The organism is Kineosporia sp. R_H_3, assembly GCF_002198675.1.
GTDB lineage: Bacteria > Actinomycetota > Actinomycetes > Actinomycetales > Kineosporiaceae > R-H-3.
The window spans coordinates 56,885-114,555 of sequence record NZ_MWLL01000189.1; the positions used below are offsets into that span (position 1 = coordinate 56,885).

Consider the following 57,671-nt stretch of genomic DNA (forward strand, 5'->3'; position numbering starts at 1 on the left):
ACCCGAGCGGCTTCCTCGAGGACGTCCTCGAGACCGCCGAGCGCTGCGGCTTCGCGGTGGAGTCGGCGAGCGTCGAGTTCGACGAGTCGCAGTTCGAGTTCACCCTCGAGTACGGCGACGCCCTCGCGGTCGCGGACGACGCGTTCCTCTTCCGGCTGCTCGTCCGCGAGCGGGCACTCGCGCACGGCCTCGACTTCACCTTCCTCGGCAAGCCGTTCCCCACGGTCGCCGGCTCCGGCCTGCACGTGAACTTCTCGATGGCGGACGCCGACGGCCGCAACGCGTTCTACGACCCGCACGCCGAGCACGGCCTCGCCGAGGTCGGCCGGCAGAGCGTCGCCGGGCTCTGCGAGCACCACCGCGCCCTCATCGCGCTGTGCGCGCCGACGGTCAACGCGTACCGCCGCCTGCAGCCCGGCACGCTCGCCGGCTACTGGGCGAACTGGGGCGTCGACCACCGCAACGTGAGCAACCGGATCCCTGCCGAGGCCGGCACCGCGATGCGGGTCGAGAGCCGGGTCGGCGACGGCTCGATGAACGTCCACCTCGGCGTCGCCGCGGTGCTGCGCGCGGCCTGGCTCGGCGCGACGGCGAAGGCGGAGCCGCCGCCCGCCTACACCGGCGACGGCTTCGAGGACGGCGGCACCGACGTCACGGCGCCGACCAGCCTCGGCGAGGCGCTCGACGCGCTCGAGGCCGACACCGCGCTCGTCGAGGCGGTCGGAGCGGAGCTCGTCGCGAACCTCGTCGGGGTCAAGCGGGCCGAGCTCGAGAAGTTCGAGGCGTCCGGGTCGACCCTGGACGGCGACACGCTGTCGGACTTCGAGACGGCGTTCTACCTGCCGTACCACTGACGCCACCACGCACGGACGAGCGGGCGTCAGCCCCGGCCGCCGCGCCGGGCGAGGGCCTCGAGGAGCAGTCTCAGGGCGAACTCGAAGTCCTCGCCCGCGCCGCGGTAGAGCGCCGGGGCCAGCGCGACGAGCGCCGGGAAGCGGTCGGCGTCCAGGGCGAGGTAGTCGGCCCGCCACCGCTCGTACGTCGCGGCCCGGCCGGGGGCGTCGAGCGCGTCGACCGGCTGGTCGATGACGGCCGAGCCGACGGTGAGCTCGACGACCGCGTGGTAGCCGCGGGCGACGTCGGCGTCGGGCAGACCGAGCGCCCGGAGCAGGCCGAGCAGCCGCTCGGTGAGCGTGACCTCGTTGACCCGCCGGGTCGGACCCTGCGCGAGCACCCGGGCCGCCGCCGGCCGGGACAGCAGCCGGCCGCGCAGCGCGGAGAGCACGGCGACAAGGGCCTCGACCGGGTCGGCGACGCCGTCCGCGACGTCGCAGACGCCCGCGAGCGTGCGGTCCGCGACGGCGCACATGAGCTCGTGCTTGTCCGGGAAGTGCCGGTACACCGCCGTCGGGTGGACCCCGAGCCGGGCGCCGAGGTCGCGCAGGCTCACGGCGTCCGCGTCACCGCCGGACATCTCCCAGGCGACGGCGACGATCTCGTCGGCGCTCAGCGGGGCACGCCGGGTGCGGTCGCTCACTGCTGCACTCCTCCCGACGCGTCGGCCCGTCTGCCGCGCAGGCGCTGTCGACTGTAGTGGCGGGGTCCCGCGGCGGACTCAGCCGCGGCGGGGGTTCACCCGCCGGGTCGGTGCCGCGGCGAGCGGGTCCTCCGGCCAGGGGTGCCGCGGGTAGCGGCCGCGCAGGTCGGCCCGCACACCCGGGTACCCGTTGCGCCAGAACGACTCCAGGTCGCTCGTCACGGCGACCGGGCGCCCGGCGGGGGAGAGCAGCCGCAGCACGAGCGGGCGGCCGGCGACCCGCGGGGACGCCGTCCAGCCGAACACCTCCTGCACCTTGACCGGCAGCGCCGGGGCGTCCGGGTCGGTGTAGTCGACGGCCACCTTCGACCCCGACGGCACCTCGACGCGTTCCGGGGCGACGTCGTCGAGGGTCGCCGCGAGCCGCCAGCCGGCGAGGGTGCGCAGTGCCGTCGTGACGTCGACCCTGAGCAGGTCACGGCGCGAGCGTGCCCCGCCGAGGTCGAGGTGCGCGAGCAGGCTCTCGTCGTCGACGGCCGGCCACGGGTCGCCGAGGCCGGACCGGCAGGCGGCGAGCCGGCGTCGTAGCGCGAGGGCGTTCTCGCTCCAGCGCAGCAGGTCGAGGCCCTCGGCGCGCAGCCCGTCGGCGACGGCGGCCGCGACGAGCGCCGGGTCGGGGGAGCGCAGCGGGCGCTCGGCGAGGACGACGGCACCGAGCCGTTCGAGCCGCCGGGCCCGGACGTCGCCGCCCGCCCACACCACCTCGTCGACCTCCTCGAGCAGGTGCGCGCCGACCTCGCGCGCCGTCGCCTCGTCGACCGGGACGGCGGCCCGCACCCGGGCGTCGCGGCGGCCGGGAGGCCGGTCGGCGACGGCGATCGCGAGCCACGTCGCGTCGGCGAGCCGGGTGCCGTCCCCGAGCTCGGCGGCGGTGCCCGACGCCATGAGGTAGCTGCGGTCGCCGGCCCGGCGCCGGCGGGCGAGCCGCTCCGGGAAGGCGAGGCCGACGACGACCCCGGCGGCCTCGTCGAGCGACGGCCCGTCCGCCGCTCCGGACGGCGCCGCGGACGATGCTGCGGACGATGCCGGGCTCCGGCCCGCCGGGCCCTCGACCGCGCGCAGCAGCCGGCGGGTCTCCTCCTGCCACCGCTGCGAACCCGGGTCCCGCCCGGTCCGCAGCGCCCGCCAGCGGGCGACGAGGTCGTCGCCGCCGGCCCCGCCCGGGCCGCCCCCCGCGTCGTCCGACAGCAGCGCGACGACCTCCGCGGCCCGTCGCGCGCCGACGAGCGGTGCCCCGTCGAGCAGCGCGCGGGCCAGCCGCGGGTGCGCCCCGACCCGGGCGAGCGACCGGCCGCGCGGGGTCGCCCGGCCGCCGCCGTCCAGGGCGCCGAGACCGTGCAGGGTCGCCTCGGCGACGTCGAGCGCCGCGACCGGCGGGGCGTCGACGAGCGCCAGCCCCCGGCCGCGCGGCGCGCCCCAGCACGCCAGTCGCAGCGCGAAGGCCGTGAGGTCGGCGGTCGCCACCTCGGGCTCGGGCTGGGCGGCGAGCCGCTCGTGCTCGCCCTGCGGCCAGCAGCGGTAGACGGTGCCGGGCGCCTCCCGGCCGGCGCGACCGGCACGCTGGGTCGCGCCGGCACGGGAGACCCGCACGGTGACGAGGGCGTCGAGCCCGCGCCCGAGGTCGGTCCGCGGCACCCGGGCCAGCCCGGCGTCGACGACGACCCGCACCCCGGGCACGGTGACGCTGCTCTCCGCGACCGCGGTCGCGAGCACGACGCGGCGCCGTCCGGGGGTCGGGCGCAGCGCCGCGTCCTGGACGTCCCCGCGCAGCCGGCCGTGCAGCGGGACGACGTCGAGCGGTGCACCGGCCGGGTCGGTCGCGCCCGCGAGCCGGCCGGTGAGGCCGCCGATCTCGCCGGCGCCGGGGAGGAAGACGAGGACGTCGCCGGTCCGCTCGGCGAGCGCCCGGCGGACGACGGCCGCGACGTGGTCGAGCAGGCGCGGGTCGACGCGCAGGCCGTGCGGCGGCGCGATCCCGGCGGGCGGCGGGCACCAGACGGGCTCGACCGGGAACAGGACGCCGTCGGCCTCGACGACGGGCGCCGCCCCGCCCGGCAGACCGTCGTCCGCGCCGAGCGCCGCCGCGACCCGCGCGGCGTCCGCGGTCGCCGACGTCGCGAGCAGCCGCAGGTCCGGCCGCAGCGCCGCCCGGACGTCCACGCAGAACGCGAGCGCGAGGTCGGTGTCGAGGTGCCGCTCGTGCACCTCGTCGAGCATGACGACGTCGACCCCGGCCAGCTCCGGGTCGGTGAGCAGCCGCTGCACGAGGAGCCCGGTCGTGACGACCTCGACCCGGGTGCGGGCCGACGTCCGCGACTCCCCGCGCACGGTGAACCCGACGAGCCCGCCGACCGGGTCGCCGACGAGGTCCGACATCCGCCGGGCCGCGGCGCGCGCGGCGAGCCGGCGGGGCTCGGCGACGAGCACGCGCACGGGCGGGGTGACCCCGGACGATCCGCCGTCCGGTCCGTCGAGCAGGCCGGCGAGCGCGAGCGGCACGAGGGTCGTCTTGCCGGTCCCCGGCGGCGCGACGAGCACCGCGGTCCCCGCGCCGTCCAGCGCGGCGAGGACCGCCGGAAGGACGGCGCGCAGCGGCAGGTCCGTCCCGGGTCTCACGCCCGCCAGTCTGCCGTGCGCCCCGCACGCTCGCGCCCGGCTCTGCACGCGGGTGCGGCGCGCCGGCCGGCTCGTTAGCGTGACCGGCATGCCCGAGCCGTCCGCAGCGTTGGCCCTGTCGTGACCGAGCCCGACCTCGCGCCCGAGCAGGAGCGCCGCCCCGTCATCCTCACCGTCGACGACGACCCGTCCGTCTCCCGCGCCGTCGCTCGGGACCTGCGCCGCCGGTACGGCGACCGGCACCGGGTGGTCCGTGCGTCGTCCGGCGCCGAGGCCCTGGACGCCCTCAAGGAGCTCAAGCTGCGCGGCGAGCCGGTCGCCGTCCTGCTCGCCGACTACCGGATGCCCCAGATGAACGGCGTCGAGTTCCTCGAGGCGGCGATGGACCTCTTCCCGCGGGCCCGCCGCGCGCTGCTCACGGCCTACGCCGACACCGACGCCGCGATCCGGGCGATCAACGACGTGGACGTCGACCACTACCTGCTCAAGCCGTGGTCACCCCCGGAGGAGAAGCTCTACCCGGTCATCGACACGCTCCTCGAGCTGTGGGCCGCGAGCGGCGAGGCCGCGGTGACGGCGACGAAGGTCGTCGGGCACCGGTTCTCCCGGCCGAGCTTCGAGGTGCGGGACTTCCTCGCGCGCAACGCCGTCCCGTACCGCTGGTACGCCGCCGACGACCCGGACGGCGCGCGGCTGCTCGCGGCGAGCGACTCGACGCCGCACGACGTCCCGGTCGTCGTGACCGCCGACGGCACGGTGCTGCGGTCGCCGTCCCTCGCCGACCTCGCGTCGAGCGTCGGCCTGTCGACGGTGCCGACCGAGGACTTCTACGACGTCCTCATCGTCGGGGCCGGCCCGGCCGGCCTCGGCGCCGCCGTGTACGGCGCGTCCGAGGGCCTGCGCACCGTGCTCGTCGAGCGTCAGGCGGCGGGCGGGCAGGCCGGGCAGAGCTCGCGGATCGAGAACTACCTCGGCTTCCCCGACGGGGTGTCCGGCGGGCAGCTCACCGACCGGGCCCGCCGGCAGGCGGTGAAGTTCGGCGCCGAGGTGCTCACGGCGCGCACGGCGGTCGCCATCGACGCGACCGGACCGCGCCGCGTCGTCCGGTTCGAGGACGGCAGCCACATCGCCGCGCACACGGTGATCCTCGCGACCGGCGTCGCGTACCGGCAGCTCGACGCGGCAGGCGCCGACCGCTTCGTGGGCAGCGGCGTCTACTACGGCTCGACGGCCACCGAGGCCGCCACGTGCGCGGGCGAGCACGTCGTCGTCGTGGGCGGGGCGAACTCGGCCGGGCAGGCCGCGGTGTTCCTCGCCCGGCACGCCGCGCGGGTGACCCTCGTCGTCCGCGGCCGCGACCTGGAACGGTCGATGTCGCACTACCTCATCGAGCAGGTGCGGGCGGTGCCGAACATCGAGGTCCGGCTCTGCACCCGGGTCGCCGCGCTGGACGGCGAGGAGCACCTCGAGCGGGTCACGCTCGCCGACGACGCGACGGGGACCTCGACGACGGTCGAGACCGGGCACGTCTTCGTCTTCATCGGGGCGTCGCCGATGACGGGCTGGCTGCCCGACGCGGTGCACCGTGACGACGCGGGCTTCGTCCTCACAGGCCCCGACCTCGTGCGGGACGGCGCGCCGCCGCCCGGCTGGTCGGCGGACCGCGAACCGTACCTGCTCGAGTCGAGCGTGCCGGGGGTGTTCGTCGCGGGCGACGTCCGCTCGCAGTCGGTGAAGCGGGTGGCCTCCGCGGTCGGCGAGGGGGCCCTCGCGGTGACCCTGGTGCACCGGTACCTGGAAGGGCGGTGACGGCGTGACGGTCGAGGCGACGAGCCCCGAGGGCGCCCCGGAGCGGGTCGGCCCCGACGTGCTGCGCACGCTGTTCCTCTTCGAGTCGCTTGACGACGACAAGCTCGCCTGGCTGGCGGCGCACGGCCGGGTCGAGCGCCGGGCCGCGGGGGAGGCCGTCTACACCCAGGGCGACCCCGCGACGTGCTTCTTCGTGCTGCTCGAGGGCACGGTCGTGATGCGGCGCCGGGTCGAGGACCACGAGATCGAGATCATCCGCACGAGCCAGCGCGGTGCCTACGCGGGGGCCACCCAGGCGTACGTCCGGACGCCGGAACCGTTGCCGTACAGCGCCTCCATGGAGGCCGTCACCGACGCGGCGCTGCTCGCGCTCGACGCGGACGAGTTCGCCGTCGAGATCCGCACCTGGTTCCCGATGGCGATGCACCTGCTCGAGGGGCTGTTCGTCGGGATGCGGTCGAGCAACGAGATCATCGCCCAGCGGGAGCGGCTGCTCTCGCTCGGCCGGCTCACCGCGGGGCTCACGCACGAGCTGAACAACCCGGCCGCGGCCGCCGTCCGGGCGACCGCGACGCTGCGCGAGCGGTTCTCCGCCATGCGGCACAAGCTCGCGAGCCTCGCCGACGGCAAGCTCGACGCGGACACGCTGATCCGGCTCACCGACGTCCAGGAGGAGGCCGTGGCCCGGCTCGCCTCGGCCCCCGAGCTGTCCCCGCTCGAGACGAGCGACGCCGAGGACGAGCTGACCGACTGGCTCGACGACCGCGAGGTGCCGAACGGCTGGGAGCTCGCGGCGACCCTCGTCGCCGCCGGGCTCGACACCGACTGGCTCGACCGGGTGGCCGCCGCCGTGCCGCGGACCCACCTCGGCGGCGGGCTGCGCTGGGTGACGTACACCCTCGAGACGGAGATGCTGCTCAACGAGATCGACGACACGACGGGCCGGATCTCGGCGCTCGTCGGGGCCGCGAAGCAGTACTCCCAGATGGACCGGGCGCCGCGGCAGGACGTCGACGTCCACGAAGGCCTCAAGTCGACGCTCGTCATGCTCGGCGCCAAGCTGCGGCCCGGAGTCACCATCGTCAAGGACCTCGACCGGACGCTGCCGCGGATCCCCGCCTACCCCGGCGAGCTCAACCAGGTCTGGACGAACCTCATCGAGAACGCCGTCCAGGCGATGGGCGGCCGGGGCACGCTCACGGTGCGCACGGCGCGGGACGGCGACACCGTGCTCGTCGAGATCGGCGACACCGGGCCCGGTGTGCCGGCCGAGTTGCAGTCCAAGATCTTCGAGCCGTTCTTCACGACCAAGCCGGTCGGGGAGGGCACCGGGCTCGGGCTCGACATCTCCTACCGCATCGTCGCCCAGCGGCACCGCGGCGACCTGCGCGTCGAGTCGGCGCCGGGGGACACCCGCTTCCAGGTCCGCCTCCCGCTCCACGACAGCTGACCCCGCGTCAGGTGGGCCGGGGGGCCGGGACGTCGAGCACCCAGGTGACACCGAAGCGGTCGGTGACCATCCCGTAGAGCAGCGCCCATCCGGCCGGCGCCAGCGGCACCTTCACCGTCGCGTCCGCGCACAGGCCGTCCCAGTAGCGACGCACCTCGTCCTCGTCCTGCCCCCGGACGGAGACGAAGACCGGGTCGACACCGGCGTCGTGGTCCCGGGAGGCCGGCACGTCGTACGCCATGACGTGGAAGCCGTCGTCGGAGCGGACCTCGCCCCACATGACCTGGTCGGCCTCGTCGGGGCGCTGGACGGCACCGGCGTCGGCGTACGTGACGGCGAGCAGGTGGCCGCCGAACACCGACCGGTAGAACTCCAGGGCCTCGCGGGCCCGGCCGCGGAAGTTCAGGTGGACGGCGGTGGTGACACTCATGATCGGTCCCTCGTCTCGTGGTGCGTCGACCGCCCGGACGAGCGGTTCTGCAGGAGCGTGTCAGGGGAAGAGGTCAGTTTCTGACCTCTTCTTCGGCAGAATGAGCGGCATGAGCGGGACGTCGCAGCGGCTGCTGGCACTGCTGTCGCTCCTGCAGGCGCGCCGTGACTGGCCCGGGCAGGTCCTGGCGGAGCGTCTCGACGTCAGCCCCCGGACGGTGCGGCGCGACGTCGACCGGCTCCGGGACCTCGGGTACCCGATCAGGGCGACGAAGGGCCCGGACGGCGGCTACCGGCTGGACGCCGGCGCGCACCTGCCCCCGCTGCTCTTCGACGACGAGCAGGCGGTCGCGCTCGCGATCGCCCTGCGGACGGCGGCCGGTGCGGGGGCCGGTGTCGGCGAGGCAGCGGCCCGGGCCCTCGGCACCGTGCGCCAGGTGATGCCCGCCCGGCTCCGGCAGCGCATCGACGCGCTCGAGGTCACCGCCGTCGGCACCGGCGACGACCGGACGGCGGACGCCGACCCGTCCGTCCTCGCGGCCCTGACCGACGCCGTCCGGGCCCGGCGGGTCCTGCGTCTGGACCACGCCGGCGCAGCCGGCACGCCCGCTGCCGACGCGGCGCCCCCGACGCCTCCGCGCAGGGTCGAGCCGCACCACGTCGTGCACCGCCACGGCCGGTGGTATCTGCTCGCCTGGGACCTCGACCGGACCGACTGGCGCACCTTCAGGGCCGACCGGGTCACGCCGCGGACCCCGGCCGGCGCCCGCTTCGAGCCCGGCCGGTCCCGGGCGGGGACGTCGCAGCCTTCGTGACGGCGCTGTTCAAGGGCTCCCGCACCGGTGAGGACGCGTGGCCGTGCCGCGGGCGCGTCGTCCTGGACGCCCCGCCGTCCGCCGTCGCGCCGTACGTCGGCGACGCGACGCTGGAGGCGCTCGGCCCCGACCGGACCGTGCTCACGGCGGGGTCGTGGTCCTGGGCGGGGCTCGCCGCGTCGGTGGCCCGCTTCGACGTGGACTTCGAGGTCCTCGACCCGCCCGAGCTGCGGGACGCCGTCGCCGGCCTGGCCCGGCGCTTCACGGCCGCCGCGGGCTGACGGTCGGCACGCGGCGCGTGGACCGGGCGCCTGGAGCGGACCTGCATCACCCTTCGTGCCGACGTCCCGCCTGTTCCCAGCCCGCGCCCAGCAACCGGACGTAGCCGCATCCGGCACCTACGTCGCTCACAGCCCGGCCACAGGCCGGCCGCCGACGGTGAGGTCACGAACATGAGCCGGTGCACCGAGGCACCGGCCGTCGAACGGAGGACCACAGTCGTGACTCTCACCAAGGTCGGCCGGGCCGCAGCGATCACCGCCGCGGCGGGCGCCCTCGTCATCGGCGGCGCGGCGCTGGCCGCCAACGCCGCGACCAGCACGCCGTCGCCCGGCACGAGCACCGCGACGCCCGGCACCGAGGGCGGCAAGGGCGGCCCGATGGGCGGCCACGACCACACCCCGGTCACCGGCGACGAGCTCGNACGCCCGGCACCGAGGGCGGAAAGGGCGGCCCGATGGGCGGCCACGACCACACCCCGGTCACCGGCGACGAGCTCGCCAAGGTCACCGCCGCCGTCAAGGCCAAGGACTCCGCCGTCACGGTGACGTCCGTGCAGAAGGACGAGGACGGCTCCTACGACGTCTTCGGCACCAAGGCCGGCGCTCCGATCGGCTTCGAGGTCAGCAAGGACCTCACGACCGTCACCGAACGCTCCCGCCCGGCAGGCGGCCGCGGCCCGGGCGCCCCGGACGGCCAGGCGCCGTCGGGCGCCACGCAGGGCTCGACGAGCACGCCGAGCAGCACCACGGCCTGACACGCCGGACCGCGGACCGGACCGCGGACCGGACCGCGGACCAGCAAGGCGGGCCGGACCGGGGAAGCACGAAGGCCCGGCTCCGAGGAGCCGGGCCTTCCGCTGTGTCCGAGGGGGGACTTGAACCCCCATGCCCGTTAGGGCACTAGCACCTCAAGCTAGCGCGTCTGCCAATTCCGCCACCCGGACGAGTGGTCCCCGACACCCGTGGGTGCCGCGGCGGAGACAAAGTTAGCACGTCCCCGAGGGCACTCCGCACGCACATACCCGCGCCCCGCGGGACGCCTCCGACGAGGCCTGTGAGACACCTGCCCGGCCGTCCGGAAACCTCCGGAACATCCGGAAACACCGGCCGGGTAGCGTGGCCGCGGGCCGGGTCGCGGCCGGCCCGACGCCGTCCGAGGAGGTCCCGTGAGCGAGCAGAGCAGCGCCGTCCCCGAGCACGGGGTCGTCCCGGCGGCCGAGGACGAGGTCGTCGACATCTGCCGCGACCTCATCCGGATCGACACGTCGAACTACGGCGACGGGTCAGGCCCGGGGGAGCGCAAGGCGGCCGAGCACGTCGCCGCGCTGCTCGAGGAGGTCGGCCTCACGACCGAGATCGTCGAGTCCGCCCCGGGCCGGGCCAGCGTCGTCACCCGGATCACCGGGGCGGACCCGGACCGGCCCGCGCTCGTCGTCCACGGTCACACCGACGTCGTCCCGGCCCGCGCCGAGGACTGGCGGGTCGACCCGTTCGCGGCCGAGGTCGAGGACGGCTGCGTCTGGGGCCGCGGAGCGGTCGACATGAAGGACATGGACGCGATGATCCTGGCGTCCGTCCGCGAGCTGGTCCGCTCCCGCCGCAAGCCCCCGCGCGACCTCGTCGTCGCGTTCTTCGCCGACGAGGAGGCGGGCGGTACGTACGGCGCCCGCTACCTCGTCGACCACCGGCCGGACCTGTTCGAGGGCGCGACCGAGGCGGTCAGCGAGGTCGGCGGCTTCTCGACGACGATCAACGGCCGGCGCGCCTACCTGCTCCAGACCGCGGAGAAGGGCCTGCTCTGGCTGCGGCTCGTGGCGCACGGCCGGGCCGGGCACGGCTCGCAGGTGAACACCGACAACGCCGTGACCCGGCTCTGCGAGGCGGTCGCCCGGGTCGGCGCGCACCCGTGGCCGCTCGACATCACCCCCACGGTGCGGTCGTTCCTCGACGGCGTCGAGGAGATCACCGGCACCCCGCTGCCCGCCGACGACCCGGACGCGCTCGTCGCCGTCCTCGGCTCCACCGCGGCGTTCGTCGGCGCCACCCTGCGGAACACGTCGAACCCGACGCTGCTCGAGGCCGGGTACAAGCACAACGTCATCCCCGGGTCGGCGTCCGCGCTCGTCGACTGCCGGTTCATCCCCGGGCGTGAGGAGCAGCTGCTGGCGACCGTCCGGGAGCTGGCCGGCCCCGGCGTCGACGTGGAGACGGTGCACCGCGCGGTGTCCCTGGACACCCCGTTCAGCGGTGCTCTCGTCGACGCCATGGTCGGTGCGCTCGAGGCCGAGGACCCGGGCTGCGCCGTCCTGCCGTACTGCCTGTCCGGCGGCACCGACAACAAGTCGCTCAGCGACCTCGGCATCACCGGGTACGGGTTCGCGCCGCTGCGGCTGCCGGCGGAGCTCGACTTCGCCGGCATGTTCCACGGCGTCGACGAGCGGGTGCCGCTCGACGCGCTGCGGTTCGGCGTCCGGGTGCTGCGCCGGTTCCTCGAGACGGCCTGACCGACGGCGGTCAGGCCGGCTGCTCCCACAGCGGCGCCCGCTCGGCGAGCAGCCGGGCCACCGTGGCGACGACGTCGTCGACGTGCGCGTCGGTGACCCGCAGGCTGAGCGCGACGAACCCGCGCCGGGCCAGGTACCAGCCGCACTCGAGCAGGTCGAGGAAGAACAGCTCGGCGAGCCGGTCGTCCGCGGCGCCCGCGTCGGCGACGGTGCGCACCGGCCCGGGCGTGGCGTGCACCCCGACGATCGAGCCGCACCCGGTCGCGCAGAAGGGTGCCCCGGCGGCCCGGAAGACCTGCTCCAGCCCGCTGCGCAGCCGGTCGCCGCGGTCGTTGAGCGCCTGCTGCACGTCGGGGGTGAGCACCCGGGTCAGCCCGGCCAGGCCCGCCGCCATCGACAGCACGTTGTTGTTGAAGGTGCCCGCGTGCGGCAGCGCGTGCCCGCTCGACGGGTCGAAGAGCGCCATGACGTCGGCGCGGCCGCCGAAGGCGCCGAACGACATGCCCCCGCCGACGTACTTGCCGAGCGTCGTCAGGTCCGGGCGGATCCCGAGCAGTGCCTGCAGGCCGCCCGGGGACAGCCGCGACGTCATCACCTCGTCGAAGACGAGCAGCGCGCCGTGCGCGTCGGCGAGGTCGCGCAGGCGCTGCAGGAACACCGGGTCGCCGGGGATGCAGCCGCCGGAGCCGAGCATGGGCTCGACGAGGACGGCGGCCAGCCGGTCGCCGTGCTCGGCGAAGAGCCGCTCGACGTCCTCGACGTCGTTGTAGGTGCCGAGGACGACGGGGTACGGCGCGTTCACCGGCGACGGGCCGTGGGCGAAGGACAGCAGCCCGCCGTGGTAGGCGCCGTCGAAGACGAGGAGCGCCTCGCGGCCGGTGGCGGCCCGGGCGGCGGCGACCGCCATGAGGTTCGCCTCGGTCCCCGAGTTCGTGAACCGCACCCGCTCCATCGAGGCGAACCGGCGGCAGACCTCAGCGGCCAGCCCCGCCTCGTGGGTGTTGTGCGCGCCGAAGCTGATCCCGTCGGCGAGCGTCGCGGTCACCGTCTCGCGGATCACCGGGTCGGAGTGTCCGAACAGCCCCGCCGTGTACTCGCCGAGCAGGTCGACGTAGACGTGCCCGTCGACGTCCTCGAGGTAGCAGTCCCAGGCCCGGGCGGCGCGGAACGGGAACGGGTCGAACCACAGCACGGTCCGGGTGTTCCCGCCGGGCAGCCAGCGGGCCGCCTCCGCCTGCGCCTCGGCGCTGCGCGGCCGGGCCGCGACGTACCGGGCGCGGGCCTCGTCGAGGGCCTGGTCGAGGGCGTCCATCGGGTCTCCTCGCGTCGCTCCGGCGTGCCCGGAGGCTATCCGTTCGCCCGGTCGCGCGACAGGGCGGCGCCGCCGTCAGAACTTGTCGGACCCGGCGGGCACGATCACCCCATGAGCGTGCAGATCTCCGCGGACGACGTCCGCCGTTTCTTCACCCTGCTCGAGGCGCGCGCCTGGGACGACCTGCGCGCCCTCGTCGCCGACGACCTGGTCTACGAGGTCCCGCAGACCCGGGAGCGGATCCGCGGCGCCGCTGCGTGGCTGCAGTTCTGCGTCGACTTCCCCGGGGAGTGGCACCTCGCCGTCGACCGGGTCGTCATCGACCCGGTCGCGCGGGAGGCCGCGGTCGTCGTCGCCGCGTCTCTGGACGGCGCCCCGCTGCCGAACCTGGCCTTCCTGCGGTTCGACGACGCGGGCCTGGTGACCCGGCTCGAGGACTGGTGGCCCGAGCCGTACGAGCCGCCGTCGCGCGGGGCGGCAGCCGTCGAACGCTACTGACGGCGCGCGCGGTCGTCCGCGGCGTCCCGGACGTCGACCGTACGGCCGCCGCCGGAGGGCCCGGGGCCGTGCCGATGGTCGTCCGGGTCCGTCGCGAGCCGCGACCTGCGGACGCCGTAGAGGAAGTAGACGACGAAGCCGATCGCCAGCCAGATGCCGAACCGCTCCCAGGTGAGCGCCGGGAGGTTGAGCATCAGGTAGACCGAGGCGAGCACCGACAGGATCGGGACGAGCGGCACGAGCGGGGTCCGGAAGGCACGGGGCAGGTCCGGCCGGGTCCGTCGCAGGACGACGACGCCGACCGACACGAGGACGAACGCGAAAAGCGTGCCGATGTTCACGAGCTCGGCGAGCTCACCGAGCGGCACGAGCGCGGAGATCACCGCGACGAAGACCCCCGTGACGACCGAGACGCGGATCGGTGTGCCGGTCCGCGGGCTGACGCGGGAGAACACCGGCGGCAGCAGCCGGTCGCGGCTCATCGCGAAGAAGACCCGGGACTGGCCGAGCATGAGGATCATCATGACCGTCGTCAGCCCGGCGAGGGCGCCGACGGAGATGACGGTCGCGAAGCCCGGCCGGCCGACGGAGCGGAACGCCTCGGCCAGCGGCGCCGCGACGGACACCTCGTCGTACTTGACCATCCCGACGACGACGAGCGACACGGCGACGTAGAGCACCGTGCAGATCGCGAGCGACCCGAGGATGCCGCGGGGCATGTCCCGCTGCGGGTTCCTCGTCTCCTCGGCGGCCGTCGCGACGATGTCGAAGCCGATGAACGCGAAGAAGACGAGGGCGGCACCGGTGAAGATGCCGGCGACGCCGAAGGCTCCCGGGGCGAACCCGAGGTCCTGCAGCAGCGAGGGGGCCGCCTCGGCGCCCTCCGCCGTCCGGGAGCCCGACGGCGGGATGAACGGCGAGTAGTTCGAGGCCTTGACGAAGAACAGGCCGGCGACGATGACGAACAGGACGATCGCCACCTTGATCGCCACGATGACGGTGTTCAGGCGCGCCGACACCTTGATGCCCAGGCAGATCACCCCGGTGAGCACGAGGACGACGGCGGCGGCGACGAGGTTCGGCGACGAGAGCGTCGGCTCCTCGCTGTACAGCCCTTCCGGGATCGTCACGCCGATCGTCCTCATGACGTCCGCGAAGTACTGCGACCACCCGACGGCCACCGTGCTCGCCCCGAGCGCCAGCTCGAGGATGAGGTCCCAGCCGATCACCCAGGCGACGAGCTCACCGAGCGTCGCGTAGGAGAACGTGTAGGCGGAGCCCGCGACCGGCACCGTCGACGCGAACTCGGCGTAGCAGAGCGCCGCGAGGGCGCACGTGACGCCCGCGACGACGAAGGAGATCGCGACGGCCGGCCCGGCCTGGACGCCGGCGGCCTTGCCGGTGAGGACGAAGATGCCCGTCCCGATGACGACCCCGACCCCGAACACCGTGAGGTCGAGCGCGGACAGGTCCCGCCGCAGCCGGTGCCCCGGTTCGTCGGTCTCCGCGACCGACCGCTCGACCGACTTCGTACGCAGCACGTTCATCCGGACCCCCGGCACCTCGACCGATGATCCCGGCCACTACCCCGGCGCCGCCGTCTCACACCCGCAGGACCTGCGCGACCTCAGTCGTCGGCGAGGACGTGGCGCAGGTAGCGCTGCGGGGCCTCGAGGAACCGGCGGTAGTGCCCGACGAGCGCGAGGTCCTCCCAGGCCACCTCGTGGTAGCCGTCCTCGTCGAGCTGGAGGATCGTCGCGCCCGGGACCGCCGCCACCACGGGGGAGTGCGTCGCGAGCACGACCTGGGACCGGCCGGACGCCGCGAGGTCGGCGACGAGGCCGACGAGCCCGAGGCAGGCGCTGAACGACAGCGCCGACTCCGGCTCGTCGAGGACGTACAGGCCGGGGGAGCGGAACTTGCGGGCCAGGATCTGCGCGAACGACTCGCCGTGGCTCATCTCGTGCAGGTCGTCGTCCGGGCTGCCGGGCAGGCCCTCGAGGTACGTGTAGAGCCCGTGCATCGTCTCGGCCCGCAGGAAGAAGCCCCACTTCGACGCCGTGAGACCGCGCGACACCCGCAGCACCTCGTGGAGCGGCGACTCGCTCCTGCGGCTGGAGTGCGTCGCGTTCGTCGAGCCGCCCTCGGGGTTGATCCCGTAGGCGGCCGCGATCGCCTCGACGAGGGTCGACTTGCCCGAGCCGTTCTCGCCGACGAGCACCGTCACCGGGCCGAGGTCGAGGCCCTCGGTGAGCAGCTTCTCGACCGCCGGGACGGTCCGCGGCCAGGTACCCGGCGGCAGCGCGGAGCCGTCCGCCGGCTCGACCCGGCGCACCGGCAGGGCGTGCCGGGACGGCTCCCGACGCCGCGCCACGCCGGTCAGGCCGTCCGGACCACGCGGATGATCTTCCGGCGGAGCCAGATCCGCCGTGCACCGCCCATGTACAGCCGGACGCGGGCCAGCTCCCAGTGCCCGTACTCGGCGTGCTCGGCGATCACGCGGCGTGCTTCGGCCCGCGACATGCCGCGCGGGATGGTCAGCAACCGGTACTCGTAGTCACCGGCGCCCGCGGGCAGGTCGCCGGGAGGTGGGGGCACCGGGACCGGCAGAGATTCGCTCATCACTCCAATGTCACCACGAACCGCTACGGTCGTGCCATGACGACCGACCCTCGCGCCGCGCTCGACCGCCTCGTCGCGGCACTCGAGGCTCATCTGACGGCGGCGAGCCGGCGCTCCGGCGAGGCCGACCCGGCCGTCGTCGCGGCCTACCAGACGCTCGCGGACGCGTTCGAGACCTACGACGACGCGCTCTACAGCAACTTCGACGAGGTCACCCCGTTCGTCCTCTACGACGAGGCCGACGAGGACGAGGACGACGACCTCGACGAGGACGACGNAGGACGACGAGGACGACGACGACCTCGAGGACGTCGACGACATCGACGACATCGGGATCGACGACACGGGCTCGGTCGACCTGGCCGAGGTCGACGCGGCAGCGGCCCGGGGCGACCACTAGCAACCGGTCGGGCGGTCCGGTCCGCCCACGGGGCGGACCGTCAGAACCGCTCGGGGTACCCGATCTGCGGTGCCGACACCTCGGCGAGGGCGAGCCGGATCTCCGGCGGCAGCTCGACGGCCTCGCTGGCCAGCGAGGCCCGCAATTGGGACGCCGTCCGGGCGCCGACGAGCGCCGACGCGACGCCGGGTGTGTCCCGGACCCAGGCGAGCGCGACCTCGGTCGCCGAGCACCCGAGCCCGTCCGCGGCGGTGGCGACCGCGTCGACGACCCGGCGGGACGCGCCGTCGAGGTACACCCCGACGAACCCCGACAGGTGCGGCGACGCGGCGCGCGAGTCCGCCGGCGTCCCGGTGCGGTACTTGCCGGTGAGCACCCCGCGCCCGAGCGGGGACCACGCGAGCACCCCGAGCCCGAGCGCCTCGGCCGCCGGCAGCACCTCGCGCTCGACCCCGCGCTGCACGAGCGAGAACTCCACCTCGGCGGCGACCGCACCGGCCCCGCCGAGGCCGCCGGCTCCGGCCGCCTCGAGGAGCGTGGCGGCCCGGGCGGTCTGCCAGCCGCAGTAGTTCGCGAAGCCGACGTAGCGGGCCCGGCCGGTCCGCAGGGCGTGCTCGAGGGCCGACATCGTCTCTTCGAGCGGCACGTCCTCGTGCCACGCCTGCGCGAGCCACAGGTCGACGTGGTCGGTGCGCAGCCGGCGCAGCGAGCCGTCGAGCGCGGCCAGCATCGTGCGGCGCGACGTGTCGACCTCCTGGACGCCGTGCCGCCGGACGACGCCGGCCTTCGTGCACACGATGACGTCCTCGCGGGGCACGAGCGTGCCCAGCAGGGACCCCAGGACCGTCTCGGACGCGCCGTCCCCGTAGGACGCCGCGGTGTCGACGAGGGTCCCGCCGGCGTCCGTGAACTCCCTCAGCTGGTCGGCGGCCTCGTGCTCGTCGGTGTCGCGCCCCCAGGTCAGCGTCCCGAGCCCGAGCCGGCTGACCAGGAGGCCGCTGCGTCCGACTGCTCGCTGCTCCACGGTGGTCAACGTAGAGCAATCATCCGCGCCGCTCCGGCATCTCGGGGGACACGACGCCGGCACCGCGCAATGCCGGGGAGGCGCCTCGGCGGCAGGTGACCCGCCGGTAGGGTCGGACGTATGCGCCTCGGAATCAACCTCGGCTACTGGGGTATGGGCAACGACGCCGACAACCTCGCGCTCGCGCGCGAGGCGGACCGCCTCGGCTACGCCGTCGCCTGGGTCGCCGAGGCCTACGGCTCCGACGCCGCGACGATCCTGTCGTGGATCGCCGCGCAGACCGAGCGGATCGACATCGGCTCCGCGGTGTTCCAGATCCCGGCGCGCACACCCGCGATGACCGCGATGACCGCGGGAACCCTGGACACCCTGTCGGGCGGCCGGTTCCGGCTCGGGCTCGGCGTGAGCGGCCCCCAGGTCTCCGAGGGCTGGCACGGCGTCCGGTTCGACGCCCCGCTCGGGCGCACCCGGGAGTACGTCGACATCGTCCGGATGGCGCTGCGCCGCGACAAGGTCGAGTACGCGGGCAAGCACTACACGCTGCCGCTCCCCGACGGCCCCGGCAAGGCGCTGCGGCTGACGATCCACCCGGTCCGGGAGGAGATCCCGGTCTACCTCGCCGCCGTCGGCCCGAAGAACCTCGAGCTCACCGGCGAGCTCGCCGAGGGCTGGCTCGCCATCTTCTTCTCGCCCGAGCACGCCGAGGTCTCCCTCGCGCCGCTGCGCGCCGGCCGGGTCACGGCCGGCAAGGGCACCCCGGAGAACCCGCTCGCCGGGTTCGACATCGTCCCGACCGTCCCGGTCGCGATCACGGACGACGTGTCGTCGGCGGCCGACCGCCTGCGCGGCTACGCGGCGCTCTACACCGGTGGCATGGGCAGCCGCGACAAGAACTTCTACAACGCCCTCATGCGCCGGATGGGCTTCGAGGACGCGGCCGCCAAGGTCCAGGACCTCTACCTCGCCAAGCAGCACCGGGACGCCGCCGCCGCCGTCCCGGAGGAGTTCATCGACGCCACGAGCCTGCTCGGGCCCAAGGAGCGCGTCCGCGACCGGATGGTCGCGTTCGCCGAGGCCGGCGTGACGACCCTGACGATCAGCCCCGCAGCCCTGAACCTGGAGGACCGCGTGTCCATGCTCCGTGACGTCGCCGACGCGCTCGAGGCCGCCGGGCTCGCAGAGTGAGCACCCTGAGCTACTTCGACTCCGTCGTCCTCGGGGTCGTCGAAGGGCTGACCGAGTTCCTGCCGGTCTCGAGCACCGGCCACCTGACGATCGCGAGCAAGGCCCTCGGGCTGAAGATCGACGACCCCGCGATCACCGCCTACACGGCGATCATCCAGATGGGCGCGATCTTCGCCACGTTCCTCTACTTCCGCAAGGACATCTGGCTGCTCGCCAAGGAGGGCACGACCGGCTGGCGGTCGAGCGACTGGCGCCGGCGGCAGGACTTCAAGTTCGCCTGGTACGTCGTCGCCGGCTCGATCCCCATCGGCGTCGTCGGGTTCCTCTCCAAGGACCTCATCACCGGCCCGCTGCGCAGCCTGTGGGTCGTCGCCGCCGCGCTCATCCTCTGGAGCGGCGTCATGTACGTCGCCGAGAAGCGCGGCCGGCAGAGCCTGGACCAGCAGGACCTCACCCTGAAGATCGTCCTGACGATCGGCCTCGTGCAGTGCCTCGCACTGATCCCGGGCGTCTCGCGCTCGGGTGCGACGATCTCGGCCGGTCTGCTCCAGGACGTGAACCGGGTCACGGCGACCCGGCTGTCGTTCTTCCTCGCGATCCCCGCGCTCACCGCGGCCGGGCTCTACGAGCTCAAGGACGTCGACACCGCGGTCGTCGGCTGGGGCCAGATCGCGGTCGGCACGCTTGTGTCGTTCGCCGTCGCCTACGCCTCGATCGCGTGGCTCCTGCGGTTCGTCGCGAAGCACCCGATCACGGTCTTCGTCGGGTACCGGGTCGCCGCCGGCGCGGCGCTCCTCGTGCTGCTCACGGCGGGTCTCGTCAGCGCCACCTGAGCCGTCGTCCGGCGGTGCGCCGAGCGCGGCGCGCCGTCCCGGGCGGCACCCCTTAGAGTCGGCTCGTGCCCACCGTCCTGCTCGTCCGCCACGGCCGCACGACCGCGAACGCGAGCGGCGTGCTCGCCGGCTGGACGCCCGGGGTCGGCCTCGACGACACCGGCCGCGCGCAGGCCCAGGCCCTCGCCGCGCGGATGGCGGTGCTGCCGCTGGTCTCGATCGTCACGAGCCCACTGCAGCGCTGCGTCGAGACCTCCGCGGCCCTCGTCGCCGTCGCCGGGCCGGACGCCGCGGCGCGGCCCGAGCCGGTCGTCGACGAGCGCCTCGGGGAGTGCCGCTACGGCGACTGGACCGGCAAGGAGCTCAAGGTCCTCGCGAAGGAGCCGCTCTGGGCCGTCGTCCAGGCGCACCCGTCGGCCGTGACGTTCCCCGGCCCCGAGGGCGAGTCGATGCTCACGATGCAGCACCGGGCCGTCGAGGCCGTCCGCGCTCACGACGCCCGGGTCGCCGCCGAGCACGGCCCCGACGCCGTGTGGGTCGCCGTCTCGCACGGGGACGTCATCAAGGCCGTCGTCGCCGATGCCCTCGGCATGCACCTGGACGCCTTCCAGCGGATCCAGGTCGACCCGTGCTCGGTGAGCGCCGTCCGCTACACCCCGCTGCGTCCGTTCTCGCTGCGGGTCAACGACACCGGCGGGGACCTCTCGGCGCTGCGACCCCCACCCGCCAAGAAGCGCCGCGCCGCCCGCAAGGGCACCCGGACGACGGCCGCCGCCCTCGCGGCGGCCTCCGACGCGGCCGTCGGCGGCGGCGCCGGCAACGACGACGGCAACGGCTAGGGTCTGTGGATATGTCTCGTCAGGTCTTCGACTACGACCCGCCGGACCGCTTCGTGGCGGGCACGGTCGGTGAGCCGGGCCAGCGCACCTTCTTCCTCCAGGCGCGCGCCGGCACCCGGCTCACGAGCGTCGCGCTCGAGAAGACCCAGGTGAGCGTCCTCGCCGAGCGCGTCGACGAGCTGCTCGACGAGGTCCTGCGGCGCAGCGGCGGACAGGCACCCGTCCCGGCCCTCACCCCGACGGTCGCCGAGGACACCGCCGCGCTCGACACCCCCATCGAGGAGGAGTTCCGGGTCGGCACGATGAGCCTGGCCTGGGACGGCGAGACGAGCCGGGTCGTCATCGAGGCGTTCTCCGAGGGGGCCACGCCGGAGCTCGAGGACACCGACGACGAGGACGACGAGGAGCCCGTCGGGCTGCTCGCGGACGACGAGCCCGCGGCGTCCGGGATGGTCCTGCGGGTCCGGCTCACCGGCGCCCAGGCCCGGGCCTTCGCCAAGCGCGCGCTCGCCGTCGTCGCCGCCGGCCGGCCGCCGTGCCCGTTCTGCGAGGGACCGCTCGACCCGCAGGGGCACATCTGCCCGCGGGCCAACGGCTACCGGCGCTGACCGTGCCCGCAGAGCCGGCCGACCAGGCGCCCGCCCAGCCGCCCGCGACGGTCGACGAGGCGACCCGGGTCGAGATCCTCTCCCGCGGCGAGCTGGAGATCCGGGGCCGGCTCGTCGACGCGAGCAACGCGACGCTGCTCGCGAGCGTGTCGCTCGACGGGGTCACCGCACCGTGCGTCTACAAGCCGGTCGCGGGGGAGCGGCCGCTGTGGGACTTCCCGTCCCGCACGCTGGCCCGCCGCGAGGTCGCCGCCTACGTGCTGTCCGCGGGGGCCGGGCTCGACGTCGTCCCGGTGACCGTCCTGCGCGAGGGGCCGTACGGCACCGGCAGCGTGCAGTGGTGGGTCGACGAGGGCCAGGTCGACGAGGACGGCGACCCGGTCTCCGGCGAGCCCGGGGCCGGGCTCGTCGACGTCGTCCCGCCGCAGGAGCTGCCCGCGGGGTGGCGGCGCATCCTCGACGCCGAGGGCATCGACGGCCGCCCGGTCGTGCTCGCCCACGCCGACGACCCGACGCTGCGCCGGATGGCGCTGTTCGACGCCGTCGCGAACAACGCCGACCGCAAGGGCGGCCACGTCGTCCGGGACGCCGAGGGCGGTGTCTTCGGCGTCGACCACGGCCTCACCTTCAACCTCGACGACAAGCTCCGGACCGTGCTCTGGGGCTGGGCGGGCGAGCGGCTGCCGGGGCAGGACCGCGAGCTGCTCGCCGTGCTCGTCAAGGACCTCGAGGGCGGCGGCCCCGTGCGCGCCGCGCTCGACGACCTGCTCGCCGTCGAGGAGGTCGACCGGACCGCCGAGCGGGCGCGCGACATCCTCTCGGCGGGGCGCTACCCGCGGCCCTCCTACGGCCGCCCACCGATCCCGTGGCCGGCCTTCTGAGCCCGCGACCGGCGCGGCACCCCGTGCGGCGAGCGGTTAGGCTCCGGTCGTGACTCGCTGGCCCGCGCCCCCCGTCCCGACCCTGCCCGGCCGAGGGCTCCCGGTCCGCCTCCACGACACCGCGACCGGCACCGCCGTGCCGAGCGCCGAGGGCCCCGTCGCCCGGATGTACGTCTGCGGCATCACGCCCTACGACGCGACCCACCTCGGGCACGCCTCGACGTACGTCGCCTTCGACCTGCTCAACCGGGCCTGGCGGGACGCCGGGCTCGAGGTCCGGTACGTCCAGAACGTCACGGACGTCGACGACCCGCTGCTCGAGCGGGCCAACGCGACGGGCGTGGACTGGAAGGTCCTCGCGACCGAGCAGACCGACCTGTTCGCCGAGGACATGGACGCCCTCGACGTCCTGCCGCCCGACGACTACATCGGTGCCGTCGAGGGCATCCCGCTCGTCGTCGACGCCGTCGAGAGGCTCCTCGACCTCGGGCACGCGTACCGGGTCGGCGCCTCCGAGGATCACCCGGACGGCGACGTGTACTTCTCCGTCAACGCCGACCCGTCGTTCGGCGCGGTGAGCCACCTCGACGAGCCGCAGATGCTCGAGATCTTCGCCGAGCGGGGCGGCGACCCGGACCGCCCCGGCAAGAAGCACCCGCTCGACTGCCTGCTGTGGCGCGTGGCGCGCCCGGGCGAGCCCTCGTGGGACGGCCGCACGCTCGGCTCCGGCCGCCCCGGCTGGCACATCGAGTGCACGACGATCGCGCTGAAGCACCTCGGGATGGGTTTCGACGTCCAGGGCGGCGGCGCGGACCTGATCTTCCCGCACCACGAGATGGGCGCGGCCGAGGGCCACCTGCTCACGGGCACCCACCCGTACGCCAAGGTGTACGCGCACACCGGCATGGTCGGGCTCGACGGCCACAAGATGAGCAAGTCCCGCGGCAACCTCGTCTTCGTCTCGCGGCTGCGGGCGGACGGCGTCCCGCCGGCGGCGATCCGGCTGCAGATCCTCGCGCACCACTACCGCACCGACTGGGAGTGGACGCAGGCCTCGCTCGACGAGGCGGTCGCCCGGCTCACCCGCTGGCAGACCGCGGCCCGGACGACGCTCCCGCCCGGCGTCGTCGTCGCACCGTCCGAGGACGACACGGTCGCCGCCGTCCGTGAGCGCCTCGCCGACGACCTCGACGCGCCCGCCGCCCTGGCCGCGGTCGACGCCTGGGCGGACGCCGTCCTCGCCGTCCCCGGTACGACGGCCGCCCCGGCCGACGAGGCCGCCCACGGTCTCGTCGCCCTCGCGGCGGACGCGCTCCTCGGCGTCCGGCTCTGAGGCCGGCCCGCAGGCGCTGACCCACGGTGGCGCGGCTGCGGGTCGACCTGCTCGGACCGGTGCGGGTCTTCGTCGACGACGTCCCCCGGGCCCTGACGCCGGGGCAGACCGCGGTCCTCGCGCTGCTCGTCCTCGAGCGCCCGCGGCCGGTGCCGGTCTCGATGCTCGTCGCCGCGATGGACGGCGGCACCCCGGCGCCGCGCGCCCTCCCGCGGCTGCGCGAGATCGTGGCCGCTCTCCCGGCCCTGCTCGCGGGCACCGGGTGGGAGACCGTTGCCGGCACGGACACCTTCGCCCTGCGGACGGCGGCGCTGGAGCTCGTCGTCGACGTCGACACGCTGCCGGACCTCGTGCGGTGGCCGCAGTCCCTCGTCACGAAGCACGTGGACGGCGGTCCCGCGGTGCAGGAGACCGCCCGCGACCGGATCCGCACGCTCGCCGCCGCGTACCCGTTGCAGGGGCTGCCCGAGGAGCCGTTCCGGGCCTACCGGCGGAACCTGCGCGAGCACGCGGACGCCGCCCTGGGAGCCCTGCTCGCCAGCGCCTCGCCGCCCCCGGAACCGTTGCGGTACACCCTGTTCGGCGACACCCTCGCGCGCTGCGGCGAGCTGCCGCTGCCGCTGGACGTGCCGGCCGTGCACCGGCTGCTCGGCCTGCTCCTCTTCCGTCGCTCGACCTCGCTCGGGGTCGACGAGGTCGCCCGCGTGCTGTGGCCCGCAGACCCGGTCGCGTCCGGGGCCGACGCCGTCCGGGCGTGCCTCGCCGTGCTCACCCGGGCCTGGGACCTGCCCTCACCGGTCGTGGTCGAGGAACCGGGCCCGCGCTGGCGGCTCGACCTGTCGACCGCGACGCTCGACGTCGACGTGGCGGCCGCCCTCGTCGGCGAGGCCGACCGCGCCCTCGCCCGCGGGGCGGCCGGCAGCGCCGCGGCGCTCCTGCGGCGCGCGGTCGACACCGTGACCGGCCGGCCTCTCGAGGGTCTCGCCGGGGAGCCGTTCGAGACCGAGCGTGCGGCGCTCCGGTCGTGGCGGCAGGACCTGGTCCGGCGCTGCGTGCGCGCCGAGGTGGCGGCCGGTCACGACGAGGCGGCCGTGGACGACCTGGCCGCGCTCGTCGAGGACCACCCGCTCGACGAGCCCCTCCTCGAGACCTCCCTCGGGGTGCTGCTGCGCACCGGCCGGCCGGAGCAGGCCCTCGCCGCCCACGACGCGGCCGCGGTCCGGATGCGGCATGCGCTCGGCACCGGCCCGGGACCGACCGCCCGGGCTCTCGTCCGGCAGGCGCGTGCCGCGGTCGCGCACCCTGCCGCACCGGCACCGGCACGGGCACCGAGGGCGGCGGGGCACCGGGGGAGCGGTGCCGACCGGCCGGCAGGCGCCCCGCGGCCGCGCCGGTTCGCCGGCCTGCTGCGGGCGCTCGGCGTGGACGACCTCGGGCCACGGGTGCGGGCGCTCGGGCGGCCCTCCTACGAGCCCAGGCCGGGCGCGTCGGGGCTCCGCCCGCCTCTGTTCGGCCCGCCGTCCGTGGTGTTCCGCAGCACCGGCCAGTGGGTCCTCGCGATCGTGCTGACCGCCGTCTGCTTCGTCGGTGCTCCCTGGGCGGCACCCGTGGTGCTCGCCGCCCTCGCCGTCGGCGGACGGGTCGCGAGCCGGGCGCACCTCACCACGGGCGCCGCAGTCTGGGCCGCGATCGCCGTGGTCCTGACCAGCACCGACCTCGTGGGATGGCACCTCGCGCCCTCGGCGGTGTCCGTGCTCTCGACCGCGCACGTCGCGCTGCTCCTGCTCGGCGCGCCGTACCGCTGACGGCGGTCTCGCACGCGGCCGACGGCGCGGACCGCTGCCGCAGGGCTCGCGGGCACGGCACAATCACTGCCCGTGCAGGTGCCGGAGGGTCTCGAGGTCCGCCTGTTCGGCGTCCCCCGGGTGCTGCGAGGCGGATACCTGGTCCTGCTCCCGGGAACCGCGCAGGTCGCGCTGCTCGCCGCCCTCGCGGACCGTCGGGGCACCTCGGTCACCGCGGAGGCGCTGGCCGCCGCGATGTGGCCGCACGACCGGCCGGACACGCCCGTGGCGGCGGTCCGCGGGCACGTGGACCGGCTGCGGGCAGCGCTGGGCACCGGCCGTCGGGACGAGGCCGCGGCCCGCGAGCCGGTCCCGGCCTGGGCGACCTACGAGGTCGACGTCGTCCGCACCGGGGACGGCTGGCAGCTGGACGCCCGTCCCGGGTGCGTGGACCTCGAGCGTTTCGAGTCGGACGCCCGCGCGGGCCTGGCGTCCCTGCGGGCGGGGGAGCATCCCGCGGCGGCGGAGCTGCTCGGCCGTGCGTGCGACCACATCCGCGACCCGCTGCTCGACGGCCTGGGCGGTCCGTTCGACACCCGCCGTGCCGAGGTCCGCGCGCGGCAGCTCGAGGCGGTCATCGGGTTCGCCGACGCAGGCCTCGCCCTGGGGCTGCACGACGAGGTCGTGCTCGTCCTCGACGCCGCGGCGTCGGTCTTCCCGACGGTCCCGACGGTGTGGCAGCGCCTCGCGGCCGCCCACACCGCCCGTGGGAGCACCACCGCGGCGTACCGGGTGCTCGACCGGGCGGCCCAGCTGTTCGGCCGCTCCCCGGACCAGGCCGTGGCGCAGTCCCTGCGCCGGCTCCGCGCCCAGCTCGTGGACCGGGACCCCGCCGTCCGGCTCGCCGTGGCCCCACCCTCCGCAGCGCCGGGTCGTGCCGGTGCACGGGGCGGCGGCCGCGACCCCGGCCTGGTCACGGCCCCCGCCGGCTGGCAGCTGCAGCCGCCGTCGGTGCGGCCGCCCGTCGCGGCCCCTGCCGCCCCGGCGACCGTGACCCGCTTCCGGCTGTTCCCCCGGCTCGCGGTCCTGCTCGGCGGCAGGGAGCGCGACCTGCGGACCGACGAGCAGCGCCGGCTGCTCGCGGCGCTCCTGCTGCGCCGCAACACCCCGGTCCCGCTCGGGGACCTCGTGGCGGCCGTCTGGGGCGACGACCCTCCGATGAAGCCACGAGCCGCCGTCGAGGTCCAGCTGGCCGAGCTGAGACGGGCGTTCGCGCCGCACCCGCTGCCGGTCGGCGAGACCGCCGGCCCGGCCTGGCAGCTCACGGTGCTGCCCGGCGGCGTCGACGTCGACGAGGCCGCCACGCTCGTCGAGGAGGGCCGCCGTCAGCGTGCCGCAGGGCAGGGGGAGGCCGCCGCCGACGCCCTGCGCGGGGCGCTCGACCTGCTCGCCGGGCCCGGGCTCGCGGGGCTGGACGGCGCCGTGCTGCATGCGGAGCGCGCCCGCCTTGCGGCCTGGCGCGCCGAGCTCGCATGGGAGTGCCTCGCCGCCGAGGTCGCCTGCGACCGCACCGACCGCGCCCTGCCCGACCTGCGCGACCTCGTCGCCCGGTACCCGCTGCGTGAGGACCTCTGGGAGTGGCTCGTGCTCGCCGCCGCCCGCCACGAGGGGCGCGACGCGGGCCTGGCCGCCTACGACGAGGCGGCCCGGCACCTGCGCCGGGCCCTCGGTGCTGCACCGGGGCCGGCGCTCCAGGCGGTGCGGGCCCGGGTGGTCGCCGGGACGGTCTGACGCGTGAGCGTTCCCGCTGCGCGTCGCAGGGCCTAGCGTGCCGATCATGACGACGCTCCGGATCCGGCTGTTCGGGTCCCTGCACGTCGAGTGCGACGGCCGGGACGTCACCCCGCGTCGGGCAGAGGACGGCGGGCTGCTCGCCGTTCTCGCGCAGCGACCGAACGAGCTCGTCACCGCGGCCGACCTCGTGGCCGCGGTGTGGCCCGGCAGCGAGCCGCTCGAGCCGCACCGGCTCGTTGCCAGGGAGCTGCACGGCGTGACCGAGGCGCTCTCGGGCGCGGACCCGCGGCTGGCCCGGATCGACGCGTCGGAGGCGGGGTGGACGTTGCACCTCGCCCCCGGCGTCACCGACCTGGACGACTTCCGGGCGGCCCTCGCTCAGGGGCAGGCGGACTTCGCTGCACGGCGCGTCCGGATGGCCGAGAGCCGGATCGCCGGCGCGGTGCAACTGGCATCGCGGCCGGCCCACGAGTCGTTCACCGGGCCGTGGTTCGCCGCCCGGAGACAGGAGCTGGAGGGTGAGGTCCTCACCGCCTGCCTCGCCCTCGCCGACGCCTGGCTCACCATCGGAGCGGACAGCGGCCTGCCGGACCGGATCAACGGCTTCCTGCGCCGCTTCGGCTCGTCCGCGGCACTGTGGGAGCGCCTCGTCCGTGCTCAGCGGGCCCTCGGGGAGGACGACGCCCGCATCTGGCCCACGCTCCGCCGCGCGGAGGCCGCGCTCGGGCCGCAGGGCTGGCAGGACCACGGGGCCGCGCTGCACCGGGCGCGGACCCGGCCCGCGGCGGTGCCCATGGCGCCGTCGCGGGTGGCAGCCCTCGGCGGACCTGCGTCCGGGCTGCCCCGCCCGTTCTCCGTCACCACGGCCGACGACCGCGTCGCGGCCCGGCCGACGCCGCCGTTGCACTTCTCGCTCTTCGGGCCCTTCCGTGCCCTGCGGCACGGCCGTGACGTCACCCCGGTCGGCGCCGTGCCCACCGCGCTCCTCGCGGCGCTGGTCCTGTCCCGGGGGCGGTCCCTGCCGGCCGCCGACCTCGCGGCCGTGATGTGGCCCGGGCGGGCGCCTCTCGACCCCGAGGCCGCCGTCCGGATGGAGGCCCGGGTCCTCACGTCCCAGCTGCGGGCCACCACCCCGCCGCGCGCCGCCGTCGAACGCGGCCCCGACGGCTGGCTGCTCGACCTGCCCGACCCCTGCACGGACGCCGAGGACGTCGACGCGCTCACCGGTGCCGGTCTGCGGCTCGCCACGGAGGGTCGCTCCGAGGCGGCCGTCGACCCGCTGCTCGACGCCTGGACGATCTACGGCGACCGGCCGCTCGACGGTCTCGACGCCCCCTGGTTCGAGCCCCGGCGCCTCGAGCTCGACGACCGCGCGGCCCGGGCCGGCCGGCTGCTCGCCGACGCCCTCGTCGACGCGACGCTCACCAGGCCGACGACGCCCGCCGACCGGATCGAGTACGCCCTCGGGCTGCTCGAGGGTCTCGTCGCCCGCTTCCCGCGGTCGCTCGACCTGCGCGAGCGGCTCATGACGGGGTACCACGTCGTCGGTGACACGGCCGGTGCGCTCGCCGTCCGGGACGACGCCCGGCACGAGCTCGGAGCACGCTGGCGGGGGCGGGCCGCGGCCGCCATCGACGACCTCCACACGATGCTCACCCGGCCCGCGCGCACCGCGCCGGCCCCCGGGAGCGCGCCCGTGCCGCCCGCCCCAGGCGTCGCGCACGTCGTGCCGCAACCGGCCCCGGCGAGCCGGGCCGCGGCGTCCGCCCCACGGACCGCCCCCGCGCCGCCTGCGCCGCCGCAGGTGCGGCTCTCGGTGCTCGACGGCAGTCTCGTCGCCGTCGACGGGCTCGCCGTGCGGCTGCCCGACGCGACCAGCCGCCGGATGCTCACCGCGCTGCTGCTGCGGCACGGGACGGCGGTCGCGGACCGCGACCTCGTCGACGCCGCCGGCGTGCCGCAGGCCGCGGACCCGTCCGCGACCGTCGACGCGCTGCTCGCGGCCGTGCGGACGGCACTGTTCGGCGCCGGCCCGGCGACCACGGCCGCGCTCGCGGGCGCGCTGACCCTCGGCACGTCGGCGCCCGACGGCCCGGCCACCGGCCGGGTGGCCCTCGTCCGTCCCGGGGTGCTCGACCTGGAGGTCGCGCAGACCCTCGCCGCCCGGGGCACCGCCGCCCTCGCCGCAGGGCTCGCCGAGGCCGCGGCGACGGACCTGCGCGCTGCGCTCGAGCAGGTGCCGTCCCGGCTGCTCCCCGGCCTCGAGGGCGACTGGTTCGCCACCGAGCGGACCCGGCTCGGTGCCTGGCGCGACCGGACCGCCCGCGCCTGCGTGGACGCCGAGCTCGCCGCGGGCCGCACAGAGGCCGCCGTCACCGACCTGCGCGGGCTCGTCCGCCGTCACCCGCTCGACGAGCGCCTCACCGAGCAGCTCATGACGGCACTGGCCGCGCTCGAACGGCTCGACGAGGCGCTCGCGGCCTACGCGGCGCTGGACCGGCGGCTGCGTGAGCACCTGGGGACGGGTCCCGGTCCCGCGGTGCAGATGCTGCGCCGGCGGCTGCTCGACCCCACCGGCTGACGCCGTCCCGCAGGGACCGGGTCAGGCGCCGCCGGGTGCCGCGGGGCCGTCGTCCCGGCGCCGCAGGTAGCGCTCGAACTCGCGGGCGATCGCCTCGCCGGTCGCCTCCGGGAGGTCCGCGGTGTCCTTGGCCTCCTCGAGCTGGCGGACGTACTCGCCGATCTCGCCGTCCTCCTCGGCCAGCTCGTCGACGCCGTGCTCCCAGGCGCGGGCGTCCTCGGGCAGCTCGCCGAGCGGCACGGTGACGTCGAGCAGCTCCTCGACCCGGCGCAGCAGGGCGAGCGTCGCCTTGGGCGAGGGGTTCTGCCCGACGTAGTGCGGGACGGCGGCCCACAGCGACAGGCCCGGCAGGCCCTCGCGGGCCGCGCCCTCGTGGAGGACGCCGACGATGCCGGTCGGCCCCTGGTAGGTCGACGGCTCCAGGGCGAGCCGCTCCATGAGGGCGGGGTCGTCGCTCGTCGTCGAGACCGGGATCGGGCGCGTGTGCGGCACGTCCGCGAGCAGTGCCCCGAGGGTGACGAGCATCGTCGCGCCGTGCTCGGCCGCGTGGCCGAGGACCTCGACGACGAAGCTGCGCCAGCGCATGGACGGCTCGATGCCCCGCACGAGGAGGACGTCGCGGTCCGCACCCGGCGGACGGGCCCAGGAGATCCGCGTGGTCGGCCACGTGACGTGCCGCCGGCCCTCGTCGTCGAGGTGCACGACGGGGCGGTTGACCTGGAAGTCGTGGTAGTCCTCGGGGTCCAGCTCGACGAACGGCGTGGCGTCCCAGACCTGCTCGAGGTGCGCGACGGCGTTGCTCGCCGCCTCACCGGCGTCGTTCCAGCCCTCGAAGGCCGCGACCATCACCGGATCCCGCAGGACCGGGACGTCCGGGTGCTCGCTCACCGGCCTCCTCCTCCTGGCGGGGACCACCCCCGCCGTCGGTGCTGCAGGCCGCCGCCCGCAGGGCGACGGCTACGCCACCCTACGGCGCACCGGGCCGCCGCAGGAAAGGCGCCACCCGGGGCACGTCACGGGCCGGGTCGCGGGCAGGGCCGCGAGCGGCATCGCGGGCAGCCCGTAGGATGGACGCCTCATGAGCAGCCGCTCCGACATCCTCCGCACCCGGCTCGTCCGCAGCGTCGTCGTCGCCGACGGTGCCATGGGGACGATGCTGCAGGCCGCCGACCCCTCCCTCGCCGACTTCGAGGGCCACGAGGGGTGCAACGAGATCCTCAACGTGACCCGGCCGGACGTCGTCCGCTCCGTGCACGACGCGTACCTCGCCGTGGGCGTCGACGCCGTCGAGACGAACACGTTCGGCGCGAACCTCGGCAACCTCGGCGAGTACGGCATCGAGCACCGGATCCACGAGCTGGCCCGGGCCGGTGCCGTCATCGCCCGGGAGGCCGCCGACGCGTGGTCGACCGCCGAGCAGCCGCGGTTCGTCCTCGGCTCGGTCGGCCCAGGCACGAAGCTGCCCTCGCTCGGCCACGTCGACTACGCGACGCTGCGCGACGCCTACGCCGTCCAGGTCGCCGGCATGGTCGAGGGCGGCGTGGACGCCGTCCTCGTCGAGACCGCGCAGGACCTGCTCCAGGCCAAGGCGGCGATCGTCGGGGCGAAGCGGGCGCTCGCCGCGGCGGGGGAGGACCTGCCGGTCATCGTGCAGGTGACCGTCGAGACGACCGGCACGATGCTGCTCGGCAGCGAGATCGGCGCCGCGCTCACCGCGCTCGAGGCGCTCGGGGTCGACGCGATCGGGCTGAACTGCGCGACCGGCCCGGCCGAGATGAGCGAGCACCTGCGGCACCTCGCCAAGCACTCCCGGGTGCCCGTCTCGTGCATGCCGAACGCCGGCCTGCCCGAGGTGTCCATGGAGGGCGCGCGCTACCCGCTGTCGCCGTCCGAGCTCGCCGACGCCCACGACACGTTCACCCGCGAGTTCGGCCTGGGCCTGGTGGGCGGCTGCTGCGGGACGACGCCCGAGCACCTGCGCCACGTCGTCGAACGGGTCCGCGGCCGCGAGGTCACGGCGCGCCGCCCGCGCCCCGAGGCGGGCGTGGCGAGCCTCTACCAGCACGTGCCGTTCCGGCAGGACACCGCGTACCTGTCGATCGGCGAGCGGACGAACGCCAACGGCTCCAAGGCCTTCCGCGAGGCGATGCTCGCCGAGAAGTGGGACGAGTGCGTCGACATCGCCCGCGCCCAGACCCGCGACGGGGCGCACCTGCTCGACGTCTGCATCGACTACGTCGGCCGCGACGGCGTCGCCGACATGAAGCAGGTCGTCGGCCGGTTCGCGACGGCCTCGACGCTGCCGCTCGTCCTCGACTCGACCGAGCCCGCCGTCCTACAGGCCGGCCTCGAGCTCGTCGGGGGTCGCGCGGTCATCAACTCGGTGAACTTCGAGGACGGCGAGGGTCCGGGCAGCCGGTTCCACCGGATCATGGAGCTCGTCCGGGAGCACGGCGCCGCCGTCGTCGCGCTGACCATCGACGAGACCGGGCAGGCCCGCACCGTCGAGCACAAAGTCGCCGTGGCGTCGCGGCTCATCGACACGCTCACCCAGGAGTGGGGGATGCACGTCGAGGACATCGTCGTCGACTGCCTGACCTTCCCCATCGCGACGGGCCAGGAGGAGACCCGCGGCGACGGCGTCGCGACGATCGAGGCGATCCGCGAGGTCAAGCGCCGCTACCCGGGCGTGCAGACGACCCTCGGCGTCTCGAACATCTCCTTCGGTCTCAACCCGGCCGCCCGCCAGGTGCTCAACTCGGTCTTCCTCCACGAGTGCGTCAAGGCCGGCCTCGACTCGGCGATCGTGCACGCGGCGAAGATCCTGCCGATGTCGCGGATCCCGGAGGACCAGCGCCAGGTCGCCCTCGACCTCGTCTACGACCGCCGCGTCCGGGACGAGGACGGCCGGGTCACGTACGACCCGGTGAGCGCGATGCTCGACACCTTCGCGGGCGTCGACACCGCCGCGCTGCGCGCCGACCGGGCCGCCGAGCTCGCCGCGCTGCCCCTGGGGGAGCGCCTCGAGCGCCGCATCATCGACGGCGAGGGCAAGGGCCTGCCCGCCGACCTCGACGAGGCACTCGCCTCGGGCCGCAGCGCCCTCGACATCATCAACGACCACCTGCTCGCGGGCATGCGCGTCGTCGGCGACCTCTTCGGCCGCGGCGAGATGCAGCTGCCGTTCGTCCTGCAGTCGGCCGAGACGATGAAGGCCGCCGTCGCCCACCTCGAGCCGCACATCGAGAAGACCGACGACCAGGGCAAGGGCACGATCGTCCTCGCGACGGTCAAGGGCGACGTCCACGACATCGGCAAGAACCTCGTCGACATCATCCTGTCCAACAACGGCTACGACGTCGTGAACATCGGCATCAAGCAGCCGATCTCCGAGATCCTGCGGGCGGCCGAGGACGCGAACGCCGACGTCATCGGGATGTCCGGGCTGCTCGTGAAGTCGACGGTCGTCATGCGGGAGAACCTCGAGGAGATCAACTCCCGCGGCACGGCGACGCAGTGGCCGGTCATCCTCGGCGGCGCCGCGCTGACCCGCGCCTACGTCGAGAACGACCTCGCCGACCTCTACGACGGCGAGGTCCGGTACGCCCGCGACGCGTTCGAGGGGCTGCGCCTCATGGACGCCCTCGTCGCCGTCAAGCGCGGCGTCCCCGGCGCCGAGCTGCCCGCGCTGCGCCCGCGCCGGGTACGGCAGCGCGACGTCGCGCTGCTGCCCGACACCGACGGTGCGGACGACGGCCTGCGGGTCTCGGACGTCGAGCGCGGCCTGCCCGTGCCGACGCCGCCGTTCTGGGGCGAGCGCGTCGTCAAGGGCATCCAGCTCGCGGACTACGCGAGCTACCTCGACGAGCGCGCGACGTTCGTCGGCCAGTGGGGGCTCAAGGGCGCCCGCAGCGGCCAGGGCCCCTCGTACGAGGAGCTCGTCGAGACCGAGGGCCGGCCGCGGCTGCGGATGTGGCTCGAACGGGTCAAGACCGAGGGCCTGCTCGAGGCCGCCGTCGTCTACGGGTTCTACCCGTGCGTCTCCGAGGGCGACGACCTCGTCCTGCTGCACCACGAGGGCGACGGCACCGGCGGGGAGCCCGGCACCGACCGGATGCGCTTCACGTTCCCGCGGCAGCGTCGCGACCGCCGACTGTGCCTCGCGGACTTCTTCCGGTCCCGCGAGGAGGCGCAGCGGCTCGGCGGCCCCGACGTCATCTCCTTCCAGCTCGTGACGATGGGCCCGCGGGTCGCCGAGGCGACCGCGGAGCTGTTCGCCAAGAACGCCTACCGCGACTACCTCGAGCTCCACGGGCTGTCCGTGCAGCTCACCGAGGCCCTCGCGGAGGCGTGGCACGCCCGGGTGCGCTCCGACCTCGGCTACGGCGCCGAGGACGACGGCGACCTGTCGGCGATCCTGCGGCAGGGTTACCGCGGCTCGCGGTACTCCTTCGGCTACCCGGCCTGCCCGGATCTCGAGGACCGCGCCAAGCTCGTCGAGCTGCTCAAGCCGGAGCGGATCGGTGTCGAGCTCTCCGAGGAGCTCCAGCTCCACCCGGAGCAGTCGACCGACGCCCTCGTCGTGCACCACCCCGAGGCGAAGTACTTCAACGCCACCTGAGCCCGCGCGACCGGGCACCGCGACGACGCGGACCGGTCACCGGGCACCACCGAAGAAAGCGACCGATACCTCGTGAGCGCTCTCCCCGAGGAGAACCTCGTCCTGCCCGCCGCCGTCCTGTGGGACCTCGACGGCACGATCGTCGACACCGAGCCCTACTGGATCGAGTGCGAGTTCGCCCTCGTCGCCGCGCACGGCGGCACGTGGAGCGAGGACCACGCCCGTGCCCTCGTCGGGATGAACCTGCCGTACAGCGGCGAGTACATCCGCGAGCACGCCGGCCTCGACCTCACCGGCGAGCAGGTCGTCGCCGCCCTCATCGACGGCGTCGTCGAGCGGGTCCGCGAGCACGTCCCGTTCCGGCCGGGCGCGCAGGACCTGCTCGCCGCCCTCGGTGACGCCGGGGTCCCGTGCGCCCTCGTGACGATGTCGTACCGCGACCTCGCGGACTCGATCGTCGCGTGCCTGCCCGACGGCTCCTTCACGACGACCGTCTGCGGCGACGAGGTGGACCGGGGCAAGCCGCACCCCGAGCCGTACCTGCGGGCCGCGGCACTGCTCGGCGTCGACCCCGCCGACTGCGTCGCCATCGAGGACAGCCCGACGGGCGTCGCCTCGGCCACCGCCGCCGGCGTCCCGGTGCTCGCCGTCGAGCACACCGTGCCCGTGCTCCCGGCTCCCGGCCGGCACGTCGTGAAGACCCTCGAGGGCGTCACGCCCGAGGACCTCGCCGGCGTCGCGGCGGCGCTGCGGGACTGAGCCCGCCTCCGCGGGTCCTCCGGGCCACACGCCGTCCGTCCGTCAGGTTTCCTGCCCGCGTTGCACAAACGTGACGTTCTGGTGGCTCCTCGCCCTTCCTGGCCGCAACAACGGGCCTCTAGGGTCGCCCCAACGTTGTGGGCCGGGCAGACGGCCGACACTCGGACGTGAGGTGGTCAGGATGCGACCCGGGACACGATGGCAGCACCGCACCGCGGTACGGGCCCTGGCGGTCACCGCCGCGGCCGGCCTGGCCCTCTCCGCCTGCAGCGGGGGCAGCAGCACCGCCACGGGGGACACGACGGGCGGGGCGACGGACGGCGCCTCCGACGCGACGTTCATCTTCGGGGGGTCGGCCGACCCCATCACGCTCGACGGCGCCTACGTCAGCGACGGCGAGTCGCTGCGGGCCATCCAGCAGATCTTCGAGGGGCTCGTCACGAGCAAGCCCGGCACGACGGAGGTCATCCCGAACCTCGCCGAGTCGTGGACGACGTCCCCGGACGGCAAGACGTGGACGTTCAAGCTCAAGAGCGGCGTGACGTTCACCGACGGGACGGCGTTCGACGCCGCAGCGGTCTGCACGAACTTCGACCGCTGGTACAACTTCAAGGGCCTCCAGCAGTCCTCGTCCATCTCCTACTACTGGACGACGGTCTTCGGCGGGTTCGCGAAGAACGAGGACGACTCCCTCCCGCCGAGCCTGTACTCGAAGTGCGAGGCGACCGACGCGACGACCGCGACGATCACCCTGACGAAGGCGTCCTCGACGTTCCTCTCGGCGCTGTCCCTGCCCTCGTTCTTCATCGCGAGCCCCAAGGCCCTCACCGAGTTCAAGGCCGACGAGGTCTCCGGGACGGCGGACGCACCCGTCTTCAGCGGCACGTTCGGCTCCGAGCACCCGATCGGCACCGGCCCCTTCAAGCTCGCCAAGTGGGAGAAGGGCAACCAGCTCGTCCTCGAGCGCAACGACGCCTACTGGGGCGCCAAGGCGAAGATCAAGACGCTCGTCCTCAAGCCGATCGCGGACGGCCCGGCCCGCCGGCAGGCGCTCGAGGCCGGCGACATCGACGGCTACGACCTCGTCGACCCCTCGGACGTCCAGGCGCTCAAGGACGGCGGCTACGAGATCCTCAACCGGCCGGCGTTCAACGTCGCGTACGTCGGCTTCAACCAGGCGATCAAGCCGCTCGACAACCCGAAGGTGCGCGAGGCGGTCGCCTACGCCCTCAACCGGGAGAACGTCATCAAGACGAACTACCCCGAGGGCGCGCAGGTCGCGACGCAGTTCATGCCGCCGGAGGTCTTCGGCTACGCGCAGGACGTCCCGACGTACGCGTACGACCCGGCGAAGGCCAAGGCGCTCCTCGCCGAGGCCGGCGTCCCGAACCCGACCGTCGAGTTCTGGTACCCGACCGACGTCTCCCGGCCGTACATGCCGAACCCGGAGGCGAACTACCAGCTGTTCAAGAAGGACCTCGAGGCCGTCGGCTTCAAGGTGACGACGAAGTCGGCGCCGTGGAACCCGGACTACCTGAACCAGGTCGACGCGGGCAAGGCCGCGATCTACCTGCTCGGCTGGACCGGTGACTTCGGCGACCCGGACAACTTCATCGGGACGTTCTTCCAGTCCAAGCAGCTCGCCTGGGGCTACGACAACAAGGACCTCCAGGCCCTGCTCGACAAGGCCGAGGCGGAGACCGACCTCGCCAAGCGCACCGCGGACTACGAGGAGGCGAGCAAGGTCATCATGACCGACCTGCCCGGGGTCCCGTACGCGCACACCCAGCCGTCGCTCGCGTTCAAGGCCGGCGTGACCGGCTTCGTCCCGAGCCCGACCTCGAGCGAGCTCTTCACCGACGTCACGGTCCCGGCCAAGTGACCTGTCGCTGACCGCCCCGGTGCCCGGTCCGGTCCGGTGGCCGCCCGTGCGGCGGTCACCGGGCCGGGCCTGCACCACGTCTGGTGAGGTGTCCTCGTGCTGAGGTTCGCGGTCCGCCGGCTCATGCAGCTCGTCCCGATCCTGCTCGGCCTGTCGATCCTGCTCTTCTTCTGGGTGCGGGCGCTGCCGGGCGGGCCGGCCGTCGCGCTGCTCGGCGAACGTGCGACGCCCGAGAAGATCGCCCAGATCAACCGGATCTACGGGCTCGACCGGCCCTGGTACGAGCAGTACGTGTCGTTCCTCGAACGCGCGGTGCAGCTGAACTTCGGCTCGAGCATCCGTACGCAGCGCCCCGTGACCGAGGAGTTCCTCCGGCTGTTCCCGGCCACCGTCGAGCTGAGCCTCGCCGCCGGGATCTTCGCCGTGGGGCTCGGCATCCCGCTGGGGTACCTCGCGGCGCGGCGGCACACGACGCTGCTCGACAACCTCTCGGTGACCGGCTCGCTCATCGGCGTGACGGTGCCCGTGTTCTTCCTCGGCTACCTGCTGCGGTACGTCTTCGCGGTGAAGCTCGGCTGGCTGCCCGCGACCGGGCGGCAGGACAGCCGCGAGTTCCTCGACGCCGCGCACCCCACCGGGTTCTACGTGCTCGACGGGATCCTCACGGGCAACCCGGCCGCCGCGTGGGACGCCGCCAAGCACCTGATCCTGCCCGGGATCGCGCTCGGCACGATCCCGCTGGCGATCATCACCCGGATCACCCGGGCGTCGGTGCTCGACGTCGTCCACGAGGACTACGTCCGCACCGCCGAGGCCAAGGGCCTGCTCAAGCGGACGATCACCCGCCGGCACGTGCTGCGCAACGCGATGCTCCCGGTCATCACGGTGACCGGCCTGCAGGTCGGGCTGCTCCTGTCGGGCGCCGTCCTCACCGAGACGGTCTTCGCCTTCGACGGGGTCGGCCGCTTCCTCAACCTCGCGATCTCGAACCGCGACTTCTCCGTCATCCAGGGGTTCATCCTCATCATCGCCGTCATCGTCGTCGTGGTGAACCTGCTCGTCGACATCGCGTACGGCCTCGTCGACCCGAGGGTGAGGGCCCGATGACGGCACCGCACGAGCTCGGCACCGCCGCCGACCCGCGGACGGCGATCGTCCTCGCCGGGGCGGAGGAGGGCGGCTCGCTCGGCCGCGACGCGTGGCGGCGGCTGCGCCGCGACCCCGCGGCCGTCGTCGGCTTCCTGCTCGTCCTGCTCTTCGTCGCCGTCGCGGTGCTCGCGCCGTGGCTCGCGCCGTACAGCCCGACCGACACCCCCGGCCAGGGCACTGTGACGCCGACGAACATCCCGGGCCCGTCGGCCGAGCACTGGATGGGGCTGGACAACCTCGGCCGCGACGAGCTGAGCCGGGTGCTCTACGGCGCCCGGCAGTCGCTCGTCATCGGCGTCGTGTCGCTGCTCCTCGGTGCCACGGCCGGGATCCTGCTCGGGCTGCTCGCCGGCGCGTTCGGCGGCTGGGTCGACAACATCGTCATGCGCGTCGTCGACATGATGCTCGCCGTGCCGCAGCTGCTCTTCGCGATCGCGGTCGCCGCGATGCTCGGCCAGTCGCTCACCTCGGTGATGATCGCGATCGGCGTGACGAACGTGCCGGTCTTCGCCCGCATCCTGCGCGGCTCGATGCTCGCCCAGCGGGGGAGCGACTACGCCCTCGCGGCGACCTCGCTCGGCGTCCGGCGGCGCTCCGTCGTCCTGCGGCACGTGCTGCCGAACTCGCTGTCCCCGGTCATCGTCCAGGGCACGCTCGCACTGGCGACGGCGATCATCGACGCGGCGGGCCTGGCGTTCCTCGGGCTGTCCGGCTCCGACCCCGCGGTCCCGGAGTGGGGCCGGATGCTCTCGGAGACGCAGCGGTTCCTCGCGTCGGCGTTCCACCTCGCGGTGTTCCCGGGCCTGGCGATCGTCCTCGCCGCGCTCGGGTTCACCCTCCTCGGGGAGTCCCTCCGCGAGGCCCTCGACCCGAAGTACCGGCGGTGACACGGATGGGAACCGGCACGAGCGAGGAGCTCGACCTCGGCCAGGCACCCGGCCGCCCGGGGCGGGCGGCGTACGACGGGCCGCTGCTCGCCGTCGACGACCTGTCGGTGACGTTCACCCGGCGCGGACGGCGCGACGTCCGCGCCGTCGACGGCGTGAGCTTCGCGATCCGGCCGGGCGAGACCGTCGGTCTCGTCGGCGAGTCCGGCTCCGGCAAGTCGGTGACGGCGCTGGCCGTCATGGGCCTGCTCCCGCGCCGCGGCGTGCGGGTCGGCGGCAGCGTCCGGCTCGAGGGCGAGGAGCTGCTCGGCGCGTCCGACGACCGGCTGCGCGACCTGCGGGGCCGTGAGATGGCGATGGTCTTCCAGGACCCGATGACGTCGCTCAACCCGGTCGTGAGCATCGGCGTCCAGGTCACCGAGGTGCTGCGCCGACACCGTGACATGACCCGCGAGCAGGCCGCCGTTGAGGCGGCCTCGCTGCTGCGCCGGGTCGGCATCCCGGACCCGGTGCGCCGGCTCAAGGACTACCCGCACCAGCTCTCCGGGGGGATGCGGCAGCGGGCGCTCATCGCCAGCGCCCTGGCCTGCCGGCCGCGGCTGCTCATCTGCGACGAGCCGACGACGGCGCTCGACGTGACGATCCAGGCGCAGATCCTCGACCTGCTCCGCCAGCTCGTCCGGGAGTCCGGGACGGCGCTGCTCATGATCACCCACGACCTCGGCGTCGTCGCCGGGCTCTGCGACACCGTGCACGTCATGTACTCCGGCCGCGTCGTGGAGTCCGCGCCGCGGCGGCCCCTGTTCGGCGCACCCCGTCACCCGTACACCGGCGGTCTGCTCGCGTCGATCCCGCGGCTCGACGCCCCGCGCGGCGCACCGCTGCACCCGATCCAGGGCTCGCCGAACGACACCATCCCGTGGGAGGGCGGCTGCGCGTTCGCGCCGCGGTGCGAGCACCGCGTCGACGCGTGCACGACGTCCGCGCCGGCGCTCGAGGTGCGCGGCGACGCGTCGGTGCGCTGCTGGAACCCGCTGCCGCCACCGGGCCGGGCCGCCGCGGCACCGGAGGAGGGCACGTGAGCGAGAGCGTCGAGCAGGTCGGGGAGCTCGCGGCGGCCGGGGCCGACCCGCTGCTCAGGGTCCGGGGCCTCAAGGTGCACTTCCCGATCGTCAAGGGCGTGATCGTCGACCGCGTCGTCGGGCACGTCCGCGCCGTGGACGGCGTCGACCTCGACGTCACGCGCGGGAGCACGTACGGCCTCGTGGGGGAGTCCGGCTGCGGCAAGAGCACGCTGGGCCGGGCCGTGCTGCGGCTCGTCGAGCCGACCGCCGGGACCGTCGAGTTCGACGGCGTCGACGTCGCGTCGCTCAAGGGCGAGGCGCTGCGTCGCGAGCGGCGGCGGATGCAGATGGTGTTCCAGGACCCGATGTCGTCGCTGGACCCGCGGCAGAGCGTGGAGTCGGTCCTCATGGAGCCGCTCCTCGCGCACGACGTGAAGCCAGAGGGCGGGGTCGACGCGCACGTCCGGCGGCTGCTCGACGTCGTCGGTCTGCCCGGCAGCGCAGCCGGCCGGTACCCGCACGAGTTCTCCGGCGGCCAGCGGCAGCGGATCGGGATCGCCCGGGCGATCGCGCTCAACCCCGACCTCGTCATCGCCGACGAGCCGGTCTCGGCGCTCGACGTCTCGGTGCAGGCGCAGGTCGTCAACCTGCTCGAGGACCTCCAGGAGCAGCTCGGGCTCACGTACGTCGTCATCGCGCACGACCTCGCCGTCGTCCGGCACGTGAGCGACACGATCGGGGTCATGTACCTCGGGATGCTCGTCGAGGAGGCCCCGAGCGACGACCTCTACGCGACCCCGCGGCACCCGTACACGATCTCGCTCATGTCGGCGATCCCCATCCCGGACCCGGACGTCGAGGACCGCCGCGAGCGGATCCTGCTCGCCGGCGACCTGCCGAGCCCGGCGAACCCGCCGTCCGGCTGCCGCTTCCACACCCGCTGCCCGTTCCGGCAGGAGACCCGCTGCCACGACGAGGTCCCCGCGCTGCGGACCCTCGCGCCCGGCCACCGGGTCGCCTGCCACTGGGCCGAGGACGTCGCCGACGGCCGGATCACCCCGGCCGCGTCCGCGTTCGACGCCGCGGCCATCCCGACCGACGCCTGACACCGGTCCCAGGGCGCACGGCGAGGGCGGCGGGTCACCTGCACCCGCCGCCCTCGCCGTCCCCTCACACCTGGTGCCGGTGAGCCGCTACTCCGTCGCGATCGCCTTGAGGATGTCGAGCCGGACGGCGCGGACCGTCGGCAGGACGGCGGCCATGACCCCGACGAATGCGGACGCCGCGAGGACGACGAGGATCGTCGACCACGGGATCGCGAGCAGCTCCAGGCCCTGGTTCTTCAGCCCGCGCTGGAGCGCGACCCCGAGACCGACCCCGAGCGCCGTCCCGAGCAGCGCCCCGAAGAGCGCCGTCGTCACCGCCTCGATGGTGATCATCCCGGACAGCTGCCGGCGCCGTAGGCCCACGGCCCGCAGCAGGCCGATCTCCCGGGTCCGCTCGAAGACCGACAGCGCCAGGGTGTTGATGATGCCGAGCACCGCGATGACGACGCTGAAGAGCAGGAGCGCGTAGAGGATGCCGAGGATGATGTTCACCCCGGCGGCCGCGGTGCTCTGGAACTCCTCGCCGTCCTCGACGCTGACCACGAGGAACTGCTTGACCTCGGCGACGAGCGCGGCGCGCAGCGCGGTCAGGTCGGCACCGGGCGCTGCCTTGACGAAGACGCCCTGGTTGAACCGCTGCGCGGCCGGCACCGCGGCCTCGAAGAGGTCCTCCCCGACGACGATGTCCGTCGCGAGGATCTGCATCGGCGCGTAGACCCCGCCGACGGTGTACTCCTTCTGCCCCAACGCACCGACGGCGAGCGACACCTTCGAGCCGGTCGTCCAGCCCTGCTCCGCCGCGGTGTCCCCGTTGACGATGATCTCGCCGCGGTCGATGGCGTCGAGCGAGCCCGACCGCATCGTGATGTCGAAGTTGTCACCGAGCCCCTTCGCGGTCCCCGCGGAGGCGCCGAGGTCCTCGCCGTCGCTGCTGCGCACCCCGAACCCGACGGCGTCGGCGACCGACTGCACCCCCGGGAGCGCGGCGACCGCGGGCCCGACCGACGTCGGGACGGCGACGCCGCCCCCCGCGGAGAGCACGAAGTCGGAGCGGATCTCCTGCGCGACGAGGTCCGCGACGCTCGCCTTCGTCGACTGCGCGACGACCCCGAGCGCCGAGATGAGCGCGAGCCCGATCATCAGCGCACTGGCCGTCGTCGCGGTCCGCCGCGGGACGCGCAGGGCGTTCTCCCGGGCGAGCCTGCCGACGACGCCGAGCGTCGCGGCGAACGGCGCCGCGACGACCCGGATCACCGGTCGCGCGATGACCGGTGCCGCGACGATCGCACCGAGGACGACGAGGAGCGCGCCCGGACCGACGAGCAGCCAGGCGATGTCGTCCCGGGTGACCCCGGTGACGACGAGGCCGGCACCGACGGCCAGGCCCGACAACCCGAGCGTGCCCCGCAGCCGCAGGCCCTTCGCGGGGATCGACAGGTCGTCGCGCATCGCGGCGACCGGTGCGATCCGGGCCGCGCGGCGGGCGGGGATGTAGGCGCCGACCATCGTGACGACGGTCCCGACGACGAGGCTCGTGGCCACGGTCAGAGCGTCCACCGGCAGGTCCGAGGACAGGTCGATGCCGACGAACGACCGCAGCGCCGCCTTCGCACCGGCTGCGACGAGGACGCCGAAGCCGATGCCCACCGCCGAGCCGACGAGCCCGACGACGAAGGCCTCGCCGAGGACCACCCGGCGCACCTGGGGCCGGGACGCCCCGACGGCCCGCAGGAGCGCGAGCTCACGGGTCCGCTGGGCGACGATCATCGCGAACGTGTTGTAGATGATGAACGCGCCGACGAAGAGCGCGATCCCCGCGAAGGCGAGCAGGAACGTCGTGATGAAGCCCAGTGCGGTCCCCAGCGCCTCCTGGTTCTCCTCGTTGAAGTCCGTGACGGTGATCGCCTCCGCGTCGGCCGGCAGCACCTTCGCGACGGCGGCGCGCAGCGTCGCCTCGCTCGTGCCGTCGGCCGCCTCGAGCTGGAAGTCGCCCACCCGGCCGTCGGGTGCGAAGAGGGTCCGGGCGGTCTGCGCGTCGACGAGGACGGCGGTCGCGCCGAACGTCGTCCCCGCACCGAACTTCACCTCGCCGACGATCGTCACCGACTGCCGGTGTTCACCGATGACGGCCTGGGTCGTGTCACCGACGGCGAGCCCGCTCAGCTCGAGCGTGCGCTTCTCGACGGCGACCTCGCCGGCCTTCGTCGGCCCACGGCCGTCGAGGAGGGTGAAGGACTGGCCCTGCGGGTCCCAGAAGAAGCCGAGGCCGGGGGCGCCGCCGCTGCGGACCGCCGTCCCGTCCTTGCCCGCGATGAGCGCGGTGCCCTGCAGGTCGGGGACGACCCGCTTGACCCCGGGCACGGCCGCGAGCTGCTTCTCGAGGTCGAGAGACAGAGCCGCGCGGCCGGACGACGCCTGCCCGGCGGCACCGGTCTCGGTACCCCGGACGACGACGTCGACGCCCTTGGACGCCTGGTTGAACAACCCGTCGAGGGTGGCGCGGATGCTGTCGCTGAGGACGAAGGTGCCCGCGACGAAGCCGGTGCCGACCATGACGGCGAACGCGGTGAGCAGGAAGCGGACGAAGTGCCCGCGGACGCTCTTGAGCGTGATGCGCAGCATGGTCAGGCCTGCCGTCCGGCCGGCTCGAAGCCGCGCATCCGGGCGAGGACGGAGTCCGCGGTCGGCTCGTTGATCTCGTCGACGATGCGGCCGTCCGAGAGGAACAGCACGCGGTCGGCGTACGCCGCGGAGACCGGGTCGTGCGTGACCATGACGATGCTCTGGCCGAACTCGTCGACCGAGCGGCGCAGGAAGCCGAGGATCTCGGCGCTCGACCGGGAGTCGAGGTTGCCCGTGGGCTCGTCGGCGAAGACGATCGCCGGCCGGCTCACGAGCGCCCGCGCGCACGCGACGCGCTGCTGCTGGCCGCCGGAGAGCTGGTTCGGCCGGTGCGTGAGCCGGTCGCGCAGGTTGACGGTGTCGATGATCGTGTCGAACCACGCCTGGTCGAGCTTCGTCCCCGCGATGTCGAGGGGGAGCGTGATGTTCTCCCGCGCCGTGAGCGTCGGGACGAGGTTGAACGACTGGAAGACGAAGCCCAGCCGGTCGCGGCGCAGCGTCGTCAGCGCCTTGTCCTTCAGACCGTTCACGGTGACGCCGTCGATGACGACGGTCCCGGAGGTCGGGGTGTCGAGGGCGGCCATGCAGTGCATGAGCGTCGACTTGCCCGACCCCGAGGGCCCCATGATCGCGGTCATCCGGCCGCGCTCGAACTCGACGCTCACACCGTCGAGCGCGCGCACGGCCGCCTCGCCCGTGCCGTACACCTTCGTCAGGTCGACGGCCTGCGCGACGGCGCCTGCCGGTGCTGCTGTGACGTGACCATCGGTCACGATGTCCTCCTCCGTCGGTTCGCCCCTGGAGGGCCGTCGTGGCCCCGGGCACGGTCGTGATCCTCGAGCCTGCCGTGGCGGCAGGGTCAAGGCAGTAGGGCCACCTGCACTCTGTGCCGACGGGCCAGCCCCCCGCCGCGGTTCCGATCCTTCCAGGCGGACGCTACGGACAGATCAACCAGCAGGTGGACACGACGTGTCGTCGGACCGGTCGTCGCTCAGCCCTGCGTCGGACCCGGCGTCGTCCTTTCGGCTACTCCTCGTCGAGACCCGGGACGGCGAGCGCCGACGCCCGCTCGCCGAGCACGATCTCGACGGCGCCCTCGGGCAGCGGCGGGGGAGTGCCGCCCCAGGCCGGGCAGAGCGGCTTGTGGTCGCACCAGTCGCACAGCCGGCTCGGGGACGCCCGCCAGTCGCCGGTCTCGGCCGCGAGCGCGATCGCCGCCCAGAGCGCCTTGACCTTGCGTTCGGTCGCGAGCAGGTCGGCCTCGTCGGGTGCGTACCGCAGGATCTCGCCGTTGCCGAGGTAGACGAGCTGGAGCACCGACGGGACCGTGCCGCGCAGCCGCCACAGGACGAGCGCGTAGAACTTCATCTGGAACAGCGCCTTGGCCTCGAAGCTCTCCCGCGGCGCCCGGCCCGTCTTGTAGTCGACGACGCGCAGCCGGCCGTCGGGGGCGACGTCGAGCCGGTCGACGTAGCCGCGCAGCACGAGCCCGTCGTCGAGCACGGTCTCGACGTACAGCTCGCGCTCGGCGGGCTCGAGGCGGGTCGGGTCCTCCAGCTCGAACCACTTCTCGAGGAGCGACTCGGCGCCGGCCAGCCACGTCGTCAACGCCTCGCCGTCCCCGTCGAAGAGCACCGCGAGCTCCGGAGCCTCCTCCTGCACCCGGGCCCACTGCGACGGGAGGAGCCCGCGCGCGGCGTCGAGCGTGCGGTCGCCGCTCGGGAGGTCGAAGAGCCGCTCGAGGACGGCGTGCACGACGGTGCCCCGCACGGCCGCCGGGCTCGGCGCCTCGGGCAGCCGGTCGACGACACGGAAGCGGTAGCGCAGCGGGCACTGCATGAAGTCCCCGGCGCGCGAGGGGGAGAGCGCAGTGGCCATGGGGAGGACTCTAGGGAACGTCACCGACAGCACGGCCGTTGATCGGGCGACGCCGACCTAGGATCGTGAGATGGCGCAGACGCAGGCCCCGCCCGAGCACGCCGGCAGCTTCCGGCTCGGCTCGGTGGCCGGGACGCCCGTGTACCTGCGGCGGTCGTGGTTCTTCATCGCCGTCGTCATCGCGTTCCTCGTGGGTCCGCAGGTGGCCTCGTACGTCGACGGCATCGCGAGCTCGGCGGCCTACCTCGTCGGTCTCGGCTTCGCCGCGCTGCTGCTCGGGTCGGTGTTCCTCCACGAGCTCGCGCACGCGGTCGCGGCGCGCGCCGTGGGCACCCCGCCGACCGACATCGTCCTGGACCTGTGGGGCGGCCACACCGCCTTCTCCGAGGAGATCCGGACGCCGGGCCGCAGCATCCTCGTCGCCGGGGTCGGGCCGCTGACGAACGGCGCCCTCGCCGTGGTGTGCGGTCTGCTGGCCGCCGTGGCGACGGACGGCGGGGTCGTGCGCGGCATCCTCCTCATGCTCGCGTACACCAACGGCTTCGTCGCCGTCCTCAACGCCCTGCCCGGGCTGCCGCTCGACGGCGGCCGGGTGCTCGAGGGGATCGTCTGGGCGCTCAGCCGGTCACGGACCACGGGCACCGTCGTCGCGGGCCGGATCGGGCAGGCGGTCGCGGTCCTCGTCGTCGCCTGGTTCGTCGTCCGCCCGCTCGCCCAGGGTTACCAGCCGGGCGTCATCACCGTCCTGTGGTCGGCGGCGATCGGCTGGATGCTCTGGCGCGGCGCCACCGGGTCGATCCGCTACGCCCGGTTCCGCCGGGCGGCGCAGGACGTCGTCGTGGGCCGCCTCATGCGGCCCGCCGTCACGGTCTCGGGGGCCGCGAGCGTCGCCGACGCACGGGCCGCGGTGCACGCCGTCCGCCCGCCGTCCCCGCCCGCGACCGGCGTCGTCCCGCCCGAGCCGCTCGTCGTCGTCCTCGACGGCTACGGCAACCCGGTCGGGATCGTCGACGAGACCGCGGCGGCGGCCGTCCCGCCCGAGCGGGCCGGTCTGGTCCAGGTCGCGTCCGTGGGCCGCGGGCTGCCCCCGCTCGTGCTGTCCCCGCACCTGTCGGGCGAGGACCTGCTCGCCCGGCTGCGCGAGACGCCCGCCGCCGAGTACGCCGTCGTCGACGGCGGCCGGGTCGTCGGCGTCCTCGACTGGCGCACCGTCGCCGCGGTGGTCGGCGCCGGCTGAGCCCGGGCTGGCCCCTAGACTCGCGGGCCATGACGTCGACCGGCACGCCCACGGGCGCCGAGCACCGCCGCGGCCCGTTCCGTGAGGGCGACCGGGTGCAGCTCACCGACCCCAAGGGCCGGATGCACACGATCACCCTGGCGCCCGGCAAGGAGTTCCACACCCACCGCGGGCTCTTCAAGCACGACGAGCTCATCGGCCGGCCCGAGGGCTGGGTCGTGACGAACACCGCGGGCATCGAGTACCTCGCGCTGCGCCCGCTGCTCGCCGACTACGTGCTCTCGATGCCCCGCGGTGCCGCGGTGGTCTACCCCAAGGACGCCGGCCAGATCGTCGCGATGGCCGACGTCTTCCCCGGCGCGCGGGTCATCGAGGCCGGTGTCGGGTCCGGTGCGCTGTCGATGTCGCTGCTGCGGGCCGTCGGCGACACCGGCCTGCTGCACTCCTACGAGCGGCGGGCCGACTTCGCGGAGATCGCCCGGGCCAACGTCGAGACGTTCTTCGGCGGGCCGCACCCGGCCTGGCGGGTCACCGTCGGGGACCTCGTGGAGTCGATCGAGCAGGGCCACCCCGACCGCGGCGGCGACGCCGAGCCGGTCGACCGGGTCGTCCTCGACATGCTCGCGCCGTGGGAGTGCCTCGAGGCCGTCGCCCGCGCGCTCGTGCCCGGCGGCGTCCTCATCTGCTACGTCGCGACCGCCACCCAGCTCTCCCGGGTCGCCGAGGCGATGCGCGAGAGCAACCTGTTCACCGAGCCCCAGGCCTGGGAGTCGATGGTGCGCGGCTGGCACCTCGAGGGGCTCGCCGTCCGGCCGCAGCACCGCATGGTCGGCCACACCGGCTTCCTCATCACCTCCCGCCGGCTCGCCGACGGCGTCACGCCGCCGCTGCGCCGGCGACGCCCCGCGGCGTCGACCCGGGAGGGCGGCGAGGAGGTCGAGGCGGCCTGGGGCGAGTGGACGGCGGACGAGCTCGGCGAGCGCCCGGTCTCGGAGAAGAAGATCCGCAAGGTCGTCCGGGACGTCACGGCGACGGCCTCACCGGACGGCGAGGGCCGGCCGACGCTGCCCGACAGCTGGGGCTGACGGGCCGGCACGGGTCCGGAGGGGCGCGTGCGGCGCGGGTGACCGCTGTGAACACTCTTCGCGAACCGGACGACACGCCGCGTGTTCAGCGATTGGTGTACATCACATGACCGCTAGGTGAGACGCATCACCCGCTCCCGGTGAAGAAGCACCGCACAATGGCCCGAAGTGGGAACGGGGAGCGAGACGAACGTCTCGCCTCGTCGACAACGGCCCTCGGGCGCACTTGTGGGTCCGCGGGGTTAGGGTCGAACGTGTCCGCCCCATGGGGAGGGAGGTGCCCGGCATGACCGACAACGACGACGCATCGCTCCGGTCCGAGATCGCACGCCTGCAGCACGAGGTGGAGCGGCTCCGAGCGGCACGTGACGCCGCCGGCCCGGAGGAGCTGGCCAGGCTTCGCGCCCAGGTGGCCCAGCTGGCCAACCAGAACGACCGACTCGCGTCGACCCTGCGCGACGCGCGCGACCAGATCGTCGCCCTCAAGGCCGAGGTCGACCGGCTCGCCCAGCCCCCGAACACCTACGGCATCTACGTCGGCCCCGGTGACGAGGACGGCACCGCGGACGTCATGAGCAGCGGCCGCAAGATGCGCGTCTCCGTGAGCCCCTCGGTCGAGCGGGACGACATCCTCGCCGGCCAGGAGGTCATGCTCAACGAGGCCTTCAACATCGTCGCGGCCAAGGACTTCGACCGCACCGGCGAGATCGTCATCGTCAAGGAGATCATCGACGAGGACCGTGCCCTCGTCGTGGCCCACGCCGACGAGGAGCGGGTCGTCCACCTCGCCGGTCCGCTGCGCGGCGTCAAGCTGCGCGTCGGGGACGCCCTGACGATGGACACCCGCTCCGGGTACGCGTTCGAGCGCATCCCCAAGGCCGAGGTCAACGACCTCGTCCTCGAGGAGGTGCCGGACATCGACTACACCGACATCGGTGGCCTCGGCCCGCAGATCGAGATGATCCGGGACGCCGTCGAGCTGCCGTTCCTGCACCCGGACCTGTTCCGGGAGCACGGGCTCAAGCCGCCGAAGGGCGTGCTGCTCTACGGCCCGCCCGGGTGCGGCAAGACGCTCATCGCCAAGGCCGTCGCGCGGTCGCTCGCGAAGAAGATCGCCGAGCTGCGCGGGGTCAAGGAGTCGAAGAGCTACTTCCTCAACGTCAAGGGCCCCGAGCTGCTCAACAAGTACGTCGGCGAGACCGAGCGGCACATCCGGCTCATCTTCGCCCGGGCCCGGGAGAAGGCGTCCGAGGGCACGCCCGTCGTCGTCTTCTTCGACGAGATGGACTCGCTCTTCCGCACCCGCGGGTCGGGCGTCTCCAGCGACGTCGAGACGACGATCGTGCCGCAGCTGCTCAGCGAGATCGACGGCGTCGAGCGGCTCGAGAACGTCATCGTCATCGGCGCCTCGAACCGCGAGGACATGATCGACCCGGCCATCCTGCGGCCGGGCCGGCTGGACGTGAAGATCAAGATCCAGCGTCCGGACGCCGAGGCGGCCAAGGACATCTTCGGCAAGTACCTGACGCCGGATCTGCCGCTCCACGCGGACGACGTCGCCGCCAACGAGGGCTCGCCGACGGCGACCGTCTTCGCGATGATCCAGCGGGTCGTCGAGCGGATGTACTCCGAGACCGAGGAGAACCAGTTCCTCGAGGTCACGTACGCGAACGGCGACAAGGAGATCCTCTACTTCAAGGACTTCAACTCCGGCGCGATGGTGCAGAACATCGTCGACCGGGCGAAGAAGACCGCGATCAAGGACCTCCTCGAGACCGGGCAGCGGGGCATCCGCCTCGACCACCTGCTCATGGCGTGCGTGGACGAGTTCAAGGAGAACGAGGACCTGCCGAACACGACCAACCCCGACGACTGGGCGCGGATCTCCGGCAAGAAGGGCGAGCGGATCGTCTACATCCGCACGATCATCCAGGGCAAGCAGGGCACCGAGCCCGGCCGGACGATCGACACCGTCGCCAACACGGGCCAGTACCTCTAGGCCGCCGCAGCCCCGGCAGCACCGGACGGCGTCCCCGCAGCTGCGGGGGCGCCGTCCGCGTGCGTCAGGGGCCGGCGACGTGCGGGACGTCCCAGTCCGCGGGGAAGCGCGGCACCGGCCAGGCCGGGTCGGGGGAGAAGTCGGTCCACCGGCCGTCGAACGGCGGCGCCCCGGCCCGGGCCAGCGCCATGACCTGCTCGCCGTCGGCCCGGATCTGCGGTGCCTGCTCGGCGGTCCAGCGGGTGCCGAGCGCGGTGATGGCCGCGAACTCGTCCTCGTCCTTCCAGTGCGCGGTGCGGTCCGGGGTGACCCAGACGTCGAGCGCGCGGTCGGCGCTGTCGACGAGCCGGGTGCCGAGGGCCGTCGTCCGCAGCGCGTGGGGGGCCTCGAGGTTGCCGTACCAGCCCTCGAAGGTGCGTGCGCCGTCCGCCCCGGTGCCGAAGAACCACCACACCGACCAGGCCGTCGGGCCGGGCGGGACGAGCATGAGGATCCCCGGCCCGCGCCAGACTGCGCTCCGCCGGGCCCGCGGCGCGGTGAACCGCTGCTCGAGCGGTGCCTCCCGGACGCCGCGCCCGTCGGCGAGGCTCTGCTCGACGACCGGCCACCCTGGGCCGACCCACAGGAGCAGCCCGTCGTCGTCGTGCCGGACGACGCGCGCGAGGCGCGCGAACCGGGTGCGGCCCTCGCGACCCCAGCGGTAGACGACGGTCTCGCCCGGCTCCCAGCGTCCGCCGGGGACGGGCTCCGGTCCGGCCCCGAGCAGGCCGCCCGTCGCGAGCAGCCGCCGCGTGTCGGGGACGAACGGCCACGCCGGGTCGGCGAGCCGCTCGGTGAGCACCGCCGGGTGCTCCCACCAGCCGTCCTCGACCTCGTCGTCGACGAACCGGACCGGCCCGTCCCAGACCGCCTCGTAGACGTGCGCGAGGTAGTGCGTGTCGTCGTCCCGGTACCAGCCGGTGAACACCTCGGTGAGTGCGGCGCCCTCGACGCCCAGCTCCTCGGCGAGCTCGCGGCGGGCCGCTTCGAGCGGGCTCTCGCCGGCGTTCACGACGCCGCCCGCCGCGCAGTCGTGCGCCCCCGGCCACAGGTCCTTCGTGCGGGCCCGGCGGTGCACGAAGACCTCGCCGGTCGGACGGCGCAGCAGGACGCCGGTGGCGGCGTGCGGCAGGTTCTCGGCGCGGACCCGCGACCGCGGCGCCGACCCGACGACCCGCCCGCACACGTCGTCCGGGTCGTAGAGCGCGACGACCTCGTCGGCGCTCACCGGGCGGCGAGCCGCCGCGCGACCCAGCCGGTGAGCACCCGGCGGCCGAGGACGAACAGCGTCACGAAGCACGTCGCGACGACGACGAAGGTCAGCGCGGTGCCCTCGCCCGCCACGAAGTGCCGCAGCGGCATCCCGACGAGGATCGTGCCGGCGGTCGCCACCGCACCGGCTCCCACCGACCCCGGCGGCAGCCGCAGGCCGAGCAGCGCCGCCCAGCCGACCGCGAGCCCCGCGAGGAACGGCCACGCCGTGACGCCGACCCCGGCGAGGGCGTCCGCCTCGCCGTGCGAACGACGGCCGACGGCGACGAACACGAGGACGGCCACGACGTCCAGCAGGAGCGACCGGGCCGCCTGCCGCGAGCGCACCGGGTCGGTGACCGAGGGCTGCCGGGTCTGCTGCGACGTCACCGCCTCATCGTGCCACCCGCCCCGGCCGCCCGTGACCGGGACCCGTCCACCGCTCGTGCTCGCGCCGTGCACCGGAACCAGCCGGACCGGGGCCCCGGAACGGTACGCGGCGTGAGTACGAGCGGGTGGGAGTCAGCGGCCGCCGGCGATCTTCCGGGAGCGCTGCTCGGTGCCGGGGACGCCGTACGGGTAGTCCGCGGGCTGCGGGTCGGAGGCGGCGTCGAGGCGGGCGGCCTCCTCGGGGGACAGGTGCAGGCCGGCGGCGCCGAGGTTGTCCTTCAGCTGGTCGAGCGTGCGGGCGCCGAGGATCACCGAGGTCACCGCCGGGCGGTCGTGCAGCCAGGCGAGCGCGACCTGCGCCATCGGGATGCCGCGGCCCTCCGCCACGGTGCGGACGGCGTCCACGACGTCCCAGGTGCGCTCCTGGGCGCTGCGCCGGTCGTAGGCCTCGACGCCGCGCTCCGGGTTCTCGCCGAGCCGGGTCGCGCCGGTCGGTCGCTCGTCCCGGGTGTACTTGCCGGTGAGCCAGCCGCCGCCGAGCGGGGACCAGGGGAGCAGCCCGAGGCCGGCGTCGAGGCAGGCCGGGACGACCTCCCACTCGAGCTCGCGGACGAGCAGGTTGTACTGCGGCTGCAGCGTCACGGGCCGGGCCAGGCCGAGCCGCTCGGTGATCCCGACGGCCTTGGCGACCTGCCACCCGGTGAAGTTCGACAGGCCGGCGTAGCCGATCGTCCCGGCGGCCACGGCGTCGTCGAGGAAGCGCAGGGTCTCCTCGACCGGGGTCAGCGGGTCCCAGGCGTGCACCTGGTAGAGGTCGACGTGGTCCACCCCGAGGCGGCGCAGCGAGGCCTCGAGCGCCGTCCGCAGGTGCCGCCGCGACAGACCGGCGTCGTTCGGGCCGGGGCCCATCGGGAAGCGGCCTTTCGTGGCGAGCACGACCTGCCCCGCGGCGTCCGGGTTCGCCGCCAGCCAGCGGCCGACGACCTCCTCGCTGACGCCGCCGGCGTAGACGTCGGCGACGTCGACGAGGGTCCCGCCGGCCGAGACGAAGGCGTCGAGCTGGGCGAAGGCGCCCGCCTCGTCGGTCTCCGCGCCGAACGTCATCGTGCCGAGGGCGTACGTCGAGACGACGGCACCGCTGCCGCCGAGGGTCCGGTACTCCATGGTGGGTGTCCGCGTGGTCGTGGGCTCGCTCATGGGGAGATCCCATCAACAGTTCGTGACGTCCGCCATGCAGGCCGGTCGCACCGGCCTCGTAGGGTGGGGGACATGAGCGCTCGACGGGTCATGGGGATCGAGACCGAGTACGGGGTCTCGGCCCCCGGCGACCCCGCCGCGAACGCGATGCTCCTGTCGAGCCAGGTGGTCAACGCCTACGCCGCGCCGCTCGGCAGCCGGGCCGGCCGGGCCCGCTGGGACTACGAGGACGAGGCCCCGCTGCGTGACGCCCGCGGCTGGGAGCTCGCCCGCTCCGACGCCGACCCGAGCCAGCTCACGGACGTCGTCGACGACCCGGGCCTGGCCAACGTCATCCTCAGCAACGGCGCCCGGCTCTACGTCGACCACGCCCACCCCGAGTACTCCTCGCCCGAGGTGACGACGCCGCGCGCCGCCGTGCTCTGGGACAAGGCCGGCGAGGCCGTCATGCTCGCGGCCTCGCGGCGGATCGCCGAGACGCCCGGGCTCGGCCCGGTGAACCTCTACAAGAACAACACCGACAACAAGGGTGTCTCCTACGGCACGCACGAGAACTACCTCATGCGCCGGGAGACGCCGTTCGCGGACATCGTCCGCCACCTCACGCCGTTCTTCGTGTCCCGGCAGGTGGTGTGCGGCGCCGGCCGGGTCGGCACCGGCCAGGACGGCTCCGGCAAGGGCTTCCAGCTGAGCCAGCGCGCCGACTTCTTCGAGGTCGAGGTCGGCCTCGAGACGACCCTCAAGCGGCCCATCATCAACACCCGCGACGAGCCGCACGCGAGCGCCGACCGGTTCCGCCGGCTCCACGTCATCATCGGTGACGCGAACATGTGCGAGGTCGCGACCTTCCTCAAGGTCGGGACGACGGCCCTGGTCCTCGAGCTCATCGAGGAGCGCGCGTTCACCCGGGACCTGTCGGTCGAGCGACCGGTCAACGCCCTGCACGCCGTCTCCCACGACCCGACGCTCAGGACCCGCGTGAGCCTGCGCGACGGGACGACCGCGACCGCCGTCCAGCTGCAGTGGATGTTCTACGAGCAGGCCGCCAAGTTCGTCGAGGACCGCTACGGCGCGGACGCCGACGCCGACACGGTCGAGGTGCTGCGCCGCTGGGAGAGCGTGCTGACCCGGCTCGAGTCCGACCCGACGTCGCTGGCCCGCGAGCTCGACTGGGTCGCCAAGCTGCGTCTGCTCGAGGGCTTCCGGCAGCGCGAGAGCCTCGACTGGGGCGCCGCCCGGCTCCAGGCCATCGACTTCCAGTGGGCCGACGTCCGCCCCGAGAAGGGGCTGTACCAGCGGCTCGTCGCCCGCGGCCAGGTCGACCGCATCGTCACCGACGAGGAGATCGCGGCCGCCGTCCACGAGCCGCCGGAGGACACCCGGGCCTACTTCCGCGGCCGCTGCCTCGCCCAGTACGGCGAGCACGTCGCCGCCGCCTCGTGGGACTCGGTGATCTTCGACGTCCCGGGGCGCGGCGCCCTCCAGCGGGTGCCGACCCTGGACCCGAACCGCGGCACGAAGGAGCACGTCGGGGCGCTCCTGGACCGCTGCCGGACCGCGGCCGACCTCGTGGACGCGCTCGCCGCCCGCTGACCGACGGGCCCCGCCGCCCGACACATCTCACGCCCCGGCACCGGCGCCCCGGTTGCGCCGTCCGCCTAGGATCAGAGCCAGAGCTCGACGAGGGAGGTACGGCCATGGCCGGACAGGAGCAGACCCGTCCGCGGGGGCGGGACGACGACGGTGACGAGGGCGCTGCGCCCCCGCCCGCCGCGGGTCAGGCGCAGGCGAAGGACGACGACGTCGACGCGATCCTCGACGAGATCGACGACGTCCTCGAGACCAACGCCGAGGAGTTCGTGAAGGGCTTCGTCCAGAAGGGCGGCCAGTGACCGACAGCCTCGGCTCGCCCACCCCTGGGCGGCTTCCCGCGGCGTACCTCGAGCCCGGGTCCTCCTCGTTCACCGAGTTCCTCGGCGCGCACGCGCCCCAGCTACTGCCGGGGCGGCGCCCGCTGCCGCCCGGCAGCGTGCCGGAGACCCCGCACGGCACGACGATCGTCGCCCTGACCTTCGAGGGCGGCGTCGTCATGGCGGGCGACCGGCGCGCGACGATGGGCAACCTCATCGCCCACCGCGAGATCGAGAAGGTGTACCCGACCGACGAGTACTCGTGCGTCGGCATCGCGGGCACCGCGGGGATCGCCGTCGAGATGGTCCGGCTGTTCCAGGTCGAGCTCGAGCACTACGAGAAGATCGAGGGCGCGCTGCTCTCGTTCGACGGCAAGGCGAACCGGCTCTCGACGATGATCCGCGGCAACCTGGGCCTGGCCATGCAGGGCCTGGCGGTCGTCCCGCTCTTCGCGGGCTTCGACATCGACCGCGGGGTCGGCCGGATCTTCTCGTACGACGTCACGGGCGGCCGGTACGAGGAGCGTAACCACCACAGCGTCGGCTCGGGCTCCCTGTTCGCCCGGGGCTCGCTGAAGAAGCGCTGGCAGCCCGGGCTCGACGCGGCGGGCGCGGTCGCGGTCGCCGTCGAGGCGCTCTGGGACGCCGCGGACGACGACTCCGCGACGGGCGGCCCGGACGAGCAGCGCAAGATCTTCCCGGTCGTCGGCGTCGTCACCGCCGAGGGCTACCACCGGGTCGCGGACGACGAGCTGGCCGCCGCCGTCGCGGCGCTGCGGGGTGAGCAGTCGTGAGCATGAACTTCTACGTCTCGCCCGAGCAGGTCATGAAGGACCGGGCGGACTACGCCCGCAAGGGCATCGCCCGGGGCCGCTCGGTCGTCGTGCTCGGCTACGAGGGCGGCATCGCCTTCGTCGCCGAGAACCCGTCCCGTGCCCTGCACAAGGTCAGCGAGATCTACGACCGGATCGCCTTCGCCGCGGTCGGCAAGTACAACGAGTTCGAGAACCTGCGGGTGGCCGGCGTCCGGTACGCCGACCTGCGCGGCTACTCGTACGACCGGGTCGACGTCACCGTGCGCGGGCTGGCCAACGCCTACGCCCAGACGCTGGGCACGGTCTTCACGACCGAGTCCAAGCCGATGGAGGTCGAGATCGTCGTCGCGCAGGTCGGCGACGACGCCGAGAGCGACCAGATGTACCGGCTCACGTACGACGGCTCGGTCGCCGAGGAGCAGGGCTACGTCGCGATCGGCGGCCAGGCCGAGCAGATCCAGACCGCGCTGCAGGAGCGCTGGGCGCAGGGGATGACCCTCGCCGACGCGCTGCGGCTCGCGGTCGAGCTGCTCGCGAAGGACCCGAACGGCGGCCAGCCCCGCACGCTCGGGGCCGGCCAGCTCGAGGTGGCCGTGCTCGACCGGCTCAGGCCGCGGCGGGCGTTCCGGCGGCTCGCCGGGCCGCTGCTCGGGCGGCTGCTCAGCACCGACGACCCGACGACCGACGTCCCGCACACGGACGACCCGGTCCCGGGCCTGCACGACACCCTCACCGGGGACGCCCAGGCGTCCGACGAGGCCGACGCACCCGGGGAGCAGGCGCCGCCCGAGGGCTGAACCGCTGCACCCGACACCACGACGCCGGTCCCCTTGACAGGGGACCGGCGTCGGTGCGTGGGGCCGAAGACGTTGGTACGTGACGGGATCCGACCGTTTCGTCCGGTGCCGTTGTCGGGTCTGCCACCTACAGTGGGGCCATGGACCGCCGCATTTTCGGGATCGAGACCGAGTACGGGGTCACGTGCGCCTTCGAAGGGCAGCGCAAGCTGTCGCCGGACGAGGTGGCCCGGTACCTGTTCCGCAAGGTCGTGTCGTGGGGGCGGTCCAGCAACGTCTTCCTCCGCAACGGCGCGCGCCTCTACCTCGACGTCGGCTCGCACCCGGAGTACGCGACCCCGGAGTGCGACGACGTCCGCCAGCTCGTCGTCCACGACCGGGCGGGGGAGCGGATCCTCGAGGGGCTGCTCGTCGACGCCGAGCGCCGCCTCCACGAGGAGGGCATCGCGGGCGAGGTCTTCCTCTTCAAGAACAACACCGACTCGGCGGGCAACTCCTACGGCTGCCACGAGAACTACCTCGTGAGCCGGCACGGGGAGTTCAACCGGCTCTCCGAGGTGCTCATCCCGTTCCTCGTGACCCGTCAGCTCATCGTCGGTGCGGGCAAGGTGCTCCAGACCCCCCGGGGCGCGGTCTTCTGCCTCTCGCAGCGCGCCGACCACATCTGGGAGGGCGTGTCGAGCGCGACCACCCGCTCGCGCCCGATCATCAACACCCGCGACGAGCCGCACGCGGACGCCGAGCGGTACCGCCGCCTGCACGTCATCGTCGGCGACTCGAACATGAGCGAGACGACGACGATGCTCAAGGTCGGCGCGACCGACCTCGTCCTGCGGATGATCGAGGCGGGCGTCGTCCTGCGCGACCACACCCTGGAGAACCCGATCCGGGCGATCCGCGAGGTCAGCCACGACCTCACCGGCCGCCGCCGGGTGCGGCTCGCGAACGGCCGCGAGGCCAGCGCGCTGGAGATCCAGGAGGAGTACCTGGCCCGCGCGAAGGACTTCGTCGACTCGCGCGGCCTGCACACCGACGTCGTCAAGCGCGTCCTCGACCTCTGGGAGCGCGGGCTGCGGGCGATCTCGACCGGTGACCTGGGCCTCGTCGACCGCGAGATCGACTGGGTCATCAAGCACAAGCTCGTCGAGCGCTACCGCGGCAAGCACGACCTCCCGCTGTCGTCCCCGCGGATCGCCCGGCTCGACCTCGCCTACCACGACATCCACCGGCGGCGCGGGCTGCACTACCTCATGGCCCGCCGCGGGCTCGTGGAACGGGTGACGGCCGACATCGAGACGTTCGAGGCGACGTCCGTGCCGCCGCAGACGACGCGCGCCAAGCTCCGCGGCGACTTCGTCCGCCGCGCCCAGGAGCGCCGCCGCGACTTCACCGTCGACTGGGTGCACCTCAAGCTCAACGACCAGGCCCAGCGCACGGTGCTCTGCAAGGACCCGTTCCGTTCGGTGGACGAGCGGGTCGAGCGGCTCATCCAGAGCATGTGACGCACCGTGCCGGAGCCGAACCGGCGCACGCTCGTTCCGGTCACTCGGCGTGGCGGCGGTGCCCTGCCCACAGGGTGTCCGGTTAGGGTGTCCGGCGAGCCCGACGGCGTGGCCCCCGGCCGCGTCGACCGTCGTCCCCGAGCAGCAAGGGTCCGTTCCGTGTCGTCTGCCCGACCCGCGAGACTCCTGCGGTCCACCGGCGTCGTCGCCCTCGTCGCCGGGCTGACGCTCCTGCTCGGCGGCTGCAAGGTGCCGACGGGGGAGGTGTCCGCCGCCGCGCAGGCCA

General features: G+C 74.4%; 45 protein-coding genes, 1 tRNA gene and 1 pseudogene (2 of these 47 running past the window's edge). 31 read left to right on the top strand and 16 right to left on the bottom strand.

The features are described 5' to 3' along the window. Positions 1-854 carry the 3' portion of a glutamine synthetase family protein gene (locus ECOMGDLI_RS21975; protein ID WP_088318995.1) on the top strand. Its footprint begins 466 nt before the window's first position, so only the last 854 of its 1,320 coding nucleotides appear in the window; its start codon lies off the left edge, out of view; the stop codon is at positions 852-854. A 26-nt stretch (positions 855-880) separates the two neighbouring features. Here ECOMGDLI_RS21975 and ECOMGDLI_RS21980 read toward each other — a convergent pair whose 3' ends face one another. Both ECOMGDLI_RS21980 and hrpB read right to left on the bottom strand, forming a co-directional pair. After that, positions 881-1,537, bottom strand: a complete 657-nt coding sequence (locus tag ECOMGDLI_RS21980) for a TetR/AcrR family transcriptional regulator (RefSeq protein ID WP_088318996.1) — start codon at positions 1,535-1,537, stop codon at positions 881-883. A gap of 78 nt (positions 1,538-1,615) precedes the next feature. Continuing rightward, positions 1,616-4,213: an ATP-dependent helicase HrpB gene (hrpB, locus tag ECOMGDLI_RS21985; RefSeq protein ID WP_233153585.1), complete on the bottom strand. Its 2,598-nt coding sequence runs from the start codon at positions 4,211-4,213 to the stop codon at positions 1,616-1,618. A 120-nt stretch (positions 4,214-4,333) separates the two neighbouring features. On the opposite strand from hrpB, the gene ECOMGDLI_RS21990 reads away from it, so the two are divergent. Both ECOMGDLI_RS21990 and ECOMGDLI_RS21995 read left to right on the top strand, forming a co-directional pair. Continuing rightward, the gene (locus tag ECOMGDLI_RS21990) at positions 4,334-6,022 is read left to right on the top strand and encodes an FAD-dependent oxidoreductase (protein ID WP_088318998.1); all 1,689 of its coding nucleotides are present in this window, start codon (positions 4,334-4,336) and stop codon (positions 6,020-6,022) included. Between the two features lie 4 nt (positions 6,023-6,026). Continuing rightward, a complete protein-coding gene (locus ECOMGDLI_RS21995) occupies positions 6,027-7,472 on the top strand; it encodes an ATP-binding protein (protein ID WP_088318999.1) in 1,446 nt (481 codons plus the stop codon). 7 nt (positions 7,473-7,479) lie between these two features. Here the strand turns inward: ECOMGDLI_RS21995 and ECOMGDLI_RS22000 are convergent, their stop codons facing one another. Continuing rightward, complete coding sequence (locus ECOMGDLI_RS22000) at positions 7,480-7,902, bottom strand: VOC family protein (RefSeq protein WP_088319000.1); 423 nt, start codon at positions 7,900-7,902, stop codon at positions 7,480-7,482. Between the two features lie 109 nt (positions 7,903-8,011). Here ECOMGDLI_RS22000 and ECOMGDLI_RS22005 point away from each other — a divergent pair. Continuing rightward, a pseudogene (locus ECOMGDLI_RS22005) lies at positions 8,012-8,997 on the top strand (helix-turn-helix transcriptional regulator). 860 nt (positions 8,998-9,857) lie between these two features. On the opposite strand, the gene ECOMGDLI_RS22015 reads toward ECOMGDLI_RS22005, so the two are convergent. Further along, positions 9,858-9,941, bottom strand: a tRNA-Leu gene (locus ECOMGDLI_RS22015). Between the two features lie 222 nt (positions 9,942-10,163). On the opposite strand from ECOMGDLI_RS22015, the gene ECOMGDLI_RS22020 reads away from it, so the two are divergent. After that, on the top strand, positions 10,164-11,501 hold the full coding sequence (locus ECOMGDLI_RS22020; protein ID WP_088319002.1) for a M20/M25/M40 family metallo-hydrolase: 1,338 nt from the start codon (positions 10,164-10,166) through the stop codon (positions 11,499-11,501). Between the two features lie 10 nt (positions 11,502-11,511). Here the strand turns inward: ECOMGDLI_RS22020 and ECOMGDLI_RS22025 are convergent, their stop codons facing one another. Beyond that, positions 11,512-12,813, bottom strand: coding sequence for an aspartate aminotransferase family protein (locus ECOMGDLI_RS22025; RefSeq protein ID WP_088319003.1), 1,302 nt, complete (start codon positions 12,811-12,813; stop codon positions 11,512-11,514). A gap of 111 nt (positions 12,814-12,924) precedes the next feature. Here ECOMGDLI_RS22025 and ECOMGDLI_RS22030 point away from each other — a divergent pair, with 111 nt between their 5' ends. Further along, positions 12,925-13,311, top strand: a complete 387-nt coding sequence (locus ECOMGDLI_RS22030) for a nuclear transport factor 2 family protein (protein ID WP_088319004.1) — start codon at positions 12,925-12,927, stop codon at positions 13,309-13,311. Here the strand turns inward: ECOMGDLI_RS22030 and ECOMGDLI_RS22035 are convergent. The 4 genes from ECOMGDLI_RS22035 to ECOMGDLI_RS22055 all read right to left on the bottom strand — a co-directional run bounded on the left by ECOMGDLI_RS22035 (position 13,305) and on the right by ECOMGDLI_RS22055 (position 17,357). Further along, a complete protein-coding gene (locus tag ECOMGDLI_RS22035; RefSeq protein ID WP_088319005.1) occupies positions 13,305-14,858 on the bottom strand; it encodes an amino acid permease in 1,554 nt (517 codons plus the stop codon). The genes ECOMGDLI_RS22030 and ECOMGDLI_RS22035 overlap by 7 nt on opposite strands. Positions 14,859-14,938: 80 nt before the next feature. Then, complete coding sequence (locus ECOMGDLI_RS22040) at positions 14,939-15,685, bottom strand: AAA family ATPase (RefSeq protein ID WP_233153586.1); 747 nt, start codon at positions 15,683-15,685, stop codon at positions 14,939-14,941. A gap of 5 nt (positions 15,686-15,690) precedes the next feature. After that, positions 15,691-15,933: a DUF5703 family protein gene (locus tag ECOMGDLI_RS22045; RefSeq protein WP_088289799.1), complete on the bottom strand. Its 243-nt coding sequence runs from the start codon at positions 15,931-15,933 to the stop codon at positions 15,691-15,693. Between the two features lie 440 nt (positions 15,934-16,373). Next, positions 16,374-17,357: an aldo/keto reductase gene (locus ECOMGDLI_RS22055; RefSeq protein WP_088319006.1), complete on the bottom strand. Its 984-nt coding sequence runs from the start codon at positions 17,355-17,357 to the stop codon at positions 16,374-16,376. Positions 17,358-17,477: 120 nt separating this feature from the next. Between ECOMGDLI_RS22055 and ECOMGDLI_RS22060 the strand changes: the two genes are divergently transcribed. The 9 genes from ECOMGDLI_RS22060 to ECOMGDLI_RS22100 all read left to right on the top strand — a co-directional run bounded on the left by ECOMGDLI_RS22060 (position 17,478) and on the right by ECOMGDLI_RS22100 (position 29,195). Continuing rightward, on the top strand, positions 17,478-18,542 hold the full coding sequence (locus ECOMGDLI_RS22060; RefSeq protein ID WP_088319007.1) for an LLM class F420-dependent oxidoreductase: 1,065 nt from the start codon (positions 17,478-17,480) through the stop codon (positions 18,540-18,542). Positions 18,543-18,547: 5 nt separating this feature from the next. Further along, the gene (locus tag ECOMGDLI_RS22065) at positions 18,548-19,375 is read left to right on the top strand and encodes an undecaprenyl-diphosphate phosphatase (protein ID WP_088319107.1); all 828 of its coding nucleotides are present in this window, start codon (positions 18,548-18,550) and stop codon (positions 19,373-19,375) included. A 65-nt stretch (positions 19,376-19,440) separates the two neighbouring features. Further along, entirely contained in the window at positions 19,441-20,214 is a 774-nt protein-coding gene (locus ECOMGDLI_RS22070; protein ID WP_088319008.1) for a histidine phosphatase family protein, read from the top strand. An 11-nt stretch (positions 20,215-20,225) separates the two neighbouring features. Then, positions 20,226-20,822, top strand: coding sequence for a DUF3090 domain-containing protein (locus tag ECOMGDLI_RS22075; RefSeq protein ID WP_088289779.1), 597 nt, complete (start codon positions 20,226-20,228; stop codon positions 20,820-20,822). Positions 20,823-20,824: 2 nt separating this feature from the next. Then, complete coding sequence (locus ECOMGDLI_RS22080; protein ID WP_088319009.1) at positions 20,825-21,703, top strand: SCO1664 family protein; 879 nt, start codon at positions 20,825-20,827, stop codon at positions 21,701-21,703. A 49-nt stretch (positions 21,704-21,752) separates the two neighbouring features. Continuing rightward, positions 21,753-23,036 (top strand): cysteine--1-D-myo-inosityl 2-amino-2-deoxy-alpha-D-glucopyranoside ligase, encoded by a 1,284-nt coding sequence (gene mshC / locus ECOMGDLI_RS22085; RefSeq protein ID WP_088319010.1) that lies wholly within the window; start codon positions 21,753-21,755, stop codon positions 23,034-23,036. A gap of 26 nt (positions 23,037-23,062) precedes the next feature. Next, the gene (locus ECOMGDLI_RS22090) at positions 23,063-24,841 is read left to right on the top strand and encodes a BTAD domain-containing putative transcriptional regulator (protein ID WP_088319011.1); all 1,779 of its coding nucleotides are present in this window, start codon (positions 23,063-23,065) and stop codon (positions 24,839-24,841) included. Positions 24,842-24,913: 72 nt separating this feature from the next. Continuing rightward, the gene (locus ECOMGDLI_RS22095) at positions 24,914-26,611 is read left to right on the top strand and encodes a BTAD domain-containing putative transcriptional regulator (protein WP_088319012.1); all 1,698 of its coding nucleotides are present in this window, start codon (positions 24,914-24,916) and stop codon (positions 26,609-26,611) included. Positions 26,612-26,657: 46 nt separating this feature from the next. After that, positions 26,658-29,195: a BTAD domain-containing putative transcriptional regulator gene (locus tag ECOMGDLI_RS22100; RefSeq protein ID WP_088319013.1), complete on the top strand. Its 2,538-nt coding sequence runs from the start codon at positions 26,658-26,660 to the stop codon at positions 29,193-29,195. Between the two features lie 21 nt (positions 29,196-29,216). On the opposite strand, the gene ECOMGDLI_RS22105 is transcribed toward ECOMGDLI_RS22100, so the two are convergent. Continuing rightward, positions 29,217-30,083, bottom strand: a complete 867-nt coding sequence (locus tag ECOMGDLI_RS22105; RefSeq protein ID WP_304441409.1) for a PAC2 family protein — start codon at positions 30,081-30,083, stop codon at positions 29,217-29,219. A 190-nt stretch (positions 30,084-30,273) separates the two neighbouring features. Between ECOMGDLI_RS22105 and metH the strand changes: the two genes are divergently transcribed. The 7 genes from metH (at position 30,274) to ECOMGDLI_RS22140 (ending at position 40,663) form a co-directional block, all read left to right on the top strand. Then, positions 30,274-33,816 carry a methionine synthase gene (gene metH, locus ECOMGDLI_RS22110; protein WP_088319014.1) on the top strand — a complete coding sequence of 1,181 codons (3,543 nt, stop codon included), beginning with the start codon at positions 30,274-30,276 and terminating at the stop codon, positions 33,814-33,816. Positions 33,817-33,888: 72 nt separating this feature from the next. Next, on the top strand, positions 33,889-34,575 hold the full coding sequence (locus ECOMGDLI_RS22115; RefSeq protein ID WP_088319015.1) for an HAD family phosphatase: 687 nt from the start codon (positions 33,889-33,891) through the stop codon (positions 34,573-34,575). Between the two features lie 181 nt (positions 34,576-34,756). After that, positions 34,757-36,457: an ABC transporter substrate-binding protein gene (locus tag ECOMGDLI_RS22120; protein WP_088319016.1), complete on the top strand. Its 1,701-nt coding sequence runs from the start codon at positions 34,757-34,759 to the stop codon at positions 36,455-36,457. 96 nt (positions 36,458-36,553) lie between these two features. Continuing rightward, positions 36,554-37,564: an ABC transporter permease gene (locus ECOMGDLI_RS22125; RefSeq protein WP_088319017.1), complete on the top strand. Its 1,011-nt coding sequence runs from the start codon at positions 36,554-36,556 to the stop codon at positions 37,562-37,564. After that, complete coding sequence (locus ECOMGDLI_RS22130; RefSeq protein WP_088319018.1) at positions 37,561-38,493, top strand: ABC transporter permease; 933 nt, start codon at positions 37,561-37,563, stop codon at positions 38,491-38,493. Before ECOMGDLI_RS22125 ends, ECOMGDLI_RS22130 begins: the two co-directional genes overlap by 4 nt. A 5-nt stretch (positions 38,494-38,498) precedes the next feature. Then, entirely contained in the window at positions 38,499-39,575 is a 1,077-nt protein-coding gene (locus ECOMGDLI_RS22135) for an ABC transporter ATP-binding protein (RefSeq protein WP_088319019.1), read from the top strand. Continuing rightward, positions 39,572-40,663 (top strand): ABC transporter ATP-binding protein, encoded by a 1,092-nt coding sequence (locus ECOMGDLI_RS22140; protein WP_088319020.1) that lies wholly within the window; start codon positions 39,572-39,574, stop codon positions 40,661-40,663. The genes ECOMGDLI_RS22135 and ECOMGDLI_RS22140 overlap by 4 nt, the downstream gene beginning before the upstream one ends. Positions 40,664-40,750: 87 nt before the next feature. Here the strand turns inward: ECOMGDLI_RS22140 and ECOMGDLI_RS22145 are convergent, their stop codons facing one another. From ECOMGDLI_RS22145 to ECOMGDLI_RS22155, 3 genes are all read right to left on the bottom strand, one after another. Further along, positions 40,751-43,285 carry an ABC transporter permease gene (locus ECOMGDLI_RS22145; protein WP_088319021.1) on the bottom strand — a complete coding sequence of 845 codons (2,535 nt, stop codon included), beginning with the start codon at positions 43,283-43,285 and terminating at the stop codon, positions 40,751-40,753. 2 nt (positions 43,286-43,287) lie between these two features. Further along, positions 43,288-44,058 carry an ABC transporter ATP-binding protein gene (locus tag ECOMGDLI_RS22150; RefSeq protein WP_233153587.1) on the bottom strand — a complete coding sequence of 257 codons (771 nt, stop codon included), beginning with the start codon at positions 44,056-44,058 and terminating at the stop codon, positions 43,288-43,290. Between the two features lie 253 nt (positions 44,059-44,311). Beyond that, the gene (locus ECOMGDLI_RS22155; protein ID WP_088319022.1) at positions 44,312-45,163 is read right to left on the bottom strand and encodes a PD-(D/E)XK nuclease family protein; all 852 of its coding nucleotides are present in this window, start codon (positions 45,161-45,163) and stop codon (positions 44,312-44,314) included. A gap of 70 nt (positions 45,164-45,233) precedes the next feature. On the opposite strand from ECOMGDLI_RS22155, the gene ECOMGDLI_RS22160 reads away from it, so the two are divergent. The 3 genes from ECOMGDLI_RS22160 to arc all read left to right on the top strand — a co-directional run bounded on the left by ECOMGDLI_RS22160 (position 45,234) and on the right by arc (position 49,484). Continuing rightward, complete coding sequence (locus ECOMGDLI_RS22160) at positions 45,234-46,400, top strand: site-2 protease family protein (protein WP_088319023.1); 1,167 nt, start codon at positions 45,234-45,236, stop codon at positions 46,398-46,400. A gap of 29 nt (positions 46,401-46,429) precedes the next feature. Continuing rightward, positions 46,430-47,485: a tRNA (adenine-N1)-methyltransferase gene (locus ECOMGDLI_RS22165; protein WP_088319024.1), complete on the top strand. Its 1,056-nt coding sequence runs from the start codon at positions 46,430-46,432 to the stop codon at positions 47,483-47,485. Positions 47,486-47,771: 286 nt separating this feature from the next. Then, positions 47,772-49,484 carry a proteasome ATPase gene (arc, locus tag ECOMGDLI_RS22170; protein ID WP_088319025.1) on the top strand — a complete coding sequence of 571 codons (1,713 nt, stop codon included), beginning with the start codon at positions 47,772-47,774 and terminating at the stop codon, positions 49,482-49,484. 64 nt (positions 49,485-49,548) lie between these two features. On the opposite strand, the gene ECOMGDLI_RS36040 is transcribed toward arc, so the two are convergent. From ECOMGDLI_RS36040 to ECOMGDLI_RS22190, 3 genes are all read right to left on the bottom strand, one after another. Next, positions 49,549-50,751, bottom strand: a complete 1,203-nt coding sequence (locus tag ECOMGDLI_RS36040; RefSeq protein ID WP_233153588.1) for an NUDIX domain-containing protein — start codon at positions 50,749-50,751, stop codon at positions 49,549-49,551. Next, positions 50,748-51,164, bottom strand: coding sequence for a DUF3054 domain-containing protein (locus tag ECOMGDLI_RS22185; RefSeq protein WP_198955094.1), 417 nt, complete (start codon positions 51,162-51,164; stop codon positions 50,748-50,750). Before ECOMGDLI_RS22185 ends, ECOMGDLI_RS36040 begins: the two co-directional genes overlap by 4 nt. A 132-nt stretch (positions 51,165-51,296) precedes the next feature. Continuing rightward, positions 51,297-52,328: an aldo/keto reductase gene (locus ECOMGDLI_RS22190; protein ID WP_088319026.1), complete on the bottom strand. Its 1,032-nt coding sequence runs from the start codon at positions 52,326-52,328 to the stop codon at positions 51,297-51,299. Positions 52,329-52,433: 105 nt separating this feature from the next. Here ECOMGDLI_RS22190 and dop point away from each other — a divergent pair, with 105 nt between their 5' ends. The 6 genes from dop to ECOMGDLI_RS22220 all read left to right on the top strand — a co-directional run. Continuing rightward, positions 52,434-53,954, top strand: a complete 1,521-nt coding sequence (dop, locus tag ECOMGDLI_RS22195; RefSeq protein ID WP_088319112.1) for a depupylase/deamidase Dop — start codon at positions 52,434-52,436, stop codon at positions 53,952-53,954. Between the two features lie 104 nt (positions 53,955-54,058). Further along, positions 54,059-54,253, top strand: a complete 195-nt coding sequence (locus tag ECOMGDLI_RS22200) for a ubiquitin-like protein Pup (protein ID WP_088282994.1) — start codon at positions 54,059-54,061, stop codon at positions 54,251-54,253. Then, positions 54,250-55,065 (top strand): proteasome subunit beta, encoded by an 816-nt coding sequence (prcB, locus tag ECOMGDLI_RS22205; protein WP_088319027.1) that lies wholly within the window; start codon positions 54,250-54,252, stop codon positions 55,063-55,065. The genes ECOMGDLI_RS22200 and prcB overlap by 4 nt, the downstream gene beginning before the upstream one ends. Continuing rightward, positions 55,062-55,883: a proteasome subunit alpha gene (gene prcA, locus ECOMGDLI_RS22210; protein ID WP_088319028.1), complete on the top strand. Its 822-nt coding sequence runs from the start codon at positions 55,062-55,064 to the stop codon at positions 55,881-55,883. The genes prcB and prcA overlap by 4 nt, the downstream gene beginning before the upstream one ends. Positions 55,884-56,023: 140 nt before the next feature. After that, positions 56,024-57,385 (top strand): Pup--protein ligase, encoded by a 1,362-nt coding sequence (gene pafA / locus ECOMGDLI_RS22215; RefSeq protein WP_088319029.1) that lies wholly within the window; start codon positions 56,024-56,026, stop codon positions 57,383-57,385. 159 nt (positions 57,386-57,544) lie between these two features. After that, positions 57,545-57,671, top strand: the start of a protein-coding gene (locus ECOMGDLI_RS22220) for an FKBP-type peptidyl-prolyl cis-trans isomerase (protein WP_158221103.1). It continues 869 nt past the right edge of the window; the window shows 127 of its 996 coding nt (coding positions 1-127); its start codon is at positions 57,545-57,547; its stop codon lies off the right edge, out of view.

Bases quoted from the DNA above. Each gene is read 5' to 3' on its own strand.
- ECOMGDLI_RS22000 (WP_088319000.1), bottom strand. From the start codon at position 7,902: ATGAGTGTCACCACCGCCGTCCACCTGAACTTCCGCGGCCGGGCCCGC.
- ECOMGDLI_RS22025 (WP_088319003.1), bottom strand. From the start codon at position 12,813: ATGGACGCCCTCGACCAGGCCCTCGACGAGGCCCGCGCCCGGTACGTC.
- ECOMGDLI_RS22030 (WP_088319004.1), top strand. From the start codon at position 12,925: ATGAGCGTGCAGATCTCCGCGGACGACGTCCGCCGTTTCTTCACCCTG.
- ECOMGDLI_RS22035 (WP_088319005.1), bottom strand. From the start codon at position 14,858: ATGAACGTGCTGCGTACGAAGTCGGTCGAGCGGTCGGTCGCGGAGACC.
- ECOMGDLI_RS22045 (WP_088289799.1), bottom strand. From the start codon at position 15,933: ATGAGCGAATCTCTGCCGGTCCCGGTGCCCCCACCTCCCGGCGACCTG.
- ECOMGDLI_RS22060 (WP_088319007.1), top strand. From the start codon at position 17,478: ATGCGCCTCGGAATCAACCTCGGCTACTGGGGTATGGGCAACGACGCC.
- ECOMGDLI_RS22075 (WP_088289779.1), top strand. From the start codon at position 20,226: ATGTCTCGTCAGGTCTTCGACTACGACCCGCCGGACCGCTTCGTGGCG.
- ECOMGDLI_RS22100 (WP_088319013.1), top strand. From the start codon at position 26,658: ATGACGACGCTCCGGATCCGGCTGTTCGGGTCCCTGCACGTCGAGTGC.
- metH (WP_088319014.1), top strand. From the start codon at position 30,274: ATGAGCAGCCGCTCCGACATCCTCCGCACCCGGCTCGTCCGCAGCGTC.
- ECOMGDLI_RS22120 (WP_088319016.1), top strand. From the start codon at position 34,757: ATGCGACCCGGGACACGATGGCAGCACCGCACCGCGGTACGGGCCCTG.
- ECOMGDLI_RS22130 (WP_088319018.1), top strand. From the start codon at position 37,561: ATGACGGCACCGCACGAGCTCGGCACCGCCGCCGACCCGCGGACGGCG.
- ECOMGDLI_RS22135 (WP_088319019.1), top strand. From the start codon at position 38,499: ATGGGAACCGGCACGAGCGAGGAGCTCGACCTCGGCCAGGCACCCGGC.
- ECOMGDLI_RS22145 (WP_088319021.1), bottom strand. From the start codon at position 43,285: ATGCTGCGCATCACGCTCAAGAGCGTCCGCGGGCACTTCGTCCGCTTC.
- ECOMGDLI_RS22155 (WP_088319022.1), bottom strand. From the start codon at position 45,163: ATGGCCACTGCGCTCTCCCCCTCGCGCGCCGGGGACTTCATGCAGTGC.
- ECOMGDLI_RS22160 (WP_088319023.1), top strand. From the start codon at position 45,234: ATGGCGCAGACGCAGGCCCCGCCCGAGCACGCCGGCAGCTTCCGGCTC.
- ECOMGDLI_RS22165 (WP_088319024.1), top strand. From the start codon at position 46,430: ATGACGTCGACCGGCACGCCCACGGGCGCCGAGCACCGCCGCGGCCCG.
- arc (WP_088319025.1), top strand. From the start codon at position 47,772: ATGACCGACAACGACGACGCATCGCTCCGGTCCGAGATCGCACGCCTG.
- ECOMGDLI_RS22190 (WP_088319026.1), bottom strand. From the start codon at position 52,328: ATGGAGTACCGGACCCTCGGCGGCAGCGGTGCCGTCGTCTCGACGTAC.
- dop (WP_088319112.1), top strand. From the start codon at position 52,434: ATGAGCGCTCGACGGGTCATGGGGATCGAGACCGAGTACGGGGTCTCG.
- ECOMGDLI_RS22200 (WP_088282994.1), top strand. From the start codon at position 54,059: ATGGCCGGACAGGAGCAGACCCGTCCGCGGGGGCGGGACGACGACGGT.
- pafA (WP_088319029.1), top strand. From the start codon at position 56,024: ATGGACCGCCGCATTTTCGGGATCGAGACCGAGTACGGGGTCACGTGC.